This window comes from Stutzerimonas sp. R40042 (assembly GCF_026642215.1).
GTDB lineage: Bacteria > Pseudomonadota > Gammaproteobacteria > Pseudomonadales > Pseudomonadaceae > Stutzerimonas > Stutzerimonas frequens.
In genome coordinates this window covers 1083157-1138701 of record NZ_CP113258.1, presented here as the reverse complement: position 1 = coordinate 1138701, position 55545 = coordinate 1083157, and the positions used below count along the sequence as shown (strand labels likewise).

Annotated in this window: 57 protein-coding genes and 1 other RNA gene; 20 read left to right on the top strand and 38 right to left on the bottom strand. The window is 62.3% G+C overall.

Annotated elements, in window-relative coordinates:
* Positions 1-336: 336 nt before the first annotated feature.
* Complete coding sequence (locus tag OUY36_RS05340) at positions 337-2466, top strand: methyl-accepting chemotaxis protein (protein ID WP_156244378.1); 2130 nt, start codon at positions 337-339, stop codon at positions 2464-2466.
* 39 nt (positions 2467-2505) lie between these two features.
* On the opposite strand, the gene OUY36_RS05335 is transcribed toward OUY36_RS05340, so the two are convergent.
* Genes OUY36_RS05335 through OUY36_RS05325 form a run of 3 tightly spaced genes read right to left on the bottom strand, consistent with a single transcriptional unit; the run spans position 2506 to position 3577 of the window.
* Entirely contained in the window at positions 2506-3123 is a 618-nt protein-coding gene (locus OUY36_RS05335; protein ID WP_267937066.1) for an SOS response-associated peptidase, read from the bottom strand.
* A gap of 11 nt (positions 3124-3134) precedes the next feature.
* On the bottom strand, positions 3135-3395 hold the full coding sequence (locus OUY36_RS05330) for a putative signal transducing protein (RefSeq protein ID WP_063544553.1): 261 nt from the start codon (positions 3393-3395) through the stop codon (positions 3135-3137).
* Positions 3395-3577, bottom strand: coding sequence for a CPXCG motif-containing cysteine-rich protein (locus tag OUY36_RS05325; RefSeq protein WP_063544551.1), 183 nt, complete (start codon positions 3575-3577; stop codon positions 3395-3397). The genes OUY36_RS05330 and OUY36_RS05325 overlap by 1 nt, the downstream gene beginning before the upstream one ends.
* Before the next feature lie 239 nt (positions 3578-3816).
* Here OUY36_RS05325 and OUY36_RS05320 point away from each other — a divergent pair, with 239 nt between their 5' ends.
* Entirely contained in the window at positions 3817-4983 is a 1167-nt protein-coding gene (locus OUY36_RS05320) for a 1-acyl-sn-glycerol-3-phosphate acyltransferase (RefSeq protein WP_063544549.1), read from the top strand.
* Between the two features lie 54 nt (positions 4984-5037).
* Here the strand turns inward: OUY36_RS05320 and OUY36_RS05315 are convergent, their stop codons facing one another.
* Positions 5038-5313 (bottom strand): hypothetical protein, encoded by a 276-nt coding sequence (locus tag OUY36_RS05315; protein ID WP_267937063.1) that lies wholly within the window; start codon positions 5311-5313, stop codon positions 5038-5040.
* Between the two features lie 343 nt (positions 5314-5656).
* Between OUY36_RS05315 and OUY36_RS05310 the strand changes: the two genes are divergently transcribed.
* Positions 5657-7018, top strand: a complete 1362-nt coding sequence (locus OUY36_RS05310) for a DUF1329 domain-containing protein (protein ID WP_267937060.1) — start codon at positions 5657-5659, stop codon at positions 7016-7018.
* A gap of 126 nt (positions 7019-7144) precedes the next feature.
* Here OUY36_RS05310 and OUY36_RS05305 read toward each other — a convergent pair whose 3' ends face one another.
* Positions 7145-7729 (bottom strand): YajG family lipoprotein, encoded by a 585-nt coding sequence (locus OUY36_RS05305; RefSeq protein WP_063544543.1) that lies wholly within the window; start codon positions 7727-7729, stop codon positions 7145-7147.
* Between the two features lie 174 nt (positions 7730-7903).
* Between OUY36_RS05305 and OUY36_RS05300 the strand changes: the two genes are divergently transcribed.
* Positions 7904-8095 carry a hypothetical protein gene (locus OUY36_RS05300; RefSeq protein ID WP_125870865.1) on the top strand — a complete coding sequence of 64 codons (192 nt, stop codon included), beginning with the start codon at positions 7904-7906 and terminating at the stop codon, positions 8093-8095.
* A gap of 75 nt (positions 8096-8170) precedes the next feature.
* Here the strand turns inward: OUY36_RS05300 and mqo are convergent, their stop codons facing one another.
* Positions 8171-9661, bottom strand: a complete 1491-nt coding sequence (gene mqo / locus OUY36_RS05295) for a malate dehydrogenase (quinone) (protein WP_267937056.1) — start codon at positions 9659-9661, stop codon at positions 8171-8173.
* Between the two features lie 347 nt (positions 9662-10008).
* A complete protein-coding gene (locus OUY36_RS05290) occupies positions 10009-10296 on the bottom strand; it encodes a PA4642 family protein (RefSeq protein ID WP_044316277.1) in 288 nt (95 codons plus the stop codon).
* Between the two features lie 193 nt (positions 10297-10489).
* Between OUY36_RS05290 and dauA the strand changes: the two genes are divergently transcribed.
* Complete coding sequence (dauA, locus tag OUY36_RS05285; protein WP_267937052.1) at positions 10490-12220, top strand: C4-dicarboxylic acid transporter DauA; 1731 nt, start codon at positions 10490-10492, stop codon at positions 12218-12220.
* A 41-nt stretch (positions 12221-12261) separates the two neighbouring features.
* Here dauA and OUY36_RS05280 read toward each other — a convergent pair whose 3' ends face one another.
* Positions 12262-13173 (bottom strand): SDR family oxidoreductase, encoded by a 912-nt coding sequence (locus OUY36_RS05280; RefSeq protein ID WP_063544535.1) that lies wholly within the window; start codon positions 13171-13173, stop codon positions 12262-12264.
* A gap of 727 nt (positions 13174-13900) precedes the next feature.
* Between OUY36_RS05280 and OUY36_RS05275 the strand changes: the two genes are divergently transcribed.
* From OUY36_RS05275 to OUY36_RS05235, 9 genes are all read left to right on the top strand, one after another.
* Complete coding sequence (locus OUY36_RS05275; RefSeq protein ID WP_102840610.1) at positions 13901-14488, top strand: TIGR00730 family Rossman fold protein; 588 nt, start codon at positions 13901-13903, stop codon at positions 14486-14488.
* Positions 14489-14869: 381 nt separating this feature from the next.
* Positions 14870-15340, top strand: a complete 471-nt coding sequence (locus OUY36_RS05270) for a DUF2726 domain-containing protein (protein ID WP_156244373.1) — start codon at positions 14870-14872, stop codon at positions 15338-15340.
* Between the two features lie 121 nt (positions 15341-15461).
* Entirely contained in the window at positions 15462-15947 is a 486-nt protein-coding gene (locus OUY36_RS05265; RefSeq protein ID WP_110777946.1) for an SgcJ/EcaC family oxidoreductase, read from the top strand.
* Between the two features lie 142 nt (positions 15948-16089).
* Complete coding sequence (locus tag OUY36_RS05260; protein WP_110777948.1) at positions 16090-17112, top strand: DUF5924 family protein; 1023 nt, start codon at positions 16090-16092, stop codon at positions 17110-17112.
* A gap of 58 nt (positions 17113-17170) precedes the next feature.
* A complete protein-coding gene (locus OUY36_RS05255; RefSeq protein ID WP_110779018.1) occupies positions 17171-17689 on the top strand; it encodes an MgtC/SapB family protein in 519 nt (172 codons plus the stop codon).
* Positions 17690-17718: 29 nt separating this feature from the next.
* The gene (locus OUY36_RS05250; protein ID WP_267937045.1) at positions 17719-19062 is read left to right on the top strand and encodes a PQQ-dependent sugar dehydrogenase; all 1344 of its coding nucleotides are present in this window, start codon (positions 17719-17721) and stop codon (positions 19060-19062) included.
* A gap of 57 nt (positions 19063-19119) precedes the next feature.
* The gene (osmE, locus tag OUY36_RS05245) at positions 19120-19461 is read left to right on the top strand and encodes an osmotically-inducible lipoprotein OsmE (RefSeq protein WP_125883243.1); all 342 of its coding nucleotides are present in this window, start codon (positions 19120-19122) and stop codon (positions 19459-19461) included.
* A 55-nt stretch (positions 19462-19516) separates the two neighbouring features.
* Complete coding sequence (locus OUY36_RS05240; RefSeq protein WP_125883241.1) at positions 19517-19915, top strand: Rho termination factor N-terminal domain-containing protein; 399 nt, start codon at positions 19517-19519, stop codon at positions 19913-19915.
* 226 nt (positions 19916-20141) lie between these two features.
* Positions 20142-20675, top strand: a complete 534-nt coding sequence (locus tag OUY36_RS05235; RefSeq protein WP_011912275.1) for a ferritin-like domain-containing protein — start codon at positions 20142-20144, stop codon at positions 20673-20675.
* Between the two features lie 91 nt (positions 20676-20766).
* On the opposite strand, the gene lpxC is transcribed toward OUY36_RS05235, so the two are convergent.
* The 18 genes from lpxC to rsmI form a co-directional block, all read right to left on the bottom strand.
* A complete protein-coding gene (gene lpxC, locus OUY36_RS05230) occupies positions 20767-21678 on the bottom strand; it encodes a UDP-3-O-acyl-N-acetylglucosamine deacetylase (protein ID WP_013981967.1) in 912 nt (303 codons plus the stop codon).
* Between the two features lie 115 nt (positions 21679-21793).
* Positions 21794-22975, bottom strand: a complete 1182-nt coding sequence (gene ftsZ / locus OUY36_RS05225; protein ID WP_063544521.1) for a cell division protein FtsZ — start codon at positions 22973-22975, stop codon at positions 21794-21796.
* Positions 22976-23023: 48 nt separating this feature from the next.
* Positions 23024-24271, bottom strand: a complete 1248-nt coding sequence (gene ftsA, locus OUY36_RS05220; RefSeq protein ID WP_063544519.1) for a cell division protein FtsA — start codon at positions 24269-24271, stop codon at positions 23024-23026.
* Between the two features lie 12 nt (positions 24272-24283).
* Positions 24284-25141 (bottom strand): cell division protein FtsQ/DivIB, encoded by an 858-nt coding sequence (locus OUY36_RS05215; protein WP_102840602.1) that lies wholly within the window; start codon positions 25139-25141, stop codon positions 24284-24286.
* Between the two features lie 3 nt (positions 25142-25144).
* Entirely contained in the window at positions 25145-26089 is a 945-nt protein-coding gene (locus OUY36_RS05210) for a D-alanine--D-alanine ligase (RefSeq protein WP_267937037.1), read from the bottom strand.
* A complete protein-coding gene (gene murC, locus OUY36_RS05205) occupies positions 26086-27543 on the bottom strand; it encodes a UDP-N-acetylmuramate--L-alanine ligase (protein WP_267937034.1) in 1458 nt (485 codons plus the stop codon). Before murC ends, OUY36_RS05210 begins: the two co-directional genes overlap by 4 nt.
* Complete coding sequence (gene murG, locus OUY36_RS05200; RefSeq protein ID WP_156244368.1) at positions 27536-28606, bottom strand: undecaprenyldiphospho-muramoylpentapeptide beta-N-acetylglucosaminyltransferase; 1071 nt, start codon at positions 28604-28606, stop codon at positions 27536-27538. Before murG ends, murC begins: the two co-directional genes overlap by 8 nt.
* Positions 28596-29819 (bottom strand): putative lipid II flippase FtsW, encoded by a 1224-nt coding sequence (ftsW, locus tag OUY36_RS05195; protein ID WP_156244367.1) that lies wholly within the window; start codon positions 29817-29819, stop codon positions 28596-28598. Before ftsW ends, murG begins: the two co-directional genes overlap by 11 nt.
* Positions 29819-31162: a UDP-N-acetylmuramoyl-L-alanine--D-glutamate ligase gene (gene murD, locus OUY36_RS05190; RefSeq protein WP_267937031.1), complete on the bottom strand. Its 1344-nt coding sequence runs from the start codon at positions 31160-31162 to the stop codon at positions 29819-29821. The genes ftsW and murD overlap by 1 nt, the downstream gene beginning before the upstream one ends.
* Positions 31163-31168: 6 nt before the next feature.
* Positions 31169-32251, bottom strand: coding sequence for a phospho-N-acetylmuramoyl-pentapeptide-transferase (gene mraY, locus OUY36_RS05185; protein ID WP_063544505.1), 1083 nt, complete (start codon positions 32249-32251; stop codon positions 31169-31171).
* The gene (locus tag OUY36_RS05180) at positions 32251-33627 is read right to left on the bottom strand and encodes a UDP-N-acetylmuramoyl-tripeptide--D-alanyl-D-alanine ligase (protein WP_156244366.1); all 1377 of its coding nucleotides are present in this window, start codon (positions 33625-33627) and stop codon (positions 32251-32253) included. The genes mraY and OUY36_RS05180 overlap by 1 nt, the downstream gene beginning before the upstream one ends.
* Positions 33620-35083, bottom strand: coding sequence for a UDP-N-acetylmuramoyl-L-alanyl-D-glutamate--2,6-diaminopimelate ligase (locus OUY36_RS05175; protein ID WP_156244365.1), 1464 nt, complete (start codon positions 35081-35083; stop codon positions 33620-33622). Before OUY36_RS05175 ends, OUY36_RS05180 begins: the two co-directional genes overlap by 8 nt.
* Positions 35083-36810, bottom strand: coding sequence for a peptidoglycan D,D-transpeptidase FtsI family protein (locus OUY36_RS05170; RefSeq protein ID WP_267938093.1), 1728 nt, complete (start codon positions 36808-36810; stop codon positions 35083-35085). Before OUY36_RS05170 ends, OUY36_RS05175 begins: the two co-directional genes overlap by 1 nt.
* Positions 36810-37091 carry a cell division protein FtsL gene (gene ftsL / locus OUY36_RS05165; RefSeq protein WP_156244364.1) on the bottom strand — a complete coding sequence of 94 codons (282 nt, stop codon included), beginning with the start codon at positions 37089-37091 and terminating at the stop codon, positions 36810-36812. Before ftsL ends, OUY36_RS05170 begins: the two co-directional genes overlap by 1 nt.
* 5 nt (positions 37092-37096) lie before the next feature.
* Entirely contained in the window at positions 37097-38044 is a 948-nt protein-coding gene (gene rsmH / locus OUY36_RS05160; RefSeq protein ID WP_267937024.1) for a 16S rRNA (cytosine(1402)-N(4))-methyltransferase RsmH, read from the bottom strand.
* The gene (mraZ, locus tag OUY36_RS05155; RefSeq protein ID WP_063544493.1) at positions 38041-38496 is read right to left on the bottom strand and encodes a division/cell wall cluster transcriptional repressor MraZ; all 456 of its coding nucleotides are present in this window, start codon (positions 38494-38496) and stop codon (positions 38041-38043) included. The genes rsmH and mraZ overlap by 4 nt, the downstream gene beginning before the upstream one ends.
* Positions 38497-38796: 300 nt before the next feature.
* Positions 38797-39156: RNase P RNA component class A (gene rnpB / locus OUY36_RS05150), an RNA gene on the bottom strand.
* Between the two features lie 73 nt (positions 39157-39229).
* Positions 39230-40093, bottom strand: coding sequence for a 16S rRNA (cytidine(1402)-2'-O)-methyltransferase (rsmI, locus tag OUY36_RS05145; protein WP_267937022.1), 864 nt, complete (start codon positions 40091-40093; stop codon positions 39230-39232).
* A 123-nt stretch (positions 40094-40216) separates the two neighbouring features.
* Between rsmI and OUY36_RS05140 the strand changes: the two genes are divergently transcribed.
* The 4 genes from OUY36_RS05140 to OUY36_RS05125 all read left to right on the top strand — a co-directional run bounded on the left by OUY36_RS05140 (position 40217) and on the right by OUY36_RS05125 (position 43657).
* Positions 40217-42028, top strand: coding sequence for a penicillin-binding protein activator (locus OUY36_RS05140; RefSeq protein ID WP_156244362.1), 1812 nt, complete (start codon positions 40217-40219; stop codon positions 42026-42028).
* Positions 42025-42387: a YraN family protein gene (locus OUY36_RS05135; protein ID WP_125868282.1), complete on the top strand. Its 363-nt coding sequence runs from the start codon at positions 42025-42027 to the stop codon at positions 42385-42387. The genes OUY36_RS05140 and OUY36_RS05135 overlap by 4 nt, the downstream gene beginning before the upstream one ends.
* Before the next feature lie 101 nt (positions 42388-42488).
* Positions 42489-43082, top strand: a complete 594-nt coding sequence (locus tag OUY36_RS05130; RefSeq protein WP_156244361.1) for a phosphoheptose isomerase — start codon at positions 42489-42491, stop codon at positions 43080-43082.
* On the top strand, positions 43079-43657 hold the full coding sequence (locus OUY36_RS05125) for a BON domain-containing protein (RefSeq protein WP_110777972.1): 579 nt from the start codon (positions 43079-43081) through the stop codon (positions 43655-43657). The genes OUY36_RS05130 and OUY36_RS05125 overlap by 4 nt, the downstream gene beginning before the upstream one ends.
* A 47-nt stretch (positions 43658-43704) precedes the next feature.
* On the opposite strand, the gene OUY36_RS05120 is transcribed toward OUY36_RS05125, so the two are convergent.
* From OUY36_RS05120 to rplM, 7 genes are all read right to left on the bottom strand, one after another.
* Positions 43705-44109 (bottom strand): ClpXP protease specificity-enhancing factor, encoded by a 405-nt coding sequence (locus tag OUY36_RS05120; RefSeq protein WP_267937020.1) that lies wholly within the window; start codon positions 44107-44109, stop codon positions 43705-43707.
* A gap of 14 nt (positions 44110-44123) precedes the next feature.
* The gene (locus tag OUY36_RS05115; RefSeq protein WP_110777975.1) at positions 44124-44741 is read right to left on the bottom strand and encodes a glutathione S-transferase N-terminal domain-containing protein; all 618 of its coding nucleotides are present in this window, start codon (positions 44739-44741) and stop codon (positions 44124-44126) included.
* Between the two features lie 88 nt (positions 44742-44829).
* Positions 44830-45609 (bottom strand): cytochrome c1, encoded by a 780-nt coding sequence (locus OUY36_RS05110; protein ID WP_267937018.1) that lies wholly within the window; start codon positions 45607-45609, stop codon positions 44830-44832.
* Positions 45609-46820: a cytochrome b gene (locus tag OUY36_RS05105; RefSeq protein WP_110777978.1), complete on the bottom strand. Its 1212-nt coding sequence runs from the start codon at positions 46818-46820 to the stop codon at positions 45609-45611. Before OUY36_RS05105 ends, OUY36_RS05110 begins: the two co-directional genes overlap by 1 nt.
* A complete protein-coding gene (gene petA, locus OUY36_RS05100) occupies positions 46820-47413 on the bottom strand; it encodes a ubiquinol-cytochrome c reductase iron-sulfur subunit (RefSeq protein ID WP_156244357.1) in 594 nt (197 codons plus the stop codon). Before petA ends, OUY36_RS05105 begins: the two co-directional genes overlap by 1 nt.
* A 254-nt stretch (positions 47414-47667) precedes the next feature.
* Positions 47668-48060 carry a 30S ribosomal protein S9 gene (gene rpsI, locus OUY36_RS05095; RefSeq protein ID WP_013981948.1) on the bottom strand — a complete coding sequence of 131 codons (393 nt, stop codon included), beginning with the start codon at positions 48058-48060 and terminating at the stop codon, positions 47668-47670.
* 14 nt (positions 48061-48074) lie between these two features.
* Positions 48075-48503: a 50S ribosomal protein L13 gene (gene rplM / locus OUY36_RS05090; protein WP_063544471.1), complete on the bottom strand. Its 429-nt coding sequence runs from the start codon at positions 48501-48503 to the stop codon at positions 48075-48077.
* Between the two features lie 441 nt (positions 48504-48944).
* On the opposite strand from rplM, the gene OUY36_RS05085 reads away from it, so the two are divergent.
* Entirely contained in the window at positions 48945-49982 is a 1038-nt protein-coding gene (locus OUY36_RS05085) for an NADP(H)-dependent aldo-keto reductase (protein WP_267937013.1), read from the top strand.
* Between the two features lie 38 nt (positions 49983-50020).
* Entirely contained in the window at positions 50021-50701 is a 681-nt protein-coding gene (locus OUY36_RS05080) for an energy-coupling factor ABC transporter permease (protein ID WP_102840589.1), read from the top strand.
* Positions 50702-50725: 24 nt separating this feature from the next.
* Here the strand turns inward: OUY36_RS05080 and yacG are convergent, their stop codons facing one another.
* The 5 genes from yacG to pilB form a co-directional block, all read right to left on the bottom strand.
* Entirely contained in the window at positions 50726-50923 is a 198-nt protein-coding gene (gene yacG / locus OUY36_RS05075; RefSeq protein WP_102840588.1) for a DNA gyrase inhibitor YacG, read from the bottom strand.
* Entirely contained in the window at positions 50920-51528 is a 609-nt protein-coding gene (coaE, locus tag OUY36_RS05070) for a dephospho-CoA kinase (protein ID WP_267937011.1), read from the bottom strand. Before coaE ends, yacG begins: the two co-directional genes overlap by 4 nt.
* 132 nt (positions 51529-51660) lie before the next feature.
* Positions 51661-52527, bottom strand: a complete 867-nt coding sequence (locus tag OUY36_RS05065; protein ID WP_267937010.1) for a prepilin peptidase — start codon at positions 52525-52527, stop codon at positions 51661-51663.
* Between the two features lie 3 nt (positions 52528-52530).
* Complete coding sequence (locus OUY36_RS05060; protein ID WP_063544459.1) at positions 52531-53751, bottom strand: type II secretion system F family protein; 1221 nt, start codon at positions 53749-53751, stop codon at positions 52531-52533.
* A gap of 2 nt (positions 53752-53753) precedes the next feature.
* Positions 53754-55457 carry a type IV-A pilus assembly ATPase PilB gene (gene pilB / locus OUY36_RS05055; protein WP_267937009.1) on the bottom strand — a complete coding sequence of 568 codons (1704 nt, stop codon included), beginning with the start codon at positions 55455-55457 and terminating at the stop codon, positions 53754-53756.
* Positions 55458-55545: the final 88 nt, after the last annotated feature.

Below are 55545 nucleotides of genomic sequence, written 5' to 3'. Positions count from 1 at the left end.
CGTTGCTGCGCCAAATGGCGCCAGGCAAGGCGCGGGACGCAGGTAATGGTGGTTCCCTTGCCAAGTCCCGCAACGCCGCATGGCGCCATTTGCCGCGCAACCCGCAGGGCCGGGCCGTTTTTTGCGCGATGCGGCGTTACTTGTCGCTTATTTGGAATGACCAAACTTCGCTCCTCGTGCCTTGCCTCGCGCAAAAAACGGCTCCGGCGCGGCCGCGTACGAAACGGGAACAGACCCTATCGCGGGCCCACCTGTCAGGCAACCGAACGTGCCGCTGCAGTTGTCGCAAATCCGGCCGATAGCCTGCCTATCCGCTGCGCAATTGGAGTTCCGCACATGTTCCGATCCATCCAGACCGCCTTTGCCGCGCTGGCCGGCGCCTGCACCCTGGCCGTGATCGCCGCACTTCTGCTATATGCCATGGTTTCCGGCATACGCAGCCAGGCGCTGGTCGAGGAGCGGACCCGCTCGCTGATCGACGGCATGGTCGAGCAGCGCGTCACTGCGCTCGCCCAGACCCAGGTCAGCCGGATCCAGGCGCAATTGCAGGCACCTCTGCAGATCGCCACGAGCCTCGCGCGGGTGCACACACTCACCGCGCTGACCGGCGACGACGGCATGCCGATGGCCAATCTCCGGCGCGAGGAACTGATCAACCTCGCGCGCCAGACTCTGATCGAGAATCCCGAGCTGACCAGCACCTATATCGCCTGGGAGCCCAACGGCGTGGATGCCAACGACCTGATGTATCGCGGCGACGAGCCGGGCATGGTCGACGGTCGCTTCGCCAGTTGGGTATACCGCGACGGCAACGGCGAGCTGTTGGTCGACCGCCTCACCGATATCGAAGACACCCGACTGCTGGATACCGGCGTACGTGCCGGCGAGTACTACCTGTGCCCGCGCGAGCAACTCAAACCGTGCGTCGGCGATCCCGCGCCCTATGAGATGAATGGCAAAACGTCGCTACTGTCTTCGTTCAACGCGCCGATCATCGTCGACGGCAAATTCCATGGCATCGTCGGCGCGGACATCAGCGTCGACTTCATCCAGCAACTGCTGAGCAATGCCAATGCACAGCTCTATGGCGGTGTTGGGCAGATCGCGCTGATCTCGAACAACGGCCGCCTGGCCGCCTACAGCAGCGACAAGAGCCTGATCGGCAAGCCGGCAGCACAGATCCTCGACGCCGAGGAGCAGGCGCTCGTCCAGCGCTTGCCGGCCGGCCAGACCCATTATCAGATCGATCAGGCGAATGGCCACGTCGCATTGTTCCTGCCTTTCTCCTTTGACGGCACCGACGCCCGCTGGGTACTGATGCTGCAGCTACCGATTGCCGAAGTCATGAAGGACCTGGAACAGCTCATGGCGGCGCTCGGCGAGGAAAGCCGCAGCAGCCTGGCCACCATGCTGGTCATCGGCATGCTGATCGGCCTTGCCGGCCTGCTGGCAATCTGGCTGGTCAGCCGGCGTATCACCCGTCCGCTGCGCGAGATGGTGGTGATGCTGGACAACATCGGCCAGGGCGAAGGCGACCTGACCCAGCGCCTGCATATCGACAGTCGCAACGAGCTGGGCCAGATCGCTACCGGTTTCAACACGTTCCTGACACGCCTGCAGGGCATGATCGGCGAGGTGGTCGGCTCGGTGCAGAAGGTCAGCGACGCTTCCGAGCACACCGCCGACATCGCTATCCGTACCGACAAGGGGGTGCAGACGCAACTGGCGGAAATCGAGCTGGTGGCCACCGCTGTGCACGAAATGACCGCAACGGCTCAGGACGTGGCGCGCAACGCGACCCAGGCGGCCGAAGCGGCGGGCAATGCTGACCGCGCCGCGAATCAGGGCCGGCATATCGTCCAGGACACCGGCTCGACCATCGCCGAACTGGCCGACGAGATCGGCCGTGCAGTGGAGGTGGTGCAGACGCTGGCTCGCGACAGCGAAAATATCGACGCCATTCTGGTCACCATTCGCAGCATCGCCGAGCAGACCAATCTGCTGGCCTTGAACGCCGCGATCGAGGCGGCGCGTGCTGGCGAGCAGGGCCGCGGCTTCGCCGTCGTGGCCGACGAAGTCCGCAACCTCGCGCAGAAGACGCAGCAGGCGACCGGCGAGATTCAGCAGATGATCCAGCAGCTGCAGAACGGCACCCGGGACGTGGTGCAGGTGATGGAGCAGAGTCAGAACCGCACCCAGCGCAGCGTCGAGCAGGCCGATGCGGCTGCCGAAGCGCTGCAGGCAATCACCCAGGCGGTCTCGCTGATCAACGACATGAACAACCAGATCGCCAGCGCCGCCGAGGAACAGAGCGCCGTGGCCGAGGACATCAACCGCAACGTCACCAACATCGGTCAGGTCGCACAGGAGGTCGCCGGTGGCGCCGAGGAAGCCAGCCAGGCCAGCGCCGGCCTGACACGTCTGGCCGAGCAGCAGCGCCGCCTGATCAATCAGTTCAGGGTCTGACCGGAGCTGTCGGCAGGACCGGGCAGCCAGGCGGATGTCTCAAGCGGGGGTGAGGCATTCTGGAGAATCGAGGCGCGGGTCGTTGACCAGCGTCGCCAGCGGCCGCTCGCGCAGCGTCGGGGCTGGTTGCAGCAACAATTGCTGAAGCGTTTCGGGAGGGGTGGCGGGATCGAGCCACGCCGCCTGCCCCGCCTCGTCGAGGATCAGCGGCCGGCGCAGCGTGGCCGCCGGCTGGGTCACGACAGCAGCACTGAGATAGGTGTGCCCCTGCACCGGATAGGCTTCCCAGAGCGCGGCGAAATAGGCGAGCGAGCCTTCGCAGGTCACCCAATAGGGGCGCTTGCGCGCCGAGCCGCGCCATTCATAGAAGCCGTTGGCTGGCAGCAACCCGCGGCGCAGGCGAAACGCCTCGCGGAACATCGGCTGCTCGCTGATGGTTTCCGCCCGCGCCTGGGCCGGCGTGCGCGTCAGATCGGTAAGCCAGGCCGGCGTCAGCCCCCAGCGCACGCGGCTGAGCTGCAGCTGCGCATCGACCTGGCGCAACAGCAGCACCGAAGCGCCAGGCGCGAGGCTCCAGTGCGGTTGCTGATCGGAGGGGAAACCGGGCAACGCAGCGAAGTCCTGGCTCCAGCGGAAAAGGGCATAGCGACCGCACATAAAAAGACTCGTCAGCAGATCAGTTCGCCGGGGTAACTCTCCGGTTCATCGCCCGGCAACGGCTCGGCGCCATTGTACGCAGCGATCAGCTGACGTGCCCGCTCGGCATCCTCATCCGCGACCATCAGCCCCAGCAGCCCGGCCGCCGGCAGTTCGCCCATGGCGCCGATCAGATGACTGCCCGCCAGGAATGCCTCGATGCCCTCGGCAACCAACATGCCGCTGAGCATTTCCGCCTCCAGCAGATCGCGCGGCTCGTAGATACGCCGCATCATTCGTCCTCCCCACGGGTTTCCAGCTGCCACTGCTCGCCGTCCGTATGCAGATCGAAGACGATCGGCCGGCAGCACACGGCGCAGTCCTCAATGTACTGCTGATCGCCCGCGCTGAGATCGAGAACGGCCTCGACCGGCTCGCCGCAATAAGGGCAATGAAAGAGCTGTGTTTCCAGCATCAGTCCTCCGCGTGACTTGTCGCTATAATCGCCGTCTTTAAAGGTCGCTGATTCGAACCTTTAAGAAGACCGACTCGGTGTGTCCCGCAATTGGGCACCCTGGGCCGCACGCAGGGTTTCACAGGCATGCGGCGAAACGGCCGTTTACTCGATGAGTATGAGCCAGCCGGCTCCGGTCCGTTCCGCGAATTGCCTGCGCACCCGTTGCAGGCCCGTTCCTCGTTTCCTTTACAGAGAGCATGATGGACGAATTCGAAGCCATCCGACCCTACGCCGACGCCGAAGTACCGCTGGTCATGGCGCGACTGTTCGCCGATCGCGAGTTTCTCGACATTCTGGCGCACTTCCGTTTCCCGCGGCTGGCCGACAGCCTGGGCTGGCTGATCAAGCCGGTCATCTCGCAGCGGTTGCGCAAACAGTTCGCCAGCATCCATACGGTGGATGCCCTGCAGCACAAGATCGAGGCCTACATCGACCGCACCATCGAGCGTGCCACCGACGGCGTCACCTTCTCAGGGCTCGAGCAGCTGCAGAAAGGCCGAGCCTATCTGTTCCTGGCCAATCACCGCGACATCGTCATGGACCCGGCCTTCGTCAACTATGCGGTCTATCAGGCCGGCATCCGCACTCCGCGTATCGCCATCGGCGACAACCTGCTGCAGCGCCCCTTCGTCAGCGACCTGATGCGCCTGAACAAGAGCTTCATCGTGCGCCGCTCGATCACCGGCCGCCGCGAGAAGCTGGCCGCCTACCAGGTGCTTTCGGCATACATCAACCACTCGATCCGCAACGACGGCGAGTCGGTCTGGATCGCCCAGGCCGAAGGCCGCGCCAAGGACGGTGACGACCGCACCGACTCAGCCATCCTCAAGATGCTGCACATGAGTCGCAAGGACGAAGCCTTCGCCGAAGCACTGGCGGCGCTGCGCCCGGTGCCGGTGTCGATCAGCTACGAATACGACCCCTGCGACCAAGCCAAGGCCCGCGAGCTGTACATCCGCGCCACCACCGGGACCTACAGCAAGGCGCCAGGCGAGGATGACGCGAGCATCGCCCTGGGTATCACCGGCTATAAAGGCCGGGTGCACATCGCCTTCGGCACGCCAATGGAAAGCGTGCCCGAGGACGCCAAGCAGATGGCCCTGGTGGTGGATCGGCAGATTCTCGGCAGCTACCGGCTGTTCCCGGTGCACTACCTGGCCTACCGCCTGTGGGACGAGCAGGACCCGGAAATCCAGGTGCCCAGCGCCGCCGAGCTATTCAGCCCCGAGGAAGTCGAGCGCGCCGAGGCCGAATGGAGCAAACGCCTGGCCGCCTGCCCGAGCGTGCAGCAGCCGTACCTGATCCAGCAGTACGCGACACCGGTGCGCAACCAGTATCGCCTGCTGGCGGGCATGGAACCCTGAGCGGTTGACGCGGCCCGCCGTGCATCGCCAGCAGGCACGCTCCGAGCGCGACGCTCAGAGCATCCGCGAGGCCATGGAGAGGCCGAGGGCGAGCGCCAGAGCGCCCGCACCGAAGCGGTAGAAGGCCTGATTGATCCGAGCGGTCGAAGCCGCGCGGGCCGGCAGCGTAGAGGAGCCGACCGCGGCCTGAGCCGCCCGAGAACTGGCCCGCGCGATCCGCCGCTGGGTCGCGACCAGCAGCCAACCGCCGCAAAGGGCGCACACCAGAGCTAGCGCATTGAGAAGCAACGCCGGAGCCAGGATCAGCTCGGACTGCGCGTAAAACATCATTGGAATTCCTCGGATTGCACTTCGTCTGGCCGATGCCAGGCAGCCGCCCAGTGTACTTGTGCCGAGCCGCTTCGCCACATAAGTCCGACGGGATGGCTAATCTTCGAGGCATTATCACTCCAGGTTATGGCGCCATGTTCACCGGTCGGCCTTGACTTATGACCGGCCCCACCTTCACCCTCGGCATACCTCGAAACGGCGAAATAGAGCGTGTGCGGGGGTCGACGGCGACAGCCATTGGCATCACCCGGAGTCGCTGCCGGCACACATCGCTACGCCGATCACTTGGTGCCGGCTTTGGCTGCGCCACGGGGAATCAGTATTCAGAAAACAGGACGAAATAATGAAAACAACAGTGTTCACAACCGGAGCGTTAACCCTTTCGCTGCTGGCCAGTAGCGCCATGGCTGCGGTATCCGAGTCCGAGGCGGCGCGCCTGGGCAACGAGCTGACCCCGGTCGGTGCAGAGAAGGCCGGCAATGCGGCAGGCACCATTCCGGCCTGGACCGGCGGTCTGGCACAGGACGCCGCTCCGGTCACGCCCGATGGCTTCGTCGGCGATCCCTACGCCAGCGACAAGCCGAAGTTCACCATCACCGCGCAGAACTACGAGCAGTACAAGGACAACCTGACGCCCGGGCAGATCGCGATGCTCAAGCGCTACCCGAACAGCTACCGTCTGCCGGTCTATGAGACCCGCCGCAGCGCCGCGATGCCGCAGCACGTTTACGACGCCGCCGCTCGCAACGCCACGCAGACCAAACTGGTCCGCGGCGGCAACGGCCTGGAGAACTTCGACAAGGCGATTGCCTTCCCGATTCCTCAGGACGGCCTGGAAGTAGCCTGGAACCACATCACCCGTTATCGCGGCGGCTCCGCACGCCGGGTCGTGGCACAAGCCACGCCGCAGGTCAACGGCAGCTTCAGCCTGGTCAAGTTCGTCGATGAGGTGGTCTACACCGATACCCTCACCGACTACAACCCAGAGAAGCATGGCAACGTGCTGTTCTACTTCAAGCAGCAGGTCACCGAGCCCTCCCGCCTCGCCGGCAACGTGCTGTTGGTGCACGAAACCCTGGACCAGGTGAAGGAGCCGCGCATGGCCTGGATCTACAATGCCGGCCAGCGCCGTGTGCGCCGCGCCCCGCAGGTCGCCTATGACGGCCCGGGCACTGCAGCCGACGGCCTGCGCACTTCCGACAACCTGGACATGTTCAACGGTGCGCCGGACCGCTACGACTGGAAACTGATCGGCAAGAAGGAGCTGTACATCCCCTACAACTCCTATCGCCTGGACTCGCCCGAGCTGAAGTACGAAGACATCGTCAAGGCCGGCCATATCAACCAGGATCTGACCCGCTACGAGCTGCACCGCGTATGGGAAGTGGAAGCGACCCTCAAGGCGGGCGAGCGCCATATCTATGCCAAGCGCCACTTCTTCATCGACGAGGACACCTGGCAGGCCGCGGTCGTCGATCACTACGATGGTCGCAACCAGCTCTGGCGCGTCGCCGAGGCGCACAGCCTGCATTTCTACAACGTACAGGTCCCGCTGTACTCCATGGAGACCCTCTACGATCTCATCTCGGGCCGCTATCTGGTCATGGGCATGAAGAACGAAGAGAAGAACCCCTACACCTATAACTACAAGGCCAACTCCAACCAGTACACCCCGGCCGCTCTGCGCAACTCCGGCGTACGCTGATACAGCCTGGTCGCCACTGACGCCCCGCCTCGTGCGGGGCGTCGTCGTTATTACCCATGCAAAAGAAAACCCCGCCGCGGACAGCCGCGGCGGGGTTCGGAGAGGCTTGCGGTATTGCGCGCAGGCTTACTCAGCCAGCAGACGACCGATGTTGTCGTCGCGGAACACCCGAGTCAGCGCGTCGCTCAAGACGTCACTGACCAGCTTGGTGTTGGTCTGCTCGTTGGGCGCCATGCCGAAGCGCTGATTCAACGAGGCCCCATAACGGCCGTTGTAGCGCTTGCCGGCATTCTGCACCTCGACCTTCAGCGTCGCGCCGATGTTGGCCTCGGTGACGTACAGCCCCTCTTTCGGCGACTGATACTTAAGCTCGGCCAAGGTCAGCGTCAGCTGCGGTGCGTTATAGGCGTTCGGCGATGGCGTGAAACCGAGCAGCCGCACGGCGGCTTCGGTCTGGGCCTGCAGCTTGGGGATGACCTTGGCACTCGGCACGATCACCGCGCTGGTTTCCGGATACAGGCCGCCACGAGTGCCGAGGGTCGGCGATGGGCGCGCATCGACCACCCGTACGACCACGGGCTGCCCCTGGCCAACGGGATTGATGGTGCCGTTGAGTTTGGGGTTCGGGTCGAGCTGCTGCGGGCTGTGGGCACAACCGACCAGACTCATTCCAAGAACGGTGACAAGACCGAACAACAGGCGTTGCAGCATGCTGTTTTCTCCAGGGTTAGGGGCGATGAATGCGGCGCAGTATACCCACCGGCACGACGCGCCGACAGTGATGCGATTCAGACCGGCGGCGCCACTGCCGCGTTCCTTTTCACGCAGTTGTCACAGGGCTTTGCGATAACGACGAGACGCCAATCACCATGAGTGCAGACCATCATGCGACAGCTGATTTCCCTATTGCGCCGCCGCCCCGCTCGCCACTTCGCGCTGCTGGATGAACATGGCCGCTGCCGCATGCTGCTCAGCAGTGCCTGCAAGCCCGCGGGCGCCGCCTGGATCGAGGTGGAGGAAGTTCGCCTGAGCTGGATTGGCCAGCCGCTTCCCGCCGAGAGCCTGCGCGCGGCGTGATGCGCAGGTAAAACCGGAGGCACAAAAAAGCCCCGTACGTTCGGTACGGGGCTTTTTTCGCTTCAGCGCAGCTGGTCAGTAGGTCAGGCCGAGGCGCTTGTCCGCCATCTGGCTGATCTCACGATAGGCTGCCGCGTCGTTCTGCAGCATGGCTTCGCGTGCCGGGAACATTTCCTGCAGCTTGCTCGACCAGGCCTGCGAGCGGTACTGCTCGGGGAAGCAGCGCTCGAGCAGATCGAGCATGATGGACACAGTCACCGAAGCACCCGGCGATGCGCCGAGCAGCGCGGCGATGGTGCCGTCCTTCGCTGCGACCAGTTCGGTGCCGAACTGCAGAATGCCGCCCTTCTTCGGGTCCTTCTTGATGATCTGCACGCGCTGGCCGGCAATCTCCAGGCGCCAGTCTTCGGCCTTGGCCTCGGGATAGAAGCCGCGCAGCGTTTCCAGGCGATCCTCCATGGACTGCATCACTTCCTTGATCAGGTAGCGGGTCAGGTCCATGTTGTCGCGCGCCACGGCCATCATCGGGCCAATGTTGCTCGGACGAATCGACAGCGGCAGGTCCATGAACGAACCGCGCTTGAGGAACTTGGTGGTAAAGCCGGCATAGGGTCCGAACAGCAGGGACTTCTTGCCGTCGACGACGCGGGTATCGAGGTGCGGCACCGACATCGGCGGCGCGCCGACCGCGGCCAGGCTGTAGACCTTGGCCTGGTGCTGCTTGACGATTTCCTGGTTGTCGCAGCGCAGCCACTGGCCGCTGACCGGGAAGCCGCCGAAGCCCTTGCCTTCCTCGATACCGGACATCTGCAGCAGCGGCAGCGCAGCGCCGCCAGCACCCAGGAAAACGAAGCCGGCCTGCACCTGGCGCGAGTCGCCGGTGCGGGTGTTCTTGATGTCGACCTTCCAGCCGCTGGCCGTACGATCGAGGCCAGTGACCTTCTGGTTGTAGGACACCTTGACGCCACCGCTGCGCGACAGATAGCCAAGCAGTTGGCTGGTCACCGCACCGAAGTTGACGTCGGTGCCGTTCATGGCGCGTGTTGCGGCGATCGGCTCGCTCGGATCGCGGCCCGGCATCATCAGCGGCATCCACTCGGCCAGAGTCGCGCGATCCTCGCTGTACTCCATGTCCGCGAAGGCGTGATGGGTCTTCAGCGCATCGAAGCGACGCTTGAGATAGTCGATGTTCTTGCTGCCGCGCACGAAGCTCAGGTGCGGAACAGGATTGATGAAATCGCGCGGGGAGCCGAAGCCTTCGCGGTCGGCCAGGTAGGCCCAGAACTGCTTGGAGACCTCGAACTGCGTGTTGATCAGCACGGCCTTCTTGATGTCGATCGTGCCGTCTTTGCTGTCAGGGGTGTAGTTCAGCTCGCAAAGGCCCGCGTGGCCGGTACCCGCGTTGTTCCACGGGTTGGAGCTTTCGATGGCTCCGGATTCCTGCAGCTCGACGATTTCCAGCTTGATATTGGGATCGAGTTCCTTGAGCAGTACCGCCAGGGTCGCGCTCATGATGCCGGCTCCCACCAGCACCATATCCACTGCTTCGCTATCGTGTTGCGTCATCAACGCGTTCTCCAGAATCACAGCATTAAACTGTCGAGACCGCAGTACGCGGCCCCGTAAAACCCACCAGCCAGACGGTCAGGAACGGAGCATGTGCCTGGACCGCTGCTCGGGAACATGTGCCCGAGAACAGGCAGCCACAGGCTGCCTGCCAGCTGTCGGAAGGGCGGCTTTTGGCCTCCTTCCTCTCGCTGCCGTCCCTCCGGAGCGGGCCTTACCCAATGCTCAACGGCGGACGCGGCGAGAAAAAACGATTGCGAATCTGTTGCCGAGCCTGATCGTCGTCGCGCTTCGTATGGCGCGCACAGGCGATCCGATGCGTTCGATACGAAACAGCGACCGGCGGTTCAGTCGCGCATGGCTTCGATCAGCTCGATATAGGGCCTGGCCTGACGCTGGTCGGCAACCAGGTCGATAAAGCTCTGCCCTTTGGCATCCCGGGCGTCCAGGTCGTAGCCGGCAGCCACGAAGAAGCCGAGGAAGCGTTCGAAGTCATCGATGCGCAGGCCACGATAGGCCTTGATCAGCTTGTGCAGCGAAGGGGGCGTATCGTCAGCCGGCTCAGGCTGAAGAAACAGCTTGATCGAATCGTCCGCGATCTCGTCGCCAATCACCTGTTTCTTGTCTTTACGCATGCCGCCTCCGGTCCACGGGGTCTCACGGGGGCGGCAGTTTACTCCTCGCAGCCGGCTCACTCAACGCGCCAGACCTGCTTGCGACCAAGGTCGTACATCGCCTGGCCACCATCGCGAGCGATTGTTCGCCACAAATAACAAGTGGTATCTGGCGCCTATAATGGCGCCCTCGCCTACAAGGAGCGTTCCGCACATGAAGTTCCCCCCTCTGTTTGCGGCATGGCGGCAGGCCCTGAGCCTGGGATACGGAGCCCGCGCTTTGCGCGGGGACATCAGTGCCGGCTTGACCGTCGGCATCATCGCCATCCCGCTGGCCATGGCGCTGGCGATAGCAGTCGGCGTGGCCCCCCAGCACGGCCTGTACACGGTGCTGGTGGCCGCTCCGCTGATCGCACTGACCGGGGGCTCGCGCTTCAACGTCTCAGGGCCGACGGCGGCGTTCGTGGTGATCCTGTTGCCGATCACCCAGCAGTTCGGCCTTGGCGGGCTGCTGCTGTGCACCATGCTTGCCGGCCTGATCCTGATCACGCTCGGCCTGCTGCGCGCCGGCCGCCTGATCGCCTTCATCCCCTACCCCGTTACCCTCGGCTTTACCGCGGGCATCGGTATCGTCATCGCTACCTTGCAGATCAAAGACCTGTTCGGCCTGACCCTCACCGAGCAGCCGCAGCATTACGTCGAGCAGGTCGGCCTGGTGCTGCGCTCACTGCCCGACGCACATATGGGCGATGCGCTGGTGGCGGCGATCTGTCTGGCGCTGTTGATCATCTGGCCGCGCTGGGTGCCGAAGGTGCCCGGTCATCTGGTGGCGCTGACCGTCGGCGCGCTGGCAGGTTTGCTGCTGGAATCGTCCGGATTGTCAGTGGCGACCCTTGGCGAACGGTTCAGCTATACCCTGGACGGCGCCACCCACCCCGGCATTCCGCCATTCCTGCCTGATTTCGCCTGGCCCTGGCTGCTGCCCGGAGCGGACGGCCAGCCCCTGGAACTGAGCTACGAACTGTTCCGTGAACTGCTGGCGCCAGCCTTCGCCATCGCCATGCTCGGCGCCATCGAATCGCTGCTCTGCGCCGTAGTGGCCGACGGCATGACCGGCAGCAACCACGAGCCCAACGGCGAGCTGATCGGTCAAGGCCTCGGCAACCTGGTTGCGCCACTGTTCGGCGGCATCACCGCGACCGCAGCCATCGCCCGCAGCGCAACCAATGTCAGAGCCGGCGCGTTTTCGCCGCTGGCCTCGATTATTCACGCCGGTGTGGTACTGGTGGCGATCCTCTGGCTGGCGCCGCTGTTCAGCTACCTGCCGATGGCAGCACTGGCAGCGCTGCTGGTGATGGTGGCCTGGAACATGAGCGAGGCGCCGCACGTGATGCATGTGCTGCGCATCGCGCCGCGCAGCGACGTGCTGGTGTTGCTGACCTGCCTGATTCTCACGGTACTGTTCGACATGGTACTGGCCGTAGGTGTCGGCCTGCTGCTGGCAGCGGGGCTGTTCATCAAGCGCATGAGCGAGCTGACCGACACCACTACGCTGTCCCGCGAGCAGCGTCGCGTGCTTCAGGACATGCCCGAACATGTCGCCACCTATGCCATTCGCGGCCCGCTGTTCTTTGGCGCTGCGGAAAAGGCGCTGGGCGCGCTGCGGCGCTTCAATCCCGAGGTCAAGGTGGTGATCGTCGACATCAGCGCCGTGCCGATGCTGGACATGACCGCGTTGGCCGCATTGGAAAACGTGCTGGTGGATTACCGCAGGCTGGGCGTCACCCTCATCCTCAGCGGCAGCAGTGCGCAGGTCCGGCTGAAGCTGCGCCGTGCCGGCATCCATCGCCTGCAGGGGCATCTGCTGTACGTGCGCAATCTCAGTCAGGCGCGGGAAAAAGCGCTGCGCCTATTGCGACCGGAGCCAGACGCGGCCCCGGCCTGACGATCCGCCGGCAGCCCGGCGGACGCTCATACGGAGAACGGTCAGCCGGCATACTTCTGCAGGTTGGCCATCATCTCCTTCAGCGCTTCGATGTTGTCGGCCGGATGCGCCGCGTTCTCGAAATTGCAGATCTGCTGCCATTGCGCCGCGACATCCTCGGCATCGAACCCGGCCTTCGGATCGAAGCCCGCACCAAGGCTGCGCTCCCAACGTACCTTGCCCATCCAGCCGCCGCCCACTTCGAACAGGCCGCCGGTGTCCTGACACTGTTCGCTGCCCAGGTAGACGACCAGCGGGCTGACCAGCTCCGGCTTGAGTTGCTCGAACACCTGGGGCGGGATCAGCCCCTCGGTCATCCGGGTACCACCGGTAGGCGCAATGGCATTGACCAGCACATTGTTCTTGCGCCCTTCCAACGCCAGGGTCCGGGTCAGGCCGTACAAGCCGAGCTTGGCCATGCCGTAGTTGGACTGACCGAAGTTACCGTAGATGCCGGAGGTCGAGGCGGTGAAGATCACCCGGCCATAACCCTGCTCACGCATATGCGACCAGGCGGCACGGGTCACCTTGTAGGAGCCCTCGACGTGCACGCGATAGACCAGATCCCAGTCGGCGTCATCCATCTTGTGGAAGGTCTTGTCACGCAGGATGCCCGCATTGTTGACCACCACGTCGATACGACCGTAGGTGTCCAGCGCCTGCTGAACGATGCGATCGCCGTCGGTGACCGAGTCATGATTGGCGACAGCCTCGCCACCGGCCTGGCGAATCTCCTCGACCACCCGATCGGCCGCGGAACTGTTCGCGCCCTCGCCCTGGGTACTGCCGCCCAGGTCGTTGACCACCACCCTGGCGCCATGGCGGGCGAACAGCAGCGCATGGGCGCGCCCCAGCCCACCGCCGGCCCCGGTCACGATCACGACCTTGTCTTCGAAGCGGATGGCATCAGTCATATGCGAACTCCCTCAGCGGTTTCTTGTTGGATGAGATGCGAGGACCGGAGTGTTCAACAGGCCTTGTCGCCCTCACAAGCAATCCGCCAGAAATGAATGCCGCGGCATAAGGGCTGGGGATGACCCGTCTTGATCAGTCATGGACCTGAGCGGATTTCACTCAGCATCGTCTCGGCCACGCCGTTAGCCGCTTGCGGGTTTGTTTGCCCAAACAACTCACAGAGTTTTCCACAGCTTCCGTGGATAACCGGGGACGATCCAACCGCCGAATATCATGGCCTGCGACCTTGACAAAACCCCCGTCAAGCCTTCTGCAATGCGGCCTGCGATCGCACAGCACATGGTTGGGCAAAAAACGTACTAGCCGACCCAAGCCTGACTGCGCTTCGCTTGCAGCCAGCCTTCCCAAGGTTATCCACAGAGTCACGCACACAATTCGGGGAAAACTGAGCATAGACATGGCGCTATCGCCGTAATGGTCAAAAACTAAGAGCAACGCCGGCGCATGGGTCATAGCATGAGTCCATCAACGAAGCGAGGAGGACCCACCATGTTCAGCCACAGCCTGTTCGAGCGTCTGTTCGCCAATTACGCTTCGGCTGCCGCAGGGTGCTGAGCGACCGCTAAGTGTCATTTCCTGGCGCTCGATCCAGGACGTCAGTCTCCCTTGGCCGGCGGGGCATGGCGGCGTAACCTTCGCTGCCAGCCCCAACCAGCGGAGTAGCCGATGTCCCTGCGTTCCATCTGTGTTTTCTGCGGCGCCAGCCGCGGTACCAATCCCGTCTATGAACAAGCCGCCCAGGAGCTCGGCCGCACCCTGGCCGCCAACGGTATCCGCCTCGTCTACGGCGGCGGTGCCGTCGGCCTGATGGGGGTGGTCGCGGATGCCACCATGGCGGCCGGTGGCGAGGTCATCGGCATCATTCCGCAGAGCCTGAAGGACGCCGAAGTCGGCCACACTGGCCTAACCCGATTGGAAGTCGTCGACGGCATGCATGCGCGCAAGGCACGCATGGCCGAACTGGCGGACGCCTTTATCGCCCTGCCCGGCGGGCTGGGAACACTGGAAGAACTGTTCGAGGTATGGACCTGGGGCCAGCTTGGCTACCATCCCAAGCCGCTTGGCCTGCTGGATGTACATCACTTCTACAGCAAGCTCAGCCACTTCCTCGATCACTTGGTGGAAGAGGGCTTCGTCCGCAGTCCACACCGCGAGATGCTGCAGCGCAGCGACGATCCACAGGCTCTCATCCAGCTGCTCGAGGCGTGGCAGCCTCCAGCGCACAGTCGCTGGGCAAAGGCTGCTCCCCGCTGAGCGGAGACGGCTGTTCAAAATCCAACCAACGTGCTGCAGGCCAAGGTACCACTGGCCTGCAGCGCAGCGCCCCCATGTTATCCACATGAGCATCCACAATAGCCGTGGATAAACCTCTGATAGCGTCCATCGTCCTAGCTCGCGGCAGCCTCAAAACCCTCGCGCAAGAACTTGAGCCAATACTGCTCAAATCCTGAACAGTTCGCCCGAACGCTTGTCCGGCAGGCATTACAGAAGACAACTCAGCGGTTATCCACAGCATCGCGCACAGCTATCGTGGATAAGCCAGACGAACCAATTCCATACTCAGCACTCAACTGGACGACATGCGCCGTGGCTTGCCGGCGCCGATCAGAAATCCAACCTTCGCTGGAGGCACCTATGAGCTGGCTCGCCCTGACGCTGGTGGCGTTCCTCTGTTTCGTGCTGGTGTTCTTCGTCAAGAATCGCCAGCTCAACCATCCGGCACTGCAGTATCCCTATCGCCTGAAGGACCCGGTGTTCTCTCCGGCAGAACGTGAACTATTCGAGATGCTGCAACGCACCGTCGGCCAGACGTACCTGATTCTGCCCAAGGTCGGCGTCGCCGAGGTCGTCGAGGTGACCGCCATAGCCCGGCGAGCTTACTGGTATCGGGCCACCAACCGCATCGCAGCGGCGCGTTTCGACTTCCTGCTGTGCGACAGCCAGACACTGCAGCCCGTCTGCGCGGTCGATCTGGACGATACCGACGATGAATTCAGGGAGCGGTTATGCAGTACCGTCGGCCTGCCGCGAGTTCGTTTGCCAGCGGACAAGACCAACTCCTACACCGCGGTGCACGAGGCGATCATGGCCGCCATCGAAGCCTGAGCGACCACTGGCGGGAATGACTCGGGAACCGGACGGTCACAACCGTGCGCGGCGTCGCTCACGCCGCGCCGTATCACAGCGGATTCATTCCGCGTTTCGACCACCGTCCATGAGTCACGCCATGAAATACGCATTCCCCCTACTCCTCTCGCTTGCCGCATTCCCGGCGCTGGCGAATGACCAGGCTTGCCAGGCCACCGACGAAAAGCAGGTTGCCGCGCTGTTCGACCGCTGGAATGCAGATGTGCAATCCGGCGATCCGCAGCGGGTAGTCGAAAACTACGCTCAGAACTCGATGCTGCTGCCGACGGTATCCAACACGCCGCGGGAAACGCCGGAAGCCAAACGGGATTACTTCGAACACTTCCTGGCATTGAAGCCCAAGGGCGAGATCGTCTCGCGGATGATCATGATCGATTGCAACACTGCGCTGGACACAGGGCTGTACAGCTTCAGGCTGGGCGACGGCAACACGGTCCCGGCGCGCTATACCTTTACCTACAAATGGGTCGATGAGGCTGGCGACTGGTTGATTACCAGCCACCATTCCTCAGCCATGCCACAAAAGGTTGAGGCCGCGCAGCAGGCACCCAACAGCGCCCACTGAGTGCGCACCCTGGTCGGCCGGCGCTGGCCGGCCGAGCCACTTGATGGAGGCCAGGGGTATCGAGTCAGTAGCGCGTATGCAGCACTCCCGACATGCCTGATACTTCAGGCAGGCACGTCGCTTTAGAATCCTCGAGTCACTCATGCGCCTCAGACCCTTGCTGTCAAACCTGTTCGACCTGGCAAACCGGCTGATCCGGCGGTACCCAGGCACCGTCGCGCTGTTCGGGTTCATTTCCGGAGTCGCCAGTTTTGTGCTGGTCGAACGGCATGCAGGGCTGGCCAAGGTCATCGCGTTCATCATGCTGATCAGCTGGCTCTGGCTGGTGCTGGAGTCCAGTCTGCGCCGCAGCCTGCAGCGCTGGTTCGGCTGGCAGGTGCCGCCCCCTCTGTTGCGCTATGCGACGCAGATGGTGCACCAGGAGAGCCTGTTCTTCATCATTCCGTTCTTCGCCATCACCACCACCTGGAACAGCGGCCAGGCGTTGTTCACCGGCCTGCTCGGGGCGGCGGCACTGGTCTCGCTGATCGATCCGCTTTATTACCGATGGCTCGCCCCGAGGCGCTGGGTGTATCTCGGCTTCCATGCGCTGACGCTCTTCGCGGTGCTGCTCACGGCCTTGCCGATCATCCTCCACCTGTCCACGCCGCAGAGCTACCAACTGGCGCTCGCGGTGGCGGTGCTCCTTGCGCTACCCAGCCTCAGCGGGCTTTTTCCTCGTTGGCGCTGGCGCAACGTGCCGGGCGTCCTGCTGCTGGCGGTAGCGGTCGGCGCAGCCGGATGGCTGGGGCGAACCTGGGTCCCGCCGGCAACGCTGTGGCTGACCGATGTCGCCGTGACCATGAGCCTCGATGATCGCCAACGCAAGCCCGGCAAGGGCCTGCGAGAGGTCAGTACCGCCGAGCTGAGCATCAACGGTCTGTACGCCTACACCGCGATCAACGCGCCACGGGGTCTGAAGGAGCGCATCTATCACGAATGGACGCACAACGGCCGTCGCGTTGACCGGATCGCTCTGGACATCAGCGGCGGCCGTGAGGCCGGCTATCGGGCATGGACACACAAGCGCAACTTTCCCGCGCAGCCCGCGGGCCGCTGGCGCGTTCGCGTCGTCACCGAAGCCGGCCAGATGATCGGCATGCTGCGCTTCCGTGTCACCGAGTAGCGAACCCCCGGCCACTGCCGCGACTCCATATCAGGACCAGCGTGGCATGGAGAAGGACATGGAATGGTGGGCGATCGTCTCCAGTACCGTAACCGCGGAGTTTTCCGATATCACCGACCTGGGGGATGCGACACGGGTCAGCAGCCGCCTGCTGATCGCGTCCTTGCTGGGGGGCCTGCTCGGCTATGAAAGGGAACTCAAGCGCAAGGCTGCCGGCTTGCGTACGCACATGCTGGTCGCCCTGGGTGCCGCGCTGTTCGTGCTGGTGCCAGTTCAGGTCGGCATGTCGCCGGAAGACATCTCCCGCGTCATTCAGGGGCTTGTCACCGGCATTGGTTTTCTCGGCGCAGGCACCATCCTCAAGGGCAATTCGGCCGAGGATGTGAAGGGGCTGACTACCGCTGCCGGTATCTGGCTGACTGCAGCGATCGGCGTCGCCGTCGGCCTCGGGCATGAGGCCACGGCGGTGCTGAGCACCCTGCTGGCACTCGCGATTTTCGTGCTGATGCCACGCCTGGAACGGCACTCCGCCAGACGCGCAGCACGCAAGCGACGCGAGGCCAATCGCGCGCCCTGACTGGCCATCGTTCAACCGAGGATCACTCAATGCTGTCCCATACACGGATCGTCACGCTGCTTCTCGGCGCGCTGCTTGCCCTCGGCGGCTGCAGCGAAACCGCCAAGCTGCCGGTGGAAAGCGGCTATGGCCCGACACCGGCTCTGCCCGAGCCGAACAAGACGTTGCTGCCAACGGTTCACATCGCCCCGGCCAAGGGCTGGCCATCCGGCGCCAAGCCGCAGGCCGCGCCCGGTCTGCGCGTCGACGCATTCGCCACGGACCTGGACCATCCACGCTGGCTGTACGTGCTTCCCAATGGGGATGTGCTGGTGGCCGAAAGCGACGCGCCGCCGAAACAGGAGAGCCAGGGCCTGCGTGGCTGGATTGCCAAGAAGATCATGGCGCGCGCCGGCTCAGGTGGACCAAGCGCCAATCGCATCACCCTGCTGCGAGACAGCGACGGTGACGGCGTGCCGGAAGTGCGCAGCACCTTGCTCGACAACCTCAATTCGCCGTTCGGCATGGCGCTGGTCGGCGACAGCTTCTATGTGGCCAATACCGACGCCCTGCTGCGCTACCCCTACGAACGCGGTGCTCTCCGCATCACAGCGCCCGCGCACAAGGTAGTGGACCTGCCCGCGGGCCCGATCAACCATCACTGGACCAAGAACGTCATCGCCAGCCGGGACGGCTCGCGGCTGTACGTTACCAGCGGCTCCAACAGCAATGTGGCGGAGAACGGCATGGCCGCCGAGGTCAACCGCGCCGCGATACTGGAAGTCGACCCACAGGCTGGCACGCTGCGGATGTTCGCCTCCGGCCTGCGCAACCCCAACGGCCTGGCCTGGCACCGTGAAACCGGCGCTCTCTGGACCACCGTCAACGAGCGTGACGAGATCGGCAGTGATCTGGTTCCGGACTACATGACCTCGGTCCAGGACGGCGGCTTCTATGGCTGGCCCTACAGCTACTTCGGCCAGCATGTCGATGTTCGGGTCAAACCGCAGCGACCGGATCTGGTCGAACGCGCCATCGTCCCGGACTACGCGCTCGGCGCGCATACCGCCTCCCTCGGGCTCGCCTTCTACGAGGGCAGGCTGCTGCCATCACGCTACCTGCACGGCGCATTCGTTGGACAGCACGGCTCATGGAACCGCAGGCCCCGTAGCGGCTACAAGGTGGTGTTCATTCCCTTTCGCGATGGTAAGCCGGCCGGGCAGGCAGAAGACGTGCTGAGCGGCTTCGTCAACGCCGCGAGCGAAGCCATGGGCCGGCCCGTCGGCGTCGCGGTGGACCGGCACGGCGCGCTGCTGGTTGCCGATGACGTGGGTGACGTCATCTGGCGCGTCACTCCAGACGACCGCCGAGCTGCCGATGCGTCGCCACGTTGAACCTTGCGAGGCGCCCGATGGCCATAAAAGCATGACCGTCCGGCCTGAGGCTCTCACATGTTCAAACGCACTCTTTTCGTCATCGCTCCGGCGGCTCTGTTGATCGGCTGCTCCGGCAACGTGCAGAACCCTGTCGATCGAATTACCTATCGCGACGAGCCGCTGGTACGGGACGTGGAAACCGGCATGACCCAGGCGCGCGTACTCGGCATCGGCGGTGAGCCGTCCCGGGCTACGGCTCGCACCGTGGTACCCGGCCTGTGCCACGACTACATCCTCAACCGGGACGGCAAGCAGCAGCCCTACTACGTCAGTTTCGACAGTGCCGGTCGGGTGGATGGCCAGGGCTTCCTGACCTGCAAGCAGCTCGAGGAAAACCAGCGCAACCTGCGTCGCTGAAAGGTCTGCATTCAAGCTTCGAAACACAGCGCTAGATGGCAGAGGAGCTTTCACCATGCCCCGTGGAGACAAATCCAAGTACACCGACAAGCAACAGCGCAAGGCTGAGCACATCGAGGAAAGCTACGAGGAGCGTGGCGTGCCCGAGAAGGAGGCCGAAGCGCGCGCCTGGGCCACGGTCAACAAGCAGTCCGGGGGTGGCGAGCGCAAGGGTGGTTCAGGCAAAAGCAAGAGCGGGACCGCCAAGCGCGCCGACCGGAAGGATTCGGCCCATCGGGCCGCCGATGCGCGCAAGGGCAAGTCGCCCAACAAGGGCTCGGCACGCGGCTCAGGTTCATCCAGCACCAGCCTTGCCGACATGACCCGCGACCAGCTGATGGAAAAGGCTCGCGAGCGCGACATTCGTGGCCGCTCGAAGATGCGCAAGGACGAGTTGCTGAAGGCGCTAAGCTGATGGTGTCAATCGCGACCAACCAACAGCCTCCAGTGCCGGCCCCGGGCAATCCCAAGCGCGAGGACCCAGGCGAGCCGGTGCCCATCGACGAGCCCGGTCCTGGCCAGTCCGAACCGGAGCCTCCGCCACCAGAACAGGTGGCGGGGCTAAACTTTTCGCCAGCATCCCGATCTCAATTGGCGAACCGTGAAGCACTGCACCGCGGTGCACAGACCAGGAGATGGCGATGAGTTACGTACAACTGAGCGACAAACAGAGCCTGCGCGAACGGGCCCGTCAACACGTCGAGAATGGCGCGGTCACCGAGAGCTATTCGGCCGACCGCGAGGTGGTGATCAACCTGCTGAACGAGGCGCTGGCCACCGAGCTGGTCTGCTACCTGCGCTACAAGCGTCACTACTACATGGCGACCGGGCTGAAATCCAGCGTCGCCGCCGCCGAGTTCCTCGAGCACGCCAATGAGGAGCAGGAGCATGCCGATCGCCTGGCCGAGCGGATCGTTCAGCTGGGTGGCGAGCCCGACTTCAATCCTGACAGCCTCACCGAACGCGCCCATGCGCAGTACGCCGAGGGCAACGGCCTGCGCGACATGGTCTTCGAGAACCTGGTGGCCGAACGCATTGCCATCGACAGCTATCGCGAGATCGTCCAGTACATCGGCGACAAGGACCCCACCACTCGGCGCATCTTCGAGGACATCCTGGCGCAGGAAGAGGAGCATGCCGACGACTTGGCCGGCCTGCTGGACGGCATGAACTGAACCGCGATCCGCCGGCTCGCATGCCAGCTGTGTTGCAGAATAAAAAAAGGCCACCCGAGGGTGGCCTTGAATTTAGGAAGAGAGGTACAGCTTAGCCGGCTGCCACCGGACGCATGTAGGAGATCGGTGCGGTCTGCGGGTCATCGAAGGTCACCAGTTCCCACGCATCCTTCTGTGCCATCAGGGTGCGCAGCAAACGGTTGTTCAACGCGTGACCGGATTTATAGCCGCGGAATTCGCCGATCAGGCTGGTGCCCAGCAAGTACAGATCACCGATAGCATCGAGAATCTTGTGCTTCACGAACTCGTCCTCGTAACGCAGGCCGTCTTCGTTGAGCACACTGGTTTCGTCCACCACGATGGCGTTCTCGACGCTGCCGCCCAGAGCCAGGTTGTGCGAGCGGAGGAACTCGATGTCACGCATGAACCCGAAGGTACGTGCACGGCTGACTTCCTTGACGAAGGAAGTGCTCGAGAAGTCCACACTGGCGGTCTGGGTGCGACCCTTGAAAACCGGGTGATCGAAATCGATCTCGAAGCTCACCTTGAAGCCGTCGAAAGGCAGGAAGGTCGCGCGCTTGTCGCCCTCCTCGACCGTCACTTCACGCTTGATGCGGATGAACTTCTTGTGGGCGTCCTGCTCCTGCAGGCCGGCGGATTGAATCAGGAATACGAAAGGCCCAGCGCTGCCGTCCATGATCGGCACTTCCGACGCGGAGAGTTCGACGTAGGCGTTGTCGATCCCCAGGCCGGCCATTGCCGAAAGCAGATGCTCCACTGTGTCGACCTTGACGTCACCGTTGACCAGCGTTGTGGACATGGTGGTTTCGCCAACATTCTCGGCCCGCGCGGGAATCTCCACAGGCGGGTTGAGGTCGGTGCGACAGAACACGATCCCGGTGTCCACCGGTGCCGGTTTCAGGGTGAGATAAACCTTCTCTCCCGAATGCAAGCCGACGCCGGTGGCGCGAATGATGTTCTTCAGGGTGCGTTGTCTGATCATGGCCTTTTGCTTCGCTGTAGCACTAGTTGCGAATAGTTTTCAACAATTGGCGGCGATAATAGCAGATGCCAACTTTGCTGAACACCAATCACAACAATAGTCCTGATAACTTCAATCAATCGGCCTGACGACGCAGGAACGCCGGAATATCCAGATAATCCAGATCCTCCTGTGGGTTCAGCTTGGCCGCGGTGGCCGCTGCATGGGCCTGATTGCGCATGACCGTCGGGCGCTCCAGATCGCGGTAGTTCACGGCAGCCTGCTCCTGCTGACGCGGGGCCGGCGCCGAGGCGGCAACGGTCTGCACGGTGTTGTCGATGACTTTCACCGGCTTTTCGTTACGCGGACCCAGGCCGGTGGCGACCACGGTGACATGCAGCTCGTCGGCCATGTCCGGATCGATCACGGCACCAACCTTGACGGTGGCTTCATCGGAAGCGAAGGCCTCGATGATCTCGCCCACTGCGGCGTATTCGCCGAGCGACAGGTCCAGACCAGCGGTGATATTGACCAGAATGCCACGTGCGCCCTGCAGGTTGACGTCTTCCAGCAGCGGGTTGCGAATGGCCGCCTCGGTCGCTTCACGGGCGCGATTCGGACCGGTGGAGCAACCGGTGCCCATCATGGCCATGCCCATCTCGCCCATGACGGTCTTGACGTCGGCGAAGTCGACGTTCATCAGGCCCGGACGCTGCATGATGTCGGAAATGCCACGTACCGCGCCGGTCAGCACGTCATCAGCCTTGGCGAAAGCAGCCAGCAGGCTCGCGTCCTTGCCGAGGATGGTCAGCAGCTTCTCGTTGGGGATGGTGATCAGCGAGTCGACGCACTCGGACAGCGCACGGATGCCCTCGTCGGCAACCTGCATGCGGCGACGGCCTTCGAACGGGAACGGACGGGTGACCACGGCGACGGTCAAGATGCCCATTTCCTTGGCGACCGAAGCGATGATCGGCGCAGCACCGGTACCGGTACCGCCACCCATGCCGGTGGTGATGAACACCATGTCCGCACCTTCCAGTACTTCGGCGATGCGCTCACGGTCTTCCATCGCAGCCTGACGGCCGATGTCTGGGTTGGTGCCAGCGCCCAGGCCCTTGGTGATGGCCGAGCCGAGCTGCAGCACGGTACGCGCTTCGATTTTCTTCAGCGCCTGCGCATCGGTGTTGGCACAGATGAATTCGACGCCTTCGACGTTGTTGCGAACCATGTGGTTCACGGCATTGCCGCCACCACCACCAACGCCGATGACCTTGATGACTGCACTTTGCGGGGTATGATCTACGAGTTCGAACATTTCCCTCTCTCCTTCCAGCTTTCTAGTTTTGGTTTTACAGCGCACTGCTTAAAAATTGCCCTGGATCCAGCCCTTGAGCCGGTCCAGAACAGACGCCTTTGATTCGTCGGCGAAATTGCCGAGCCCAGGCACGGGAACGCCGTCGGCCTGCTTGTGCAGTCCGTACAGCAGCAGGCCCACGCCCGTCGAATAAATTGGATTGCGTACTACGTCGGTCAGTCCCTTGACGCTGTGCGGCACGCCCAGGCGCACCGGCATGTGAAAGATTTCCTCGGCCAGGTCGACGGCTCCTTCCATCTTCGCTGTACCGCCAGTGAGAACGATCCCGGCTGGGACCAGATCCTCGTATCCGCTACGCCGCAGCTCGGCCTGAATCAGGGTGAAGAGCTCGTCGTAACGCGGCTCGACCACCTCTGCCAGGGCCTGCCGCGAAAGTTCGCGCGGAGGGCGGTCGCCGACGCTGGGAACCTTGATGGTCTCACCCGCACCGGCCAGCTTGGCCAACGCGCAAGCATAACGAATCTTGATCTCCTCGGCATACTGGGTCGGCGTACGCAACGCCATGGCGATGTCGTTGGTGACCTGGTCGCCGGCGATCGGGATGACGGCCGTATGGCGAATCGCACCCTCGGTGAAGATGCAGATGTCGGTGGTGCCCCCGCCGATATCGACCAGGCAGACGCCCAGTTCCTTCTCGTCATCGGTCAGCACGGCATGGGCCGAGGCCAGCTGCTCAAGGATGATGTCGTCCACTTCCAGGCCACAGCGGCGCACGCACTTCTCGACATTCTGCGCGGCGTTCACCGCGCAGGTGACCACATGGACCTTGGCCTCCAGGCGCACACCGGACATGCCCAGCGGCTCGCGCACGCCCTCCTGGTTGTCGATCACGTAGTCCTGCGGCAGCGTGTGTAGCACGCGCTGGTCGGCGGGGATCGCCACCGCCTGCGCCGCATCGAGCACGCGCTCCAGATCGGCGCTGCTGACCTCGCGGTCGCGAATCGCCACGATGCCGTGGGAATTCAGGCTGCGGATGTGGTTGCCGGCCAGACCGACGAAGGCAGAATGGATGCGGCAGCCGGCCATCAGCTGGGCTTCTTCGATAGCGCGCTGGATCGACTGCACGGTGGATTCGATGTTGACCACCACGCCCTTCTTCAGGCCGCGCGAAGGATGGGTACCGATGCCCACGATTTCCAGTTCACCATCGGCGGTCACCTCGCCCACCAGCGCCACCACCTTGGAGGTGCCGATGTCCAGGCCGACGATCATCTTGCCGCTTTGCACGCTCGACATGTGTTTCATTCCTCAATTCTTCGCAGCGACGGTCGCATCCGTCGCGGTCGGGATCGGCTCATGCCAGGCAACAGCCAGGCCGTTCGCATAGCGCAGATCGATCCGTGCGATCTTCTCGCTTTCCTGCTCCAGCGCCTTTTGATAGATGGCAGTGAAGCGACGCATTTTTTCTACAACCTGGTCCCGCCCCAGCAACAACTCGATGCCCTGGTTGGTAGTCAGGAACCAGCTTCCACGTTCACGCAGCTCGAGGCGGGAAATGGAGAATCCCAGCGGGCGCAGCATTTGGCTGAGCATCTGGTATTGCTGCATGACCCGCTGTTGGGCCCGCTTCGGACCATACAAATGTGGCAAGTGTTCATATCGGCTCAGGTCATCCGGCGAGAAAGCCTGTCCCTTATTGTTAAGCAATGCTTCGCCTCCCCAACGGGCAATCGGCAATTGCTCATCCAGACGCACCATCACCTGATCCGGCCATACACGGCGAACCTCGACATGGGCGATCCAGGGCATCTGTTCGAGTTGGTGACGCATGCCGTTCAGATCAACCTTGAAGAAGCTCTGCTCGACGAAAGGCGCGATCCGCTGCTGGACCGCCTCACGGCTGACGTAGCCCAACTCGCCCTGCACGCTGACCTTGGCGATTGGCCGATCGGCATAGGGCAGCAAGCGCTCGCCCAGCTCGTACAAGCCGACCGCCAGACCGACCAGCAGCACGGGCCAGGCGAAGCGCTTCAGCCCGGCAAGGCTGGGCCTGGGCAGGCGCTGCGACAGCGGCTGTGGTGTCACCAGGCGACTCGCACCCCGTTGCACGGGCTTGCGCGAGGCACGTCCGTTGGCGGGTTGCGAATGGCGCAGCGTGGTGATCATGGCTTAGTTCCCCGCCTCAAGGCTGTCATCGAGAATGCTCAGCACCAGTTGCTGGAAATCCAGACCGGCGGCACGCGCCGCCATTGGCACCAGGCTGTGGTCGGTCATGCCCGGAACGGTATTCACTTCCAGCAGCCAGAAATTGCCCTCGGCGTCCTGCATCACGTCCACCCGCGCCCAGCCGCGGATACCCACCGCCTCGCAGGCGCGCGCCGAGAGGACCTTGAGCTCCTCTTCACGGGCCGCGTCCAGCCCGCAAGGGATCCGGTACTGGGTATCGGAGGCCAGGTACTTGGCGTCGTAGTCGTAGAACGTGTGAGGCGTGCCCAGGCCAATCGGTGGCAACACCTGACCGTGCAGCACCGCCACGGTGAATTCGGGACCCTGGATCCACTGCTCGACCAGCACCTGCGCGTCATAGGTGCTCGCGGCGCGCCAGGCGGCGACCAGCTCGGCGACATCGCCAACCTTGGCCATGCCGATGCTCGACCCCTCATGGGCCGGCTTGACGATCAGCGGAAAGCCCAGGGTCTCGGCCGCAGTCCGGCAATCGGCTTCGCTGGCCAGCACCGCATGCTGCGGCGTCGGCAGGCCGAGGCTTTGCCAGACCTGCTTGGTACGCAATTTATCCATGGCCAGCGCCGAGGCGAGAATGCCGCTGCCGGTGTACGGAATCCCGGCACATTCCAGCAGGCCCTGCATGCTGCCATCCTCACCGCCACGGCCGTGCAGGACGATGAACGCGCGGTCGATCCGTTCACTGCTCAGCCGCTGCAGCAGGTCATCGCCAGCATCGATGCCGAAAGCATCCACGCCCGCCGCCTGCAGGGCCTCGAGCACAGCAGCGCCGGACTTGAGGGAGACCTCGCGCTCGGCGCTCTTGCCGCCGAAGAGCACGGCGACGCGGCCGAATTCCTTGGGGTCGCGCGTCGATTGCAAAGCCATCATTTGCTTTTCCTTGCGGCGTCATCGCCACCGAACAGGGGACTCTTGAGAAGTTGCGGCGCCAGCCCGCCGATATCACCGGCGCCCTGGCAAAGCAGGATGTCGCCGGCACGCAGCAGCGGCTTGACCAGCGGCGCCAGATCTACGCCGCGCTCGACGTAGATCGGATCGAGCTGACCGCGCTGGCGGATGCTGTGGCACAGCTGGCGGCTGTCGGCGCCGGGGATGGGCTCTTCACCGGCCGGGTAGACTTCCATCAGCAGCAGCACATTGGATTCGCCGAGCACCTGCACGAAGTCATCGTAGAGGTCGCGGGTGCGGCTGTATCGGTGTGGCTGGTAGACCATCACCAGGCGCCGCTCCGGCCAGCCGCCGCGCACCGCCTTGATCACCGCGGCGACTTCACGCGGGTGGTGACCATAGTCGTCCACCAGCATCACGCTGCCATCCTCGACCGGCAGCTCGCCATAAACCTGGAAGCGACGGCCGACACCAGCGAACTCAGCCAGGCCCTGGACGATGGCCTCGTCGTCGATGCCCTCGTCTGTGGCAATGGCAATGGTGGCCAGGGCGTTGAGCACGTTGTGGTTGCCTGGCATGTGCACCGACACGTCGAGCGGCTCGCAACCGTCGCGCAGCACGGTGAAATAGGTGCGCATGCCTTCCTGGCGAACGTTGATGGCGCGCACGTCGGCGTCTTCGCCGAAGCCGTAGGTGGTGATCGGGCGACCGATCTGCGGGATGATCTCGCGCACCACCGAATCGTCGACGCAGAGCACCGCCAAGCCGTAGAACGGCAGGTTGTGCAGGAACTCCACGAAGGTCTTCTTCAGCTTGCCGAAGTCGCCGCCATAGGTGCTCATGTGGTCGGCGTCGATGTTGGTTACCACCGCCACCATCGGCTGCAGGTGCAGGAAGCTGGCGTCGCTTTCGTCCGCTTCGGCGATCAGGTAACGGCTGCTGCCCAGCTGGGCATTGGTGCCGGCCGCGGTCAGACGGCCACCGATGACAAAGGTCGGATCGAGCCCGCCTGCTGCGAACACCGAAGCCAGCAGGCTGGTGGTAGTGGTCTTGCCGTGGGTTCCGGCAACGGCGATGCCATGCCGATAGCGCATCAGCTCGGCGAGCATCTCGGCGCGCGGCACCACCGGGATGCGCTGTTCCAGGGCCAGGGCCACTTCCGGATTGGCCGAATTGATCGCACTGGACACCACCAGCACGTCGGCACCGGCGACATTGCCTGCCTGATGGCCGATGAAGATCTGCGCGCCGAAGCTCTGCAGGCGCTCGGTACTGGCCGATTCCTTGAGGTCCGAACCGGACACCTCGTAGCCGAGGTTGAGCAGCACTTCGGCGATGCCGCACATGCCGACCCCGCCGATGCCGACGAAGTGGATGCGGCGGATACGGCGCATACGGCGAACTTCGGCTTTCACCGCGGCGGGAGACTTAGCCATGGGCCACCTCCAGACAGATATCGACCACGCGGCGGGTGGCGTCGGGCCGGGCCAGACGGCGCGCGGTGGCCCCCATGGCCTTGAGTTTTTCCGGCTGCATCATTACCTCGGTCAGCTGAGCGGCGAGCGCGGCCGCATCAGTCTTGGCTTGTGGCAGAAGGACGGCAGCGCCCTCCTTCGCCAGATATTCGGCATTGCGCGTCTGGTGGTCGTCGATGGCATGCGGCAGCGGCACCAAGAAGGACGGCAGCCCGGCGGCGGCCAGCTCGCACACGGTGAGCGCACCGGCGCGGCAGATCACCAGATCGGCCCAGGCGTACGCCCGCGCCATGTCCTTGATGAAGGGCGCAACCTCGGCCTCGACACCCGTCTCGGCGTAGCGCTGCTTGGTGATTTCGGCGTGCTGCTTGCCGGCCTGATGGAACACCTCCGGCCGCAGTTCCACGGGGACCTGCGCCAGCGCGGCGGGCAACAGTTTGTTCAGCGGCTCGGCACCCAGGCTGCCGCCCAGCACCAGCAGGCGCGGCCGGCGCTGAGCCAGGCTGTCGCGCGGGGTTTCTAGGAACAGCTCCTCGCGCACCGGATTGCCGGTGGTGCGGCGCTTAGCGCTGGCCTTGAAGGTGTCCGGGAAGGCCTCGCAGACACGGCTGGAAAGCGGCACGAGGCCACGATTGGCCGTACCGGCGACGGCGTTCTGCTCATGGATCACCAGCGGCACGCCAGCCAGCTTGGCGGCCAGCCCGCCGGGACCGGTTACGTAGCCACCCAGGCCCAACACACACACCGGGCGCAGCTCGCGGATGATGCGGCGCGCCTGGAACAGCGAACGGACCAGCTGCAGTGGCGCCTTGATCAGCGACGCAAGGCTCTTGCCGCGCAATCCGCTGACCTGAATCAGATGCAGCGGCAACCCAGCGGCGGGTACCAGTTCATTCTCGATGCCACGCGGCGTGCCGAGCCAATGCACCGCATAGCCACGCGCCTGGAACTCGCGCGCGCAGGCCAGCGCCGGGAACACGTGGCCACCGGTACCGCCGGCCATGATCAGCACGTTAGCGGCCATGGGCGACCTCCTTGGCCGGCGGCTCGGCGAAGTCGGACTCGTCGAACTCGGTGTCCTCACTGCCCAGCACGGTGCGGCTTTCCCACTCGATGCGCAGCAGCAGCGCCATGCTCGCGCAAGTCACTACCAACGAGCTGCCGCCATAGCTGAGGAAGGGCAGCGTCAGGCCCTTGGTCGGCAACAGGCCGACATTCACCCCGACGTTGATCAGGAACTGGCCCAGCCAGAGAAACGCCAGGCCCCACGCCACATAGGCGGAGAAGAACTGCCGGGCCTTCTCTGCCCAGAGGCCGATGTAGAGAGCACGCACGCCGACGAAGGCAAACAGGGCGATGGTCGCCAGCGCACCGATCATACCCAGCTCTTCGGCCAGTACCGAGAACACGAAGTCGGTGTGCGCTTCGGGCAGGTAGAACTGCTTCTGCACGCTGTTGCCCAGACCGACGCCGAACCATTCGCCACGTCCGAAGGCGATCAACGCCTGGGTCAGCTGATAGCCGGCGCCATACTGATCCGCCCAGGGGTCGGTAAAGGTGATCAGACGCTGCAGGCGGTACTCCTGGGTCTGCACCAGCACCACCACCGCACCGACCGCAGCGATCACCAGCAGGCTGAAGCGGATCATGCCGACCCCGCCGAGGAACAGCATGGCCACCGCAGCGCCCATCATCACCACTGTCGCGCCGAAGTCGGGCTCCAGCAGCAACAGGAACGCCATTGGCAGCAGCACCAGGAACGGCTTGGCGAAGCCCCAGAGGCTTTCGCGGACTTCCTCCTGGCGGCGCACCAGATAACCGGCCAGATAGATAACCACGAATACCTTGGCCAGTTCGGAAGGCTGTACGTTGAACGCGCCGAAACCAATCCAGCGCATCGAGCCATTCACCTCGCGGCCGATGCCCGGCAGCAGCACCAGAATCAGCAGCCCGAACGCTGCCAGCAACAGCATCCAGTCAAGGCGCTGCCAGGCGGACAACGGCACCAGCAGGACGGCAACCGCTGCGCCAAGGCCCAGCAGCACATAGATCAGGTGACGGATCATGTGGTACAGCGGGTTGCCGGAGTTGACCGCGGCCACCTCCGACGACGCCGAGGTGATCATCACCAGGCCAAGCCCCAGCAGCGCCAGGCAGCCGGCCAGCATCGGGAAATCCAGATCCACGCCGCGGCGGCCGAACAAGGGCGAAGGTGCATGACGCAGGAAGGCGAGCATCAGTCGAGCGCCTCCACCGCAGCGGCGAACAGGCGACCGCGCTCTTCGAAGTTCTTGAACATGTCCAGGCTGGCGCAGGCAGGCGAGAGCAGTACAGCATCCCCCGCCTCTGCATGTTCGGCGGCGCGCTGCACCGCCTCTTCCAGGCTGGCTACATGCACCAGAGGTGCTGCATCGCCCAGCGCCTCGGCCAGACGCGATGCGTCACGACCGAGCAGAACCACGGCGCGGCAATAACGCGAGACAGGGGTACGCAGCCCGGAGAAGTCGGCGCCCTTGCCGTCACCGCCAGCGATCAGCACCAGCTTGCCGTCAATATCCGCGCCCAGTCCTTCGATGGCTGCCAGTGCCGCGCCCACGTTGGTGGCTTTGGAATCATCGTAATAACTGACGGCCTGATGCTCGCCGACCCATTGGCAACGGTGCGGCAAACCGGCGAAACGTCGCAGCGTCTCGAGCATCGGCTCGAATGGCAGACCTACGGCATGCCCGAGAGCGAGAGCCGCCAGCGCATTCGACTGGTTGTGTGCGCCACGGATCTTCAGCTCGCGAACCGGCATCAGCGCTTCGAACTGGAACGCCAGGTACTTCTCGCCGCGCTCCTCGAACAGCCCGAAGCCCTTGAAGTCAGGCTTGCCGAGACCGAAGGTCCAAGTCGGAACATCCTCGCCCACCAGCGGCCGGCTGAGGCGGTCGTCGCGATTGACCACCACCTGGCGTGCACCACGGAAGATGCGGTGCTTGGCCTGGTGGTAAGCCGGCAGCCCGCTGTAACGGTCCATGTGGTCTTCGCTGATATTCAGACAAGTGGCCACTTCGGCATTGAGCTGCTCGGTGGTCTCCAGCTGGAAGCTGGACAACTCCAGTACGTACAGCTCGACATCGTCGGCCAGGAGATCTAGCGCTGGCGTGCCGAGGTTGCCGCCAACCGCCACCTTGCGCCCGGCCGCAGCGGCCATCTCGCCGACCAGCGTGGTCACAGTGCTCTTGGCATTGGAGCCGGTGATCGCGACGATCGGCGCCTTGGCTTCACGGGCGAACAGCTCGATATCTCCAGACAGCTTGACCCCGCGGGCCGCCGCCGCCTGCAGCGCGGGAGTGCTGACCGGCAGGCCGGGGCTCACCAGCAGCTCGCTGGCGGTACAGAGGAAGTCCACATCCAGCTCGCCGCAGCGCACCTGCACGTCCGGGTACTCCGCCTGCAACGAGGCCAGCTCCGGCGGATTCGCACGGGTATCGACGACGGCAAACGGCAGCCCGCGGCGCGCCAGATGGCGAACCAGGGACATGCCGCTTTTGCCGAGGCCGACAACGATGCGGAAATGGTCGGAAGCGATGAGCACGTTCGGTTACCTCAGCTTCAGGGTGGCGAGGCCAACCAGCACCAGGATCACGGTGATGATCCAGAAGCGCACGATTACCCGGGGCTCAGGCCAGCCCTTGAGTTCGAAATGGTGGTGGATCGGCGCCATGCGGAACACACGCTTGCCGGTGAGTTTGAAGCTGGCAACCTGGATCATCACCGAGAGCGTCTCCATGACGAACACGCCGCCCATGATGAAGAGCACCACTTCCTGGCGCACGATCACGGCAATGGTGCCCAGCGCCGCGCCCAGCGCCAGCGCGCCGACGTCGCCCATGAAGACCTGCGCCGGATAGGTGTTGAACCAAAGAAAGCCGAGGCCGGCTCCGATCAGCGCACCGCAGAACACGATCAGCTCGCCTGCGCCGGGAATGTAGGGAATGAGCAGGTATTCGGCGAAATTCACGTTACCGGAGAGGTAGCAGAAGATGCCCAGACCGCCGCCGACCATAACGGTGGGCATGATCGCCAGGCCGTCCAGGCCGTCGGTGAGGTTGACCGCATTGCTCGAACCGACGATGACGAAATAGGTGAGCACCACGAAACCGATCCCGAGCGGGATCTCGATATTCTTCAGCAGCGGCAGGATCAGCGTGGTTTCGATCGGCGTTTGCGCCGTCATATATAGGAAGATCGCGGCACCGAGGCCGAAGACCGATTGCCAGAAGTATTTCCAGCGGCTGGGCAGGCCGCGGGAGTTCTTCTCGATCACCTTGCGATAGTCATCGACCCACCCGATCGCGCCGAAGAGCAGGGTCACCGCCAGCACCACCCAGACATAGCGATTGGCCAGATCCGCCCAGAGCAGCGTGGAGATGCCGATGGCGCTGAGAATCAGCGCGCCGCCCATGGTAGGCGTGCCGGATTTCGACAGGTGCGACTGCGGCCCGTCGGTGCGCACCGCCTGGCCGATCTGGCGCAGCTGCAGGGTGCGGATCAGCCAGGGGCCCATCCACAGCGAAAGTACCAGCGCGGTGAGGACGCCGAGGATTCCACGCAGCGACAGGTACTGGAAGACCGCGAAGCCCTTGTGGAACTGTTGCAAATACTCGGCGAGCAGCAGCAGCATCAGTGTTTCTCCATGGATGGCCCGGCGAGCGCATCGACGACTTTGTCCATCGCCGCGCTACGCGAACCCTTGATCAGAATGGTGGTACCGCTGCCCTGTTCGGCACGCAGGCTCTCGATGAGGCTGGTCTGGTCGGCGAAATGGCGGGCGCCCGGGCCGAAAGCGGCAACCGCATACGCCATCAGTGGCCCGACGGCGAAAAGCGTGTCGACCTTGCCCGATGCATAGGCGCCCACGTCACGATGGCCCTGCTCGGCCCACTCGCCCAGCTCACCCATATCGCCCAACACCAGAACGGTGCGTCCGGCGAAACTAGCGAGCACGTCGATGGCGGCGCAGATCGATGCGGGGTTGGCGTTGTAGCTGTCGTCGATCAGACGCACGCCGTTGTCCAACATCTGCGCCACGGCGCGCCCCTTGACCGGCTGCAGGCCCTGCAGGCCAGCGACGATGGGCTCGGCGGTGATGCCCATGGCAAAGGCGGCAGCGGACGCAGCCAGGGCATTCGCCACGTTATGGCGACCCAGCAGGTTGAGCTGCAAGCGCAGATTGCCCAGCGGGCCGGTCAGTACGAAACTCGGGCAACCGCGCTGGTCGTAGGCGATCGAACCGGCAGAGAAGTCGGCGAGCGGGTTGTCCAGACCGAACGACACGATGCGCTTGCCGGCCACGCGCTCGGCCCAGATCGGGTAGGCCTTGTCGTCACGGTTCAGCACGGCGCAGCCTGTTGCGCTCAGCCCATCGAGGATTTCGCCCTTGGCCTCGATGATCTTCTCCGGCCCGCCGAACTCTCCGACATGGGCGCTGCCGGCGTTGGTGATCAGGCTGACATCCGGACGCACCAGCTTGACGGTGTAGGCGATGTCACCCACGCGCGAGGCACCAAGTTCGATGACCGCGCTGCGGTGCACGGCGTCCAGCTCCAGCAGTGTCAGCGGCGCGCCGAGGTCGTTGTTCAGATTGCCGCGGGTGGCGAGCACAGCATCCTGTCCATGAGCGCTGCGCAGGATGCTGGCGAGCATTTCCTTGACGCTGGTCTTGCCACTGGAGCCGGTGATAGCGGCGACCGGCCCCTTGAAGGCGTCACGGTTGAGCGCGCCCAGGCGGCCCAACGCGAAACGGGTGTCGGCGACCACCAGCTGTGGCAACGGCGCGCCTTCCACTTCGCGTGCGACCAGTGCAGCCACCGCGCCCTTGGCTGCCACTTCAGCCAGGTAGGCATGGCCATCGAAGCGCGGACCGGTCAGCGCAATGAACAGCTGTCCCGGCTGGATCGCCCGGCTGTCGGTGCTGACAGCCGAGAAGCTGGCATCGGCATCCACCAGACGGCCCGACAAGGGGCCCTGCAGCTCGCTCAGGCGCATGGCTTCAAGCATGGGGCTTCTCCCAGGTGGCCAGTGCCGCAACGGCTTCCTCGATATCGGAGAACGGCAGCCGTTCGCCGCGAACTTCCTGATAGTCCTCGTGCCCTTTGCCCGCGAGCACCACCACGTCGTCGGCATTCGCGGCCGCGATAAGGCCGGCAATCGCCTGGGCGCGACCGTGCACGAAGGTCACCGTTTCAGGATTGACGAAGCCACTGCGGATATCGTCGAGAATTCGCTCCGGCGCCTCGTTGCGCGGGTTGTCATCGGTAACCACGATGCCATCGGCCAGTCGCTCGACGACCTCGGCCATCAGCGGGCGCTTGCCGCTGTCACGGTCACCACCGCAGCCGAACAAGCAGAGCAACCGGCCACGCGCGTGCGGGCGCAACGCAGTGAGCACCTTTTCCAGCGCATCCGGAGTATGCGCATAGTCGACCACGACCAGAGGATGATCACCGCCACCCAGACGTTGCATGCGTCCGGTCGGACCTTCCAGTTCGGGCAGCACGTTCAGGATTTCGTCCAGCGGGTAATCCATGCCCAACAAGGCGCCAACGGTGGCCAGCACGTTGCTGACATTGAAGCGCCCCAGCAGCGGGCTGCGCAGCGAGCGCTCGCCCTGCGGCGTGATCAGGCGCGCGTGGATACCGCTGTCGTCGAGCCTGGCCTCGGCACAGAACAGATACGCCGACGGGTCTTCCAGGCTATAGGTGATCAGGCGAGACTCATGCTCCCGACCCGCCAGCTCACGACCGAAACCGTCATCAATATTGACCACCCGGCAGCGCAGGCAGGGGAAGTCGAACAGACGTGCCTTGGCGGCACCATAGGCGTCCATGGTGCCGTGATAGTCCAGGTGATCGCGGGACAGATTGGTGAACACCGCGACGTCGAAGTCCAGCGCGGCAACCCGCCCCTGATCCAGGCCATGCGAGGACACCTCCATCGCCACCGCCTTGGCACCTTCCTGCTTCAGACTGGCCAGCGTCGCCTGCACGCCGATCGCATCTGGCGTCGTATGCCGTCCTTGCTCAAGCTGGCCATGAAAACCGTTGCCCAGCGTACCGATGATGCCGCACGGCTCGCCGAGCCGGTCCAACGCCTGCGCGATCAGCTGGCTGACGCTGGTCTTGCCGTTGGTTCCGGTGACGCCGACCAGGTGCAGATTGCGACTCGGCTCGCCATAGAACCGCCCGGCAATTGCCGAAAGCTGGTTGCTCAGGTGCAGAACCGGAACCATCACGGCAGCACCGGCCAATGGTTCGGCGAGCCCCTCGCTTTCATAGGCAACCGCGGCTGCACCTCGGGCTATCGCATCCGCGACGTGGTCGCGTCCGTCTTGCTGCAAGCCGGGAACCGCCAGGAAGAGGTCGCCGCCGCGCACCTTGCGACTGTCGAGCGTGAGCTCGCGGATCAATACATCGCTGCCGGCCTGCGGCAGAAAATGACTCAACGGCATTGGCATCAGCTGCGCCCTCCCTTGCCTTCAGAGTTCTCTGCGGCCTGCAACTCGGCTGGTGGCGGCAGATTGTCAGGCGCTACGTTCATCAGCCGCAGCGCGCGGGCCATGACCTTGCCGAACACCGGCGCTGCGACCAGACCGCCGTAGTACTGTCCCTTGCTCGGCTCGTCCACGACCACTACCGCGGCAATACGCGGATTGGAAAGCGGCGCGACGCCAGCGAAGAACGAGCGATAGGCGTCCTTGGTGTAGCCACCTGTGCCGGAAATCTTCTTCGCGGTACCGCTCTTGCCACCCACGTGATAGCCCGGCACCTTAGCGCGCGAGCCGCCACCGCCCTCTTCTTCGACGACTGCGCGCAGCATCTGCAGTACCGTGGCGGAAATCTGCTTGTCGATCACCTGCACGCCATCCTGCGTCTGATCCAGCCGCAGCAGGGAGAGCGGGACATTCACGCCCTGATTGCCGAGCACGGCATAGGCATGCGCCAACTGAACCGCGGTAACAGACAGGCCATAGCCATATGCGAGCGAGGCGGTCTCGGCATCCCGCCACTTGCGATGATTGGGCAGATTGCCGACGCGCTCGCCCGGGAAGCCGAGCCCGGTATCCTGGCCGAAGCCAGCCTGCTGCATCACGGCATAGACCGGTTCAGCGCCAATATCTAGGGCGATCTTGCTGATCCCGACGTTGCTCGACTTCATCAGGATGCCGGTCAACGAGAGCATGCCGCCGCGCGATACGTCGCGGATCGTGTAGCGACCAATGCGCATCCAGCCCGGCAAGGTGTTGACCACCGAATCCGGCTGGTACTTGCCAGTGCCCAAGGCGGCAGCAATGCTGAACGGCTTGACGGTCGAGCCAGGCTCGAACACGTCGATCATGGCGCGGTTGCGCATGGCCGCCGGCTGCAGATTGCGACGGTTGTTCGGGTTGTAGGTGGGCTGGTTGGCCATGGCGAGGATCTCGCCGGTCTTGACGTCGACCATGACCAGACTGGCGGCCTTGGCGCCATACTCGTGCACCACATTGCGCAGCTCGCTGTGGGCCAGATACTGCAGACGCAGATCGATCGAAAGCGCCATGGCCTTGCCGGCCTTAGCGTTCTTCACCACTTGCACGTCCTTGATAAGACGGCCACGACGGTCCTTCAGCACTTGGCGCTTGCCCGGTACGCCAGCGAGCCACTCGTCATAAGCGAGCTCCATGCCCTCGCGGCCACGATCATCGATATCGGTGAAGCCCACCACATGGGCGGCCACTTCGCCGGCTGGATAGAACCGACGAAACTCCTCTTGCGAGTAAACGCCTGGAATCTTCAGATCCAGCACGCCCTGCCCCTGCTCAGGAGTGAGCCCGCGCACCAGATAGATGAACTCGCGCGAGGCCTGCGACTGAAGTCGCTCGCTGAGAGATGCTGCGTCCTGCCCCAGTGCCTTAGCCAGTTCCGGCCAACGCGCGCGAGCAGCCTGCAACTCCTTTGGATTGCCCCAAAGCGTGGTAACCGGCGTGCTCACCGCAAGCGGCTCGCCGTTGCGATCGGTGATCAGCCCGCGGTGGGCAGGAATCGGGATGTGTCGAACACTGCGTGCATCGCCTTGCCCTTGCAGGAAAGCCTGGTCCATGACCTGCAGATCGACGATGCGCCAGGCGATCACACCGACCAGCAGCGCCAGCAGCGTCAATACGATGCGAAAGCGCCAGGGATAAAGTGCGCCCTTGATGGTCATCATGGCTTCACCAGCCTGACGTCGGCCGCCGCGGGAATATGCATGCGCAGCTGATCGGTCGCCAGCGTCTCGATGCGGCTGTGAGCAGTCCAGGTGCTCTGCTCGAGAATCAGGCGCCCCCACTCTGCCTGCGCCTTGTCGCGCACGCTGAGCTCGCCGTAGAGGTCGTTGAGCAGCTGACGATTCCAGTGCGCGCAGTAAGCCACCGCAATTGCCGACAGCAGGACACTGACGAACAGCACCAGCATCAGCAGACTGCCGTTGGGCATGGATCGCAGCATGCGACTCACCGCAGCTTCTCCGCGACACGCATTACCGCGCTGCGCGAGCGCGGATTGGCCCGAACCTCCGGCTCGGAGGCGTACTGCGGCTTGCCTATCAGTTTCAGCCGGGGCTCGAAGGCCTTGGGAATGATCGGCAGATCGCGCGGGAGCTTGTCCGCTTCGCCCTTGGCGTGGCGCCGCATGAACTGCTTGACGATGCGGTCTTCCAGCGAGTGGAAACTGATGACAACCAGACGGCCGCCCACAGCCAATGCATCCAGCGCAGCATCAAGGCCGCGCTCCAGATCGCCCAGCTCGTTGTTGATATGAATGCGCAACCCCTGGAAGGCACGCGTTGCGGGGTTCTTGCCTTTCTCCCAGGCGGGATTGGCGTCGGTCAGCACCTTGGCGAGATCAGCAGTACGCTCGAAGGGCGCCACCACACGGCGCTGCACCACGGCTCGCGCCATGCGCTTGGCGAAGCGTTCCTCGCCATAATCCTTGAACACGCGAGCGATCTCGTCCTCATCAGCCTGGGCAATCCACTCGGCCGCATTGACACCGCGCGCCGGGTCCATCCGCATGTCCAGCGGGCCATCATTGAGAAAGCTGAAGCCTCGCTCAGGGTCATCCAGCTGCGGCGAGGAAACCCCGAGATCCAGCAGAACACCGCTGACAGTCCCGTTCCAGCCGCGTTGCGCGACCTCCTCTCCTAGCTCGGCAAAACTCCTCTGCACAACGACAAAGCGGCCGTCCTCGGCCGCCAGCTCTTGCCCCGTAGCAATGGCTAATGGGTCCTTGTCGAACCCTAGCAAGAGGCCATCAGGCCCAAGCTGCTGAAGCAGTAACCGGCTGTGCCCGCCGCGACCGAAGGTTCCGTCGACATAGCGGCCATCCGGACGCACGTTCAGCGCCGCGACGGCTTCGTCGAGCAACACGGTGATATGTCGCAGGCTGCTGATCTGGCTCACAGGATAAGGTCACGTAGTTCTTCCGGCAGGCCGCCGGGTTGTTTGATGGCCGCCAGGTCCGCGTCGGATATCGCGTTCCAGTCGTCCTCGTTCCACAGTTGAAACTTGTTGAGCTGCCCTACGAGCATCGCTCGCTTGTCCAGCCTGGCGTATTCGCGCAGACGCGGCGGTACCAGCACACGACCGCTGCCATCCATCTCCAGATCGACAGCATTACCAATCAGCAAGCGCTGCAGTCGCCGTGCTTCCTCACGTAACGAGGGCAGCTCGCGCAGCTTCGCCTCGATCAACTCCCACTCAGGCAACGGGTAGATACAAAGGCAGCGGTCCACGGCATCGATCGTGATGATCAGCTGGCCATCGCCACGGGAATTCAGCTCGTCACGATACCGGCTGGGCATGGCTAGCCGGCCTTTGGCGTCGAGACTGATGGCGTTAGCTCCGCGAAACACGCTTGCGCTTCCCCTGAATTAGCTATCCATGCCCATATCTACCCACTTTCTGCCACTTCCTACCACTTGTGCGCACTATAGAAACGCCGTAGCCCCACCGTCAAGGCGAGCCAGACGGGAAAAACCCTTACGGAGCGGCAATTTAGCGATGCTTAGGGAAGACGCGACTGAAATCGGAGGCGAGAGTGGAAATCTAGTTTCAGCACGACAGGGAGTTACTCAACAAAGTTAAAGTGCTTTGTTAAGAGAAAGAATCTTTCGGAATTAAAAACGCGCGTCACGAAAGTGAGATAGCGAAAGGAGGAGAGTCGATCTGTAAGCCGGGTTCTGTCGAGGACAGCCATTCCTCTACGACAGCCATCACTGACTGCCTTTAGCAACCTACCCGGATCCAGCGCGGGCCACGCCAATGGATCCCTATTTGGTCTTGCTCCAAGTGGGGTTTACCTAGCCACGGACTGTTACCAGCCGTGCGGTGCGCTCTTACCGCACCTTTTCACCCTTACCGGCGCCGAAGCGCTTAGGCGGTTATTTTCTGTGGCACTTTCCGTAGGCTCACGCCTCCCAGGCGTTACCTGGCACTTTGCCCTATGGAGCCCGGACTTTCCTCCCTCCCTTCTTGCCGGAACAAAAAGAGACAGCGACTGTCCGATCGACTCTCCGGGCGTCAGGGTATCGTCGCAGCCCCCGAGCTGCAAGCACAGCGGCGACTGCTATCTGCCCAAAACGTCGATTACTTGCGTTCCAAGGCCGCCTGATAGAGGAGATTCTTGCGCACCCCAGTGATTTCCGCCGCGATCGCCGCAGCCCGCTTCAACGGCATTTCAGCGAGAAGAAGATCCAGAATACGCAACGCATCGGCGCTGACAGCTTCCTCGCCCTGCGGCGCCTGCCAGCCCTCGACCAACAGTACGCATTCACCACGCTGCTGATTGCTGTCGGCCTCGACCCAGCTACGCAGCTGCCCCAGCGGCAACCCCTTCAGCGTCTCGAATGTCTTCGTCAACTCCCGCCCGAGCACGCCAGGGCGGGCCTCGCCGAACACGGCCTCGAAATCGCAGAGCGACTCGAGAATGCGATGCGGAGCCTCGTAGAAGATCAAGGTCCGGGGTTCCTCTTTAAGCGCCTCCAGCCGCGCACGACGCGCGACAGCCTTGGCCGGCAGGAACCCCTCGAAAACGAAGCGATCCGAAGGCAACCCCGCGGCCGAAAGCGCCGCAATCAGTGCGCACGCCCCGGGAACCGGAACCACAGCAACGCCGGCCGCACGAGCCTGACGCACCAGGTGATAACCCGGATCAGAAATCAGCGGCGTACCCGCATCCGATATCAGCGCTACATCTTCACCCGCCCGCAGCCGCCCGATGAAGCGTCCCCCTTCATCGCGCTCGTTATGCTCGTGGCAGGCTGCCAGCGGCGTCTGGATCCCGAAGTGCGCCAGCAAGCGCGACGAACGCCGAGTATCTTCCGCAGCAATCAACGCCACTTCACGCAACACTCGCAACGCACGAGCACTGATGTCCTCCAGATTGCCGATCGGTGTGGCTACGACATAAAGCGTACCCATGCCGGAATTCATACCATCACTGGCAGTCACAGGGCTTACCTCTGTCACGGAAATGCGCATTGTAGCCCGATTCGCCGCCGCAACATCGCGACCGCTTCGGTGCTTGGGTACAATCCGCCAACACCCGCCAGCGCACCCAGGAACGACATACCAATGGCCTGCTTACGCCCCTTTTTCTTCCTCTGTCTCGCCGCCGTCCTTGCGGCATGTTCGAGCACTCCCTCCTCCACGCTAGGCGAACTACCGCGCACTCCGCAGGCGACCACTCAGCAACTGCTGAACAAAGCAGACCAGAGCGACCCCGAACTGGCTGCCCAACTGCGCTTGGCGGCGGCAGATCAGAGCCTGCGGCAGGGTAATGCCGCCCAGGCTCGCAGCATCCTGGAGCAGGTTCAGCTGGAAACCCTCAAGCCCGCGCTACAGATATTCGCCCTCACGCTTCAGGCAGAGCTTGCCTTGGCCGCCAGCGAGCCACAGAAGGCCGAGCAGGCTTTCCAACACCCCGCCTTCGAGCGCCTTGCCGAGCTTCCCGTCGAGCAGCAGGTGCGCAGCCAACTGGCACGCGCCCAGGCTCTGGAGGCTAACGGCAAGCCAATAGCAGCTGCTCGCGAGCGAGTCTTCACCGCACCACTGCTGAGCGGCAAGCAGGCCCAGGCGAACCATGAAACCATCTGGAAGCTGGTTTCCGCCCTGCCCGAGACTCAGCTGCAAAGTGCTGCGAGCACCGACACCGACCTAGCAGGCTGGCAGACTCTCGCGTTATCGCTGAAGCGTGCCGGCACGGTCGCTCAACAACAGCGAGCAATCGACGACTGGGTTGCACAGAATCCGCAGCATCCGGCTGCACGACAGCTACCAGAGCCCTTGCAGAAGCTGCGCGAACTGGCAGACCAGCCACTGACCCACGTGGCACTACTGCTGCCAATGGACGGCCAGCTGGCTAGCGTCGCCCGCGCGCTGCGCGATGGCTTCCTCGCAGCACACCTGCACGCCCAGCAGGCCAGCCAGGAACTGCGCATCGAGCTGTACGACAGCACCCGCATCAGCTCCATCGACGACTTTTACCGTCAGGCTCAGGCAGCCGGGGTGCAACTTGTGGTCGGGCCACTTGAGAAGGATCTGGTACGCCAACTCGCCGAACGAGACCAGCTACCGATCACCACGCTGGCACTCAACTACAGCGATGCCGGACAACAAACGCCGCCCCAGCTGTTCCAGTTCGGCCTCGCTGCGGAAGACGAAGCCCGCGAGGTGGCCCGACGCGCCTGGGCTGACGGACATCGCCGGGCTATCGCACTGGCACCGCGCGGCGAGTGGGGCAATCGCATCCTAGAGGCATTCCGCCACAGCTGGCAGGAGGCCGGAGGGACTCTGGTCGCGGCCGAACCACTGGCCGAGCCGGTCCAACTGGCCAATCAGATCGCCGACCTGCTGCAGCTGCGCAATAGCGAAGAGCGCGCACGCCGCGTAGAGGGCACACTGGATGCGTCGGCCGCCAGCCGACCCACCCGTCGCCAGGACGTGGACTTCATTTTCCTCGCGGCCACCCCGCAACAGGCGCAGCAGGTACGGCCCACGCTGATCTTCCAGTACGCCGGCGACCTGCCGATCTATGCGACATCCCACCTGCATTCGGCCAGCCAGAATCACACCCAGTATCTTGACCTCGAGGGCATCCGTTTTGCCGAAACACCCTGGCTGCTGGACGAGCAGCTGCCGTTACGCCAGGAGGTCGAGCAAAAGTGGCCGCAGGCAGGCGGTAGCCTGGGCAGGCTGTACGCCATGGGAGCCGATGCATATCTGCTTGCACCTCGGCTGAACCAGCTATTGGCCCTGCCCGATACGCAGCTCGACGGACTTTCCGGCGTGCTGCAACTGAATGGCGATCAACGCATAGAGCGGCAGTTACCGTGGGCTCAGTTTCGCGACGGCAAGGTCGAGCGCCTGGATAACCAGCCACTATGAGCGATGCCCAGAGCAGCGGACGCTCTGCCGAAACACTCGCATTGCAGCACCTCTGCAACAGCGGGCTTCGCCTGCTCGCGCGCAACTGGTCCTGTCGCAGCGGCGAGCTTGATCTGGTCATGCTCGACGGCGATACAGTAGTATTTGTCGAGGTCCGCTACAGGCGGCATGCCGCCTGGGGTGGCGCCCTGGAAAGCGTCGACGCGCGCAAGCAACAGAAGCTGATCAAGACCGCCCAGCTGTTTCTGCAAAACGAAAGCCGCTGGGCCCGCAATCCCTGCCGTTTCGACGTGATCGCCATCGCACCAGCAGGCCAGACACAGGACCTGAACTGGATCCGTAACGCCTTTGATAGCTGAGCGACAATAAAGCAATTGCGCCACACCTAGCCGATCAGCTCCGAGAACCGCAAGCGCGTCGCCCGCAATCGCTGAGCACGCATACTGAAGGTCAACCACCGATGGACATGCAAACCCGAATTCGCCAGCTCTTCCAGGCCAGCATCGACACCAAGAAGCAGGCAATGGATGTGCTCGCGCCCAGCATCGAGCAAGCCGGCCAAGTCATGGTCAACGCCCTGCTGAGCGAAGGCAAGATACTCACCTGCGGCAACGGCGGCTCGGCCGGCGATGCGCAACATTTTTCGTCCGAGCTACTGAACCGTTTCGAGCGCGAGCGCCCAAGCCTGCCGGCAATCGCACTCACTACCGACAGCTCGACGATTACCTCGATTGCCAACGATTACAGCTATAACGAAGTCTTTTCCAAGCAGATCCGCGCACTGGGGCAACCAGGCGACGTACTGCTCGCCATCTCCACCAGCGGCAATTCCGCCAACGTCATCCAGGCCATCCAGGCCGCCCATGACCGGGAGATGACCGTCGTTGCGCTAACCGGACGAGACGGGGGCGGCATGGCCTCACTGCTGTTGCCGGAGGACGTCGAAATACGCGTGCCAGCCAAAATCACGGCACGCATCCAGGAAGTCCATCTGCTAGCTATCCATTGCCTCTGCGATCTGATCGACAATCAACTGTTCGGGAGTGAGGAATGAACCTGTTTCGCCTGTGCGCCATCACCCTAGGGCTGTGCCTGACCATCAGCGGTTGCAGCTCGGTGTTGACCGCCGCCCGTGACGAGCCGATAGCCGACGACCGTGGCACCCGTACAATCGGCAGCAAGATCGACGACTCACTGATCGAAACCAAGGCCTCGGTAAACATCGCCAAGGCGCACCCGGATCTGGACCAGGCGTCCCACATCGTCGTCGCCAGCTACAATGGCGTGGTCTTGCTGGCGGGGCAAACTCCACGAGCAGAACTGAAGCAAATGGCTGAGCAGGCTGCCAGCCAGGTACAGCGGGTCAAGCGCGTTCACAACGAACTGCAGGTCCTGCAGCCCTCATCCGCACTGGCCCGCAGCAACGACTCATGGCTCACGACCAAGATCAAGGCGCAGATGCTTGCCGACAATAGCGTGCCCGGCGCCCGGATCAAGGTCATCACCGAGAACGGCATCGTTTACCTGCTTGGCCTGGTGACCCGCCAGGAAGGCAATCGCGCCACCAATCTTGTGCAAGGCGTCTCGGGCGTTCAGCGGATCGTCAAGCTGTTCGAATACATCGATTGATCAGCCTTACGCCCGGACGGCAAATGCCGACCGGGCTTCCCCATCGCTTATTTGACGACCTTCAAGCTAGGTCGCGGGCCAGGGCGAGGAGCGCCACCTTCGCCAGCAGCGCCCTCCCCAGCCCCGCCATCATCAGGCGGGGCTGGCTCGATCTCGAAGACCATTCCCTGCCCGTTCTCCCTGGCGTAGATAGCCATCACCGCGGCAGACGGCACATTGAGCGAATGGGCCACGCCACCGAAGCGCCCTTCGAAGGTGATCACCTCGTTATCCATGTGCAGATGCCGCACGGCACTTGGCGCAACGTTCAGGACAATCTGTCCGTCGCTGGCGAATCCGGGGGGCACCCGAACCCCTGGATAATCGACGTTGACCAAAAGGTGTGGCGTACAGTCGTTGTCGACGATCCACTCATAGAGCGCTCTTACCAGATAGGGTCGGCTCGAATTCATGACGGCATCCTCTCTCAGCGCATGTTGCGCTCGGCGGCGGAAAGACTGGCCTGAAAGGCCTCGCGAGCAAAATTGCGCTCCATGTAATCGAGCAGCGGCTTGGCCGCTCGCGGCAAATCAACCCCGAGTCTGGGCAAACGCCAGAGGATAGGCAACAGGCAGCAGTCGACCAGGCTGAGCTCGTCACTCATGAAGTAAGGCATCTCGGCAAAGACCGGAGAGACCCCCGTCAGGCTTTCGCGCAGCTCCTTGCGAGCCTGCGCACGCTGCGACTCGGATACACGGACATCGAGAATGCGGTCGACCAGACTGCACCAGTCTCGCTGGATGCGATGCACCAGCAATCGGGTATTAGCTCTGGCGACGGGATAAACCGGCAGCAGCGGCGGATGCGGATAACGCTCCTCCAAATACTCCAGGATGACCCCCGCCTCATACAGAGCGAGATCCCGGTCAACGAGGGTCGGGACACTGGCGTAGGGATTCACCTCAACCAGCTTTTCAGGACACTGACCGGGCTTGACGTCAAGAATCTCAACGCCGACACCCTTTTCGGCAAGTACGAGACGAACTCGGTGGCAGTAATGGTCGGCGGGATCGGAGTAGCAGCTCAACCGGTTGGTTGCAGCCATAGGTCCTTCCTCACTCAATTATCTGGAGGCAGAAAAAACACGCGCGCCCATAGGGCGCGCGCAGGATACAGCGATAGCAGCAAAGCGCTTAGTGAATGTCTTTCCAGTACTCGCGCTTGAGTAGGTAGGCAAACACGAAGAACACCGCCAGGAACAACAGTACGTAGGTACCGATGCGCTGGCTCTCCAGCTTGACCGGATTGGCCGAATAGGCCAGGAAGGTCACCAGGTTCTTGATCTTCTCGTCGTACTCGGCTTCGGTAAGCGAACCGGTACCAGGCTCCACAACCATTTGATCACAAGCTTCTTCGGTAATCGGCGTACCAGTCAGGGGGTCGAACTGCTTGCGACCATCCTCGACAACCTGCACCTGCTTGCAGCCCACTACACGACGCCCTTGCAGCGGAGCCAGCACATGCGGCATACCCACGTTGGGGAACACAGTGTTGTTGACGCCATAAGGCCGCGCCGGATCTTCATAGAAGCTGCGCATGTAGGAGTACAGCCAGTCGTTGCCACGCACACGGGCCACCAGCGTCAGGTCAGGCGGAGCAGCACCAAACCAGACCTTGGCATCTTCAGGCTTCATGCCGATCTTCATGTGATCGCCAAACTTGGCATCGGTGAAGACGATGTTCTCCATCATCACTTCTTCTGGGATGCCGAGATCGATGGCCACGCGCTCATAGCGCTGATACTGGGCGCTGTGACAGCCCATGCAATAGTTTGCGAATGTCTTCAAACCATCTTGCATGGCGGCCTTGTCGGTCAGGTCCACTTCGACCTTGTCCAAGTGGACCTCGGTACCGGCAGCAAAGGCAAAGGCCGGCAGAATTGCAAGAATCAGTGCAGCAAATTGCTTTTTCATCAGCCATCCACCCTTTGCGGAACCACTTTGGTCTTCTCGAGCTTGGTGTAGAACGGCATCAGGATGAAGTACGCGAAGTAGATGCCGGTACAGATCCGAGCCAACAAAGTACGCTCAGGAGTCGGAGCCAATACGCCCAGCACGCCGAGAATGATGAAGGAGATGCAGAACGCCAGCAACGCGAGCTTGCTCATCCAGCCCTTGTACTTCATGGACTTGACCGGACTACGGTCGAGCCAAGGCAGAACGAACAGAACAGCGATGGCCGCGCCCATGGCTATGACGCCAAGCAGCTTGTCCGGCACCGCGCGCAGAATCGCGTAGAACGGTGTGAAGTACCAGACTGGAGCGATGTGCGCCGGCGTCTTGAAGGCGTTCGCCACTTCGAAGTTCGGCTTCTCCAGGAAGTAACCGCCCATCTCCGGGAAGAAGAACACGACAGCGCAGAAGACGAACAGGAACACCACCACACCCACGATGTCTTTCACGGTGTAGTACGGGTGGAACGGAATACCGTCGAGCGGCACACCGGCCTCGTCCTTGGTCTTCTTGATGTCCACGCCCATCGGGTTGTTCGAACCGACTTCGTGCAACGCCAGAATGTGCAACACCACCAGACCCAGAATCACGATTGGCAGAGCGATCACATGCAAGGCGAAGAAGCGGTTCAGTGTGATACCGGAGATAAGGTAATCACCGCGGATCCACTGAGTCAGATCGTCGCCGATGACCGGAATGGCACCGAACAGCGAAATGATCACCTGGGCCCCCCAGTAGGACATCTGGCCCCACGGCAGCAGATAGCCCATGAAGGCCTCAGCCATCAGCGCCAGGTAGATCATCATGCCGAAGATCCATACCAGCTCGCGCGGCTTCTGGTAGGAACCATAGAGCAGACCACGGAACATGTGCAGATAGACCACGACGAAGAACGCCGAAGCACCGGTCGAATGCAGGTAGCGGATGATCCAGCCGTACTCGACATCACGCATGATGTATTCGACGGAGGCAAAGGCGCCCTCGGCCGACGGCTCGAAGCTCATGGTCAGCCAGATACCAGTCAGGATCTGATTGACCAGCACCAGCAGCGCCAGCGAACCGAAGAAGTACAAGACGTTGAAGTTCTTGGGGGCGTAGTACTTAGAAAGATGGTCTTCCCACATCTTGGTGGCGGGGAAGCGGGCGTCAACCCATTCCATGAACTTGCTCATCAGGCGTTCTCCTGGTCCACACCGATGATGATCACATTATCGGTCTCGTACGAGTGCGGGGGCACCGGCAGGTTCAAGGGAGCTGGCTGCGCCTTATAGACGCGCCCGGCCATATCGTACTTCGAGCCGTGACAAGGGCAGAAATAGCCGCCCAACCAATCGGCACCGAGATCGGCTGCAGCCACCTCGGGGCGGAAAGACGGTGCACAACCCAGGTGGGTACAAAGCCCCACCACAACCAGAAGCTCCGGTTTGATGGCGCGGTTCTTCGGATCAACGTATGCGGGCTGATCAGAGGCCTTGGACTCGGGATCGGCTACCTCGGGGGCAACCTTTTCCAGATTCGCAAGAATCTCCTCGGTTCGACGCACGATAAATACCGGCTGACCGCGCCACTCGGCGACCATCTGCTGCCCCGGCTCGATCTTGCTGATATTTACCCTTACCGGCGCACCGGCAGCCTTGGCCTTGGCACTAGGGAACCACGATCCCACGAACGGGACCGCAGCACCTACCGCTCCTGCAGCACCCACCACCGAAGTGGCGGCCACAAGGAAGCGACGCCGGCCTGCATTCACGCCGTCATTGCTCATTCAGTCGTCTCCCATCAGCTTCTTATGGCCTGCTCAGGAGCAGGCATGTACCACGTAAAATTGGGCCGCGAAAAATTCGCCAAATGGTAAAGAAAAGGCCTCCTTATGACAAGGTAATAGCCTGTCACAATGCCTCTGCAACGCAGCCAAATCAGGGCTTTCGGCGCGCGACACGCTGTCGCACCAGTAGTGGAAGGGCAAAAAAAACGCCCAGCTCCTGAAGGAGACTGGGCGCTTCTTTTGAACAGCGCGAATTAGCGCTTGGAGTACTGCGGACGCTTGCGCGCTTTGCGCAGACCGACCTTCTTACGCTCCACCTCACGAGCATCGCGAGTAACGAAGCCAGCCTTGCGCAGCGGGCTGCGGAGGCTTTCGTCGTAAGAGATCAGGGCACGGGTGATACCGTGACGGATCGCGCCAGCCTGACCACTTACACCACCGCCAAGCACGGTGACATAGATATCGAACTTCTCGACAGTCTCGGTCAGCTCCAGCGGCTGACGAACAACCATGCGCGCAGTTTCGCGACCAAAGAAGTTGTCCAACTCACGGTTGTTGATGGAGATCTTGCCAGTACCCGGGCGCAGGAAAACGCGCGCGGTTGCAGTCTTGCGACGGCCAGTGCCGTAATTTTGAGTCGCCGACATAATGAACTATTCCGTTAAATCTTCAGTTCTTGGGGCTGCTGAGCGGTGTGCGGGTGGTTAGCACCCTTGTAAACCTTCAGCTTACGATACATGTCGCGACCCAGCGGATTCTTCGGCAGCATGCCTTTTACCGCAGTCTCGATCACACGCTCAGGCGCCCTAGCGATCAGCTTCTCGAAGTTGATCGACTTGATGCCACCCGGGAAACCGGAGTGAGAGTAGTACATCTTGTCGGTGGTCTTGGCACCAGTGACACGCACTTGCTCAGCATTGATAACGACGATGTAATCGCCAGTATCGACGTGAGGGGTGTATTCCGCCTTGTGCTTGCCGCGCAGACGGCTAGCGATTTCGGTTGCCAGACGACCCAGGGTCTGGCCGGCAGCGTCGACGACGAACCAGTCGCGCTTGACGGTTTCCGGTTTAGCAGTAAATGTCTTCATTCGTTATAGCCTCAGGGGCCGCCCTGAAAATAAGACGGCGAATCTTACTGAATGGTGCTCGCCCTGGCAAGGCCAAGGCAGCCGGAAACAGACGCTGTCGGGGGCTCGGGTCAGCGCGTCCGCCACGGCAATGGTTCGGCGGGCTAGGCATCCCCCACCTCGGTGTTGCGTCGACAGGCTAGGCATCCCCGGCGACAGGCTGCGGAATTATCCTGATAACCGGAAAAATAGCAACCGACTTTTACCTGAAGCACCGCCGCGTGCTCGCAGGGATCCATTTCTACTTTACAGCCGAGACCAGGCGCTACGCCGAGGGACCTGCCCGGCTCACCTGGAGCAGCTCAGCCCTTGAAATGACGCCACTGTCGCTGCACAACTTACGCAACACCGCGCGATCTCCGATAAGCTTCCGAAACGAGCACGATCCTCACGAGGCAACCCATGCAGCGACGCCCACTTGGCCGCACTGACTTGAAGGTGAGCTCGCTCTGCCTAGGCACCATGACCTGGGGAGAGCAGAATACCGAGGCCGATGCCCATGCACAGCTCGAGCGGGCGCAAGCGGCCGGAATCAACTTCCTGGACACCGCCGAAATGTATCCGGTGCCGCCACGACCCGATACCAGTGGACGCACCGAGTGCTATATCGGCAACTACTTCAGGAACCGGGGAAACCGGGCCGACTGGATCATCGCCAGCAAGATCGCCGGCCCGGGAAACGGCATCAGCCACATCCGTGACGGCCACCTGAAATTCAATCGCGATCATATCCGCACCGCGCTGGACAACAGCTTACGCCGGCTTCGGACAGACTGGATCGACCTGTACCAACTGCATTGGCCGGAGCGCAACACCAACTTTTTCGGCCAGCTGGGTTACCAGCATCGAGAGTCAGACTTCACACCGCTCGAAGAAGTACTGGACGCGCTTGACCAGGAAGTGAAAGCAGGCAGGATTCGTCACGTAGGGCTGTCCAACGAAACCCCGTGGGGAGCGATGAAATACTTGCAACTGGCCGAGGCGCGCGGCTTGCCTCGCGCAGTTTCGATTCAAAACCCTTACAACCTGCTGAACCGCAGCTATGAGATAGGGCTGGCAGAGATCAGCATTCGCGAGCACTGTGGCCTGCTTGCCTACTCCCCCCTCGCTTTCGGCATGCTGAGCGGCAAGTACGAACATGGCGCTCAACCAGCAGATGCACGCATCACCCGCTTTCAGCGCTTTGCCCGCTACAGCAATCCTCAAGCCCGAACCGCCTGCTCGAAATATGTCGCACTGGCGCGCGAGTATGGACTGGATCCAGCTCAGATGGCGCTCGCCTTCGTTACGGCGCAATCTTTCGTAACCAGCAACATCATCGGCGCGACCTCGCTCGAGCAGCTCGACTCAAACCTTCGCAGCTCGACGATCCGGCTGCCGGACGAAGTGATAGAGCGCATCGAAGCCATCCATGTCGAACAACCCAATCCAGCCCCCTGAACAGCAGCGGACTCGATACGAAGCAAAGGATCACCTGGATGATTGCCGCCCACCTGCTCGCCCCATCAAGCCTGCTCACCGGCTGGCTGATCTATGCATGCGCCCTCCTCTGGGCTGCATGGCGCGCACCTTGGGTCGAACTGTTTAGTGACACACGCCGGCAGCACCTGCTGTTCGGCGCAATGCTCGCCATATTTCTCCTCTGGTTGGTTCGGCGCGATTTCGATTCCGGGCTTTCATTTCATTTCATTGGCCTGACCGCCGTAACTCTGCTGCTGGATTGGCCACTGGCAATCATCGCCGCCTTGGCCGCACAGCTTGGCCTTGCGCTTACCGGACACCAGCACCTTGCCGCGCTAGGAATCAACGGCGTGCTGCTGGTGCTGATCCCGGTAGCGGTGACCGTGATATGCGCACGGCTGGTCGAGCGGGCGCAGCCGCGCAATCTTTTCGTTTACATCTTCTTCGCAGGGTTCTTTCCGGCCGCGCTAGCGGCGCTCGCATGCATTCTGGCCTCGCTGGGCATCCTTCTGCTCGACGGGCGCTTCCCGATGCCGCCCTGGCTGGAAGACTTTGCCGGCTACATCTGGCTGGTGATGTTCCCCGAGGCCTTTATCAACGGCACCGCCGTGACTGCACTTGTCGTCTTCTATCCCGACTGGCTGGAAAGTTTCAACCAGAGCCGCTACCTGCAGGCGCCCTGGAAGGATGAGAAGTAACGAGGAGTACGCCCTGCAGCAAGGTCAATGCTGGCGCCCGGGCAGATCGCCCGAGAACAGCTCATCTTCCAGTTCATTACCCGCAATGGCATGCTCCTCCGAAGCCCAAGCCCCCAGATCGATTAGCTTGCAACGCTCGGAGCAGAAGGGCCTATAGGGACTCTGCTCACCCCACTCCACCGGCGCCTTGCAGGTAGGACACTCAACCACGGTCGCAGTCATTCCCGACCTCCTCTCAACTGCAGATAAAAATGATGCAGGCGCTCAACCTCGGAGCGGAGCCAGCTAAGATCACGATCATTCACCAGCACATCATCAGCGTGCCGCAAACGCTCCTCACGCGCAGCCTGTACTTTCAGGATGGCGCGCACCTGCTCTTCGCTTACCTGATCACGCGCGACGGTACGTACGATCTGCAGTATCTCTGGCACATCCACAACCAATACGCGATCGACGGTACGGTACTGCCCTGACTCAATCAGCAGAGGCGAAACCATGATGGCATAGGGTGAATCTGCCCGAGCGAGGTGGTCGGCTATCTCGCTGCGTATCAACGGGTGCAGAAGCCGCTCAAGCCACTGCCGCTCTGCCGGATCGGCAAATATCCGCTCACGCAACGCGGCGCGATTCAATTCACCGGTAGGTAACAGAACGCCGTCGCCGAAATGCTGGGCGATCTGCAACAAAGCCGTACGCCCAGGCTCAACGACCCAGCGCGCGGCCTGATCGGCATCGACCGTATGCACACCGAAACTGGCAAACTGCTCGGCCACTGCGCTCTTGCCGCTGCCGATACCACCAGTCAATCCGAGAATCCAAGGCTTCATCGTCAGTTATACCCGAGCGAGAACAGGACGCGCAGTAGTAACCACTCGATGGCTGAAGTGCAAGCCTTGAACAGATGTGCATGCTGCGGCAAGCGGCGGGCGATCCCGCCACCCGCAAACCGCGGCGTCAAATCAGAAGCGGGCGAATTGCAGATAGCTCTCGGTGATCCTGTCACCCCAGAGAAGCGCGATCCACCCAGCGATCGCCAGATAAGGGCCAAAGGGAATGGGCGTGCCGCTTTCTGCACGCTGAACCTTCAAAAGAATGGAACCCAGCACCGCTCCGACCACTGACGACAACAGGATGGTAAGCGGCAATACCTGCCAGCCACCCCAGGCCCCAAGCATCGCCAACAGCTTGAAATCGCCGTAGCCCATGCCCTCTTTGCCGGTGGCGAGCTTGAAAAGCCAGTACACCGACCAAAGACTCAGATAACCCGTCACCGCCCCCCACAGCGCACTTTCCAGCGAAGTGAACAAGCCGAAGTGGTTAACGATCAACCCCAACCACAACAAGGGCAGTACGAGCGAGTCAGGCAACAACTGATGATCGACATCGATCATGCTCATCGCCAACAGACCCCAGGTCAGCAAAAGCATCATGGCGGCCTGCCAGGAAAAGCCGAAATGCCATGCCACATACCCGGAGAGCACACCGCATGCCAGCTCCACGAACGGGTAACGACAACTGATCGGCGCCTGGCAGGATGAACACTTGCCACGCAACAACAGCCAACTGATCAGCGGAACGTTTTCCCATGCGCGGATTCGATGAGCGCAATGCGGACAGCGTGAATTCGGTAGCAACAGGTTGAATCGTTCACCGACCGGTTCGCATGGCAGCTCAAGAAATTCTCTCGCCTGCACCCGCCATTCGCGCTGCATCATCACCGGCAACCGGTAGATGAGGACGTTTAGGAAACTGCCAACCAGCAGACCGAGCACTGCTGCAGACAAAACAAAGGCCAGCACATGGCTGGCCATAAGTTCGTAGATCATTACTTATCCGACCACACTACCCAACTGGAAGATCGGCAGATACATCGCGATGATCAAGCCACCGACCAGAACCCCGAGCACGGCCATGATCAGCGGTTCCATCAGGGTAGTAAGGTTATCCACCATGTTGTCGACCTCCGCCTCATAGAAACTGGCCAGTTTGTCGAGCATCTCGTCCAACGCACCGGACTCTTCGCCGATAGCGGTCATTTGAATAGCCATGGTGGGAAAAATGCCGGTCGTGCGCATGGAGAAATTGAGCTGCACACCAGACGATACGTCCGTACGGATTTTCGCTACTGCATTGCGGAACACGACGTTGCCCGTGGCACCTGCCACCGAGTCCAACGCATCAACCAAGGGCACACCAGCCGCGAATGTCGTGGACAATGTGCGAGCATATCGCGCAACTACAGACTTGTAGAGAATGTCACCAACGATCGGCAGCTTGAGCAAAAGGCGATCAAGAGAGTCACGAAACTTTTCCGACCGTTTATATGCATGCTTGAACAAAAAGGCGGCAATGAACAACGCAAAGAATACGATGTACCACCACTCCTGCAGCCAACGTGACAACTGCACCACCATCATGGTAAACGCTGGAAGTTCCGCACCGAAGCCTTGGAATACGCTCTCGAACTGCGGAACTACCTTAATCAAGAGAATCGCAGATACGATGATCGCCACCACGATAACCGCAATCGGATAGGTCATGGCCTTCTTGATCTTGGCCTTCAGCGCCTCGGTTTTTTCCTTGTAGGTTGCAACACGGTCCAGCAGCGTTTCGAGCGCACCGGACTGCTCTCCAGACTCGACCAAATTGCAATACAGGTCATCGAAATATTGCGGCTTCTTACGCAGCGAGCCAGCAAAGCTATTGCCTGCCGCCACTTCTTGCTTGATCTCATCGACCAGCTTGCGCATGTTTGGGTTATCGAAGCCCTCGCCGATGATGTCGAACGATTGCAGCAGCGGCACGCCCGCCTTCATCATGGTGGCCATTTGCCGAGTGAACAGTGCGATGTCCATCGGCTTGATTTTCTTGCCCGCCCCGAACAAGGAAACAGCCTTCTTGCGAACCTTCAGCGGATTGATACCCTGCTTGCGGAGCTGCGCCTTGATCAGTGCCGGGCTCTGGCCTGCCAGCTCCCCCTTGACCTTGCCACCTTTTCTGTCGGTGCCTTCCCAGGTGAACACACTGGTTTTCAACGCTTTTTCCGCCATGGTTAATCCTTGGTCACGCGGTTGACTTCTTCCAGGCTGGTGACGCCGTTCATGGCCTTGACCAGACCCGAAGTGCGCAGGTCATTGAACCCATCTCTACGCGCCTGCAAGGCGATATCGATGGAATTGCCTTCTTCCATGATAAGCCGCTGCAGGGCCGGCGTGATTTTAACCACTTCATAAATACCGACACGCCCCTTGTAGCCTCCCTTGCAGCTATCGCACCCCACCGGCCCGTAAAGCTTGAAGGAACCGATTCGCGCTTCAGGAAAACCTTCGCTGAGCAGAACATCTCGCGGCACATCGACTTCTTGCTTGCAGCTGGGGCACAGCTTACGAGCCAGCCGTTGAGCAATGATCAGGTTGACCGATGTGGCAATGTTGAATGCCGGCACCCCCATGTTGCGCAAGCGCGTAAGCGTTTCCGCAGCACTATTGGTATGCAGAGTCGACATCACCATGTGCCCGGTCTGCGCTGCCTTGATGGCAATCTCGGCGGTTTCGAGATCTCGAATCTCACCGACCATGATGATGTCCGGATCCTGGCGCAGGAACGCTCGAAGCGCCTGGGCAAAGTCCATGCCCTGCTTCGGATTTACGTTGACCTGATTGATACCTTCCAAATTGATCTCTACCGGATCCTCGGCAGTGGAGATATTCACATCTACCGTGTTGAGAATATTCAGGCCGGTATAAAGCGAGACAGTCTTGCCCGAGCCTGTCGGGCCGGTAACCAGAATCATCCCTTGCGGCTGCTTCAGCGCGCTTAGATAGAGCTCCTTCTGGTCATCCTCATACCCCAACGCATCAATACCCATCTTGGCACTGGAAGAATCCAAGATGCGCATAACGATCTTCTCGCCCCACAGAGTGGGTAGCGTATTCACGCGAAAATCGATCGACTTGGTGCTCGAGACCTTCATCTTGATCCGTCCGTCCTGCGGCTTGCGCCGCTCGGCGATATCCAGACTGGCCATTACTTTCAGACGCGCTGAGATACGGCTGACCAACTGGACCGGCGGGCGAGCAACCTCGTGCAACATGCCGTCCGTACGAAAGCGCACCCGATAGCTCTTTTCATAAGGCTCGAAGTGCAAATCGGACGAACCACCCTTAATCGCATCGAGCAGCATCTTGTTAACAAACCGTACCACTGGCGCATCATCCGCTTCGTTATGCGCCGCATCGTCCTCCTTGGCGTCGCCGGCCACTTCGATATCCAAGCCATCCAACTCGGAATCGTTCAACCCTTCAAGGGACGAGGTCGCCGACTCGAAGAACTTTTCGATGGCCTCACCGAGCTTGTCGTCCTCAACCAGCACAGCCTCAACGGAAAGCCCCGTATTGAACTGAATATCACTGATCGCCTGATGGTTGGTTGGATCGGACACCGCCACATAAAGCTTGTTGCCTCGTCGCTGCAACGGCAGAGCTCGGTGCTGGCGCACCAGCTTCTCGCTGACCAGTTCCTTCGGCTGGGTTTCTTTGTCCAGCGTCCCTAAATCAAAGAACGGAACACCAAACTGCTCACCGGCGATATCGACAAGCACCCGACTTTTGACCAGCTTGTTCTGCACCAACCAAGTCACCAAAGGCACTTGGTTACGCAAGGCTTGCTGCTGGGCCTGCTGTGCGATTTTTTCGTCGAGCTGGCCTAAGAGAACCAGCTGCCGGGCCAAGCCGCCAAGGGGCGCGTTTTCGTTCATTGGAGGAGTTCTGTCGAAACGGAAGACCGCCGCCTTATAACGCAGTTTCCTCGCCAAGCCAAACCAACACAAATACGGTGGCATTTTT

Coding starts and splice junctions, on each gene's coding strand:
- OUY36_RS05340 (WP_156244378.1), top strand. CDS start 337: ATGTTCCGATCCATCCAGACCGCCTTTGCCGCGCTGGCCGGCGCCTGC.
- OUY36_RS05335 (WP_267937066.1), bottom strand. CDS start 3,123: ATGTGCGGTCGCTATGCCCTTTTCCGCTGGAGCCAGGACTTCGCTGCG.
- OUY36_RS05330 (WP_063544553.1), bottom strand. CDS start 3,395: ATGCGGCGTATCTACGAGCCGCGCGATCTGCTGGAGGCGGAAATGCTC.
- OUY36_RS05325 (WP_063544551.1), bottom strand. CDS start 3,577: ATGCTGGAAACACAGCTCTTTCATTGCCCTTATTGCGGCGAGCCGGTC.
- OUY36_RS05320 (WP_063544549.1), top strand. CDS start 3,817: ATGATGGACGAATTCGAAGCCATCCGACCCTACGCCGACGCCGAAGTA.
- OUY36_RS05315 (WP_267937063.1), bottom strand. CDS start 5,313: ATGATGTTTTACGCGCAGTCCGAGCTGATCCTGGCTCCGGCGTTGCTT.
- OUY36_RS05310 (WP_267937060.1), top strand. CDS start 5,657: ATGAAAACAACAGTGTTCACAACCGGAGCGTTAACCCTTTCGCTGCTG.
- OUY36_RS05305 (WP_063544543.1), bottom strand. CDS start 7,729: ATGCTGCAACGCCTGTTGTTCGGTCTTGTCACCGTTCTTGGAATGAGT.
- OUY36_RS05300 (WP_125870865.1), top strand. CDS start 7,904: ATGCGACAGCTGATTTCCCTATTGCGCCGCCGCCCCGCTCGCCACTTC.
- mqo (WP_267937056.1), bottom strand. CDS start 9,661: ATGACGCAACACGATAGCGAAGCAGTGGATATGGTGCTGGTGGGAGCC.
- OUY36_RS05290 (WP_044316277.1), bottom strand. CDS start 10,296: ATGCGTAAAGACAAGAAACAGGTGATTGGCGACGAGATCGCGGACGAT.
- dauA (WP_267937052.1), top strand. CDS start 10,490: ATGAAGTTCCCCCCTCTGTTTGCGGCATGGCGGCAGGCCCTGAGCCTG.
- OUY36_RS05280 (WP_063544535.1), bottom strand. CDS start 13,173: ATGACTGATGCCATCCGCTTCGAAGACAAGGTCGTGATCGTGACCGGG.
- OUY36_RS05275 (WP_102840610.1), top strand. CDS start 13,901: ATGTCCCTGCGTTCCATCTGTGTTTTCTGCGGCGCCAGCCGCGGTACC.
- OUY36_RS05270 (WP_156244373.1), top strand. CDS start 14,870: ATGAGCTGGCTCGCCCTGACGCTGGTGGCGTTCCTCTGTTTCGTGCTG.
- OUY36_RS05265 (WP_110777946.1), top strand. CDS start 15,462: ATGAAATACGCATTCCCCCTACTCCTCTCGCTTGCCGCATTCCCGGCG.
- OUY36_RS05260 (WP_110777948.1), top strand. CDS start 16,090: ATGCGCCTCAGACCCTTGCTGTCAAACCTGTTCGACCTGGCAAACCGG.
- OUY36_RS05255 (WP_110779018.1), top strand. CDS start 17,171: ATGGAATGGTGGGCGATCGTCTCCAGTACCGTAACCGCGGAGTTTTCC.
- OUY36_RS05250 (WP_267937045.1), top strand. CDS start 17,719: ATGCTGTCCCATACACGGATCGTCACGCTGCTTCTCGGCGCGCTGCTT.
- osmE (WP_125883243.1), top strand. CDS start 19,120: ATGTTCAAACGCACTCTTTTCGTCATCGCTCCGGCGGCTCTGTTGATC.
- OUY36_RS05240 (WP_125883241.1), top strand. CDS start 19,517: ATGCCCCGTGGAGACAAATCCAAGTACACCGACAAGCAACAGCGCAAG.
- OUY36_RS05235 (WP_011912275.1), top strand. CDS start 20,142: ATGAGTTACGTACAACTGAGCGACAAACAGAGCCTGCGCGAACGGGCC.
- lpxC (WP_013981967.1), bottom strand. CDS start 21,678: ATGATCAGACAACGCACCCTGAAGAACATCATTCGCGCCACCGGCGTC.
- ftsZ (WP_063544521.1), bottom strand. CDS start 22,975: ATGTTCGAACTCGTAGATCATACCCCGCAAAGTGCAGTCATCAAGGTC.
- ftsA (WP_063544519.1), bottom strand. CDS start 24,271: ATGTCGAGCGTGCAAAGCGGCAAGATGATCGTCGGCCTGGACATCGGC.
- OUY36_RS05215 (WP_102840602.1), bottom strand. CDS start 25,141: ATGATCACCACGCTGCGCCATTCGCAACCCGCCAACGGACGTGCCTCG.
- OUY36_RS05210 (WP_267937037.1), bottom strand. CDS start 26,089: ATGATGGCTTTGCAATCGACGCGCGACCCCAAGGAATTCGGCCGCGTC.
- murC (WP_267937034.1), bottom strand. CDS start 27,543: ATGGCTAAGTCTCCCGCCGCGGTGAAAGCCGAAGTTCGCCGTATGCGC.
- murG (WP_156244368.1), bottom strand. CDS start 28,606: ATGGCCGCTAACGTGCTGATCATGGCCGGCGGTACCGGTGGCCACGTG.
- ftsW (WP_156244367.1), bottom strand. CDS start 29,819: ATGCTCGCCTTCCTGCGTCATGCACCTTCGCCCTTGTTCGGCCGCCGC.
- mraY (WP_063544505.1), bottom strand. CDS start 32,251: ATGCTGCTGCTGCTCGCCGAGTATTTGCAACAGTTCCACAAGGGCTTC.
- OUY36_RS05180 (WP_156244366.1), bottom strand. CDS start 33,627: ATGCTTGAAGCCATGCGCCTGAGCGAGCTGCAGGGCCCCTTGTCGGGC.
- OUY36_RS05175 (WP_156244365.1), bottom strand. CDS start 35,083: ATGCCAATGCCGTTGAGTCATTTTCTGCCGCAGGCCGGCAGCGATGTA.
- OUY36_RS05170 (WP_267938093.1), bottom strand. CDS start 36,810: ATGACCATCAAGGGCGCACTTTATCCCTGGCGCTTTCGCATCGTATTG.
- ftsL (WP_156244364.1), bottom strand. CDS start 37,091: ATGCTGCGATCCATGCCCAACGGCAGTCTGCTGATGCTGGTGCTGTTC.
- OUY36_RS05140 (WP_156244362.1), top strand. CDS start 40,217: ATGGCCTGCTTACGCCCCTTTTTCTTCCTCTGTCTCGCCGCCGTCCTT.
- OUY36_RS05135 (WP_125868282.1), top strand. CDS start 42,025: ATGAGCGATGCCCAGAGCAGCGGACGCTCTGCCGAAACACTCGCATTG.
- OUY36_RS05130 (WP_156244361.1), top strand. CDS start 42,489: ATGGACATGCAAACCCGAATTCGCCAGCTCTTCCAGGCCAGCATCGAC.
- OUY36_RS05125 (WP_110777972.1), top strand. CDS start 43,079: ATGAACCTGTTTCGCCTGTGCGCCATCACCCTAGGGCTGTGCCTGACC.
- OUY36_RS05120 (WP_267937020.1), bottom strand. CDS start 44,109: ATGAATTCGAGCCGACCCTATCTGGTAAGAGCGCTCTATGAGTGGATC.
- OUY36_RS05115 (WP_110777975.1), bottom strand. CDS start 44,741: ATGGCTGCAACCAACCGGTTGAGCTGCTACTCCGATCCCGCCGACCAT.
- OUY36_RS05110 (WP_267937018.1), bottom strand. CDS start 45,609: ATGAAAAAGCAATTTGCTGCACTGATTCTTGCAATTCTGCCGGCCTTT.
- OUY36_RS05105 (WP_110777978.1), bottom strand. CDS start 46,820: ATGAGCAAGTTCATGGAATGGGTTGACGCCCGCTTCCCCGCCACCAAG.
- petA (WP_156244357.1), bottom strand. CDS start 47,413: ATGAGCAATGACGGCGTGAATGCAGGCCGGCGTCGCTTCCTTGTGGCC.
- rpsI (WP_013981948.1), bottom strand. CDS start 48,060: ATGTCGGCGACTCAAAATTACGGCACTGGCCGTCGCAAGACTGCAACC.
- rplM (WP_063544471.1), bottom strand. CDS start 48,503: ATGAAGACATTTACTGCTAAACCGGAAACCGTCAAGCGCGACTGGTTC.
- OUY36_RS05085 (WP_267937013.1), top strand. CDS start 48,945: ATGCAGCGACGCCCACTTGGCCGCACTGACTTGAAGGTGAGCTCGCTC.
- OUY36_RS05080 (WP_102840589.1), top strand. CDS start 50,021: ATGATTGCCGCCCACCTGCTCGCCCCATCAAGCCTGCTCACCGGCTGG.
- yacG (WP_102840588.1), bottom strand. CDS start 50,923: ATGACTGCGACCGTGGTTGAGTGTCCTACCTGCAAGGCGCCGGTGGAG.
- coaE (WP_267937011.1), bottom strand. CDS start 51,528: ATGAAGCCTTGGATTCTCGGATTGACTGGTGGTATCGGCAGCGGCAAG.
- OUY36_RS05065 (WP_267937010.1), bottom strand. CDS start 52,527: ATGATCTACGAACTTATGGCCAGCCATGTGCTGGCCTTTGTTTTGTCT.
- OUY36_RS05060 (WP_063544459.1), bottom strand. CDS start 53,751: ATGGCGGAAAAAGCGTTGAAAACCAGTGTGTTCACCTGGGAAGGCACC.
- pilB (WP_267937009.1), bottom strand. CDS start 55,457: ATGAACGAAAACGCGCCCCTTGGCGGCTTGGCCCGGCAGCTGGTTCTC.